Raw genomic sequence first — 57,671 nt, 5'->3', positions numbered from 1 at the left:
GCGAGGAACGCGAGGGGCAGCACGTCGCGGCCGTACAGGTGGTACCGGTCGGCGACCATCGGCATCACCGGCTCGCCCGCGTCGCTGGCCAGCAGGCGCAGCGTCGCCCACAGCTCGCGGCCGTTGGGCTGGCGGGTCAGCACCTGCGGCAGCGGCCGGCCGGCGGCGAGGAAGTGCGCGGCCGAGCGCCCCGCGGTCCGCCACAGCTCGGCCTGGTAGTGCGGGTTCGCCGAGTTGTGGTTCTCCACGATGAACGTGTCGTGCAGGTTGCGGGCGACGTTCCAGGCGCTGACCGCGCGGCCGTCGACCACGGCCGGGTTGGCCCGGTCGGCCGCGGGCAGGCCGCTGGAGTTGGCCGCCCAGAACACGAACCGCTCCTGCCAGCGGGCCGCGTCGGCGTCGCCGGTGGGCGCCCACGCCAGGCCGGGCGCGATGGCCTGGGCGTAGACGCCCATCTCCTCGAGCTTGGTGTCGCCGATGTACCCGCCGGTGCTGCCGTTCGGCGACCAGGAGCCGCTGAGCGGGTCGTTGCCGGTGCCCAGCCCGTACGCATACGCGGCCTGCCCACGGGCGATCTTGTCCACGTTCGCGCGGGTGGTCGCGTCCAGGTCCGCCCACAGCAGCCGCGCGGCGAGCACGAAGTACAGCTCGAACGTCGAGTCCCAGAACAGCCGCTGCCCCCAGTCGGCGCCGCCGGCGAGCTTGTTCGTCGCGGCGAACCGGGTGATCGTGGCGAGGGTCCGGGTGCGCAGGGTGGCCGCGTCGACGCCGGCAAGGTCGGCGTCGTAGCCGTCGCTGGTCAGCAGGACGGCGTTGCCGAGGACAGCGGCGAACCGGAAGTCGGCGGCCCGGTAGGCGCCGATCGCCGGGTCCCACTGCTGCTGCACCCAGCGGGTGTGCACGAGCAGCAGCCGGTGGTACTCGTCGGCGACCGGGTCCGTGACCGCGGCAGCCGACAGCCGTGGCAGGGCGAGGGCACCACCGGCGGCAGCGAACGCGGCGAACAGGGTGCGGCGGGTCATCATGCCGAGTACCGTCGCAGCGCCCCGATACCGAGTCAATATCTCCAAAAAGGTTTACAAAACCCTGGTCAGCGGTCGTTGTGAACTGCTCGTCCAGCTGCGCACGGACACCGCCGGCGGCCCTGGCTGAGCCGCCGACGGAGGGTGGAACCGTGCTACGTGACGGTGACCGTCACCATGGTCGCGTGCGGGGCGCCCGCGCTGTCCGTGATGGTCAGCCGGGCCGTGAACGTGCCGACCCGGTTGTAGGCGTGGGTGGTCGTCGCGGTGGTGGTACTGGTGAACACCGCCGCGTTGTCGCCGAAGTCCCACTCGTACTTCGCGATGGTGCGGCCCGCCGGTGGGGTGGCGACCGCACTGAACGACACGGTCCGCGGGCCGCCGGTGGCCGGGGTCGCGGTGCCGGTGACGCTGGCCCCGGTCTCCTGCTTGACGCCCGCGCCGTTGAACCGCAGCCAGTCGATCGACATCAGGTAGGTGCCCGCCGGCGGTGGTGTCGCCGGGTTCTTGAACACCAGGTACAGGTTGAACGTGGTGCCGGGGTTGGTGAGGTTCACCGTCGGGGAGACGAGGTTGTCGTAGCTGCCTGAGTTGGGCACGGTCATCGTGCCGAGCACGGTGCCGGTCGGCGACCCGTTGCGGAACTCGATCGTGCCGCCGTAGACGCTGCTGACGCCGGCGGTGACCGAGCCGATGCCCTTGAGGTTGACCGTGCCGTACTGGATCCAGTCGTTGTTGTCGATGTCGCCGACGCGCTTGCCGGCGCGGGCCGAGGCCCGGTCGAAGACGGTCACGCCGGAGCTGCTGGTGAGGTGCTCCGCCTCGGTGCTCTTGGCGCGCAGCCGCACCTGGGTCGAGCCGGTCAGCGCGGGCACCCCGCCGGTCGCGCCGCCGTCCGTGTACTGCGCGGTCAGCACGGTGTACAGGTTCTGGCCGGGACCGTGCCCGTCGCCGGCGCCGGCGTCCGTGACGATCAGCCCCGAGCAGCCGGTGTAGTTGTCCAGCGGGTGCGCGTGGCTGTCGTGGCCGAGCAGGCTCTGGGTGACGACCCGCGTGCAGACGATGGAGGCGTCCTCGGGGTCGGTGACCGTCACCGTGTACGGGATGCGGTCGCCGAAGTCGGCGAACCCGCCGGCGGGCACGCTGATCGTCACGGTGGGCCGGGTGTTGCCGGCGGTGATCTGGGTGGTGGCCACGGCGGTCAGGCCGTTGGCCGGGTTGCGGACCGTCAGCCGCGCGTTGAACTGGCCCTTCGTGGTGTAGGTGAAGGACGGGTTGGCCGCGGTGGAGTCGGTCGTGCCGTTGCCGTCGAAGTCCCAGGCGTAGGTCACCCCGGCGGTGGAGCCGGCGCTGGAGAAGTTGACCGCGAGGGGTGTCGGACCGGAGTCCTTGTCCGCGGCGATCTTCGCGACCGGCGCGCTGCCGTTGGCCGCGTAGTCGATGCGGTAGATGCCGGCGCCGTCGTTCGTGCCGCCGCGGCCGGAGCCCGTCCCGGCGCCGAAGTCGATGACGTAGAGCGACCCGTCGGGACCGAACTCCGCCTCGAACGGCTGGACCCAGCTGAAGTCGGGGAAGACCGGGTTGATGGACTGCAGGTCGCCGACCTTCGTCGGGCCGAACCTGGCGTCGGTGAACGTCTGCGCAGTCTTGTGGATCGACAGCGTCTTGAACCACTTGCGGGTCAGCTCGTACACGAGCCACTTGCCCTCGTAGTACTCGGGGAACTTCGTCACCCGCGGGTTGGCCGGGTCGTAGTCGTAGACCGGGCCGGACATCGGGCCGCCGCCGCCGGTACCGACCTCGGGGAACTGCGTCGAGGCGGAGTAGGCGTACCAGACCAGCGCGCCACGGGCGGCCGGCAGGTTCGTCAGGCCGGTGTTGTTCGGCGAGTTGTTCACCGGCGCCGCGCAGTTGAACTTCGCCCCGGCCGTGCTGGTGGCGAAGTTGTAGTCGTTGAACGGGGTGTTGTTGCCGATGCAGTAGGGCCAGCCGTAGTTGCCGGCCGAGGTGACCCGGTCGAACTCGACGGTGCCCTCGGGGCCGCGGTTGGCGTCGGCGGCGCGGGCGTCCGGGCCGTAGTCGGCGACCAGCACGGCGTTGGTCAACGGGTCGACGGTGATCCGGAACGGGTTGCGGAAGCCCATCGCGTAGATCTCCGGCCGGGTCTTGGCGGTTCCCGGCGCGAACAGGTTCCCGGTCGGGTTGCTGTAGGTGCCGTCCGCGTTCGGCCGGATCCGAAGGATCTTGCCCCGCAGGTCGTTGGTGTTGCCGGCGGTGCCCTGCGCGTCCCAGGCGCGGCGGCCGGAACGTTCGTCGATCGGGGTGTAGCCGCTGGACTCGAACGGGTCGGTGTTGTCGCCGATCGCCGCGTACAGCAGGCCGTCCTTGCCCATGGCGAGGCCGCCGCCCATGTGCGAGTTGGCCCGACCCTCGCCGCGCCAGGTCGGGATGGTCAGCAGCACCTTCGGGTCGGTGGCGGTGGCACCGATCGTGTAGCGGGCGATGTTGATCTGCTTGGAGACCTTGTCGGTGTACAGCAGGTACACCCACCGGTTGGTGGCGAAGCCGGGGTCGACGGTGAGCCCGAGCAGGCCGTCGGACTGGGTGAGCAGGTCCGGGGTGTAGCCGAAGTCCAGCAGGGTGGCCACCGCGAGGGTGTCCTGGTTGATCACCTTGAGCTGGCCGGTGCGCTGGATGTACAGCACCCGGCGGTCGGGCAGGACGGCGAGCTCGAACGGGTCCGACAGGTTCTGGTCGACCAGCGGGACGCGCTGGAAGTTGCCGGTCTTCGTCGCGCTGCAGTCACCGGGGACGGCGCCGGCCGCCCACTCGATGCCGCCGCGCAGGTGGTCGAGGAACGCCGGCTCGCTGAACGAGGAGCTGCTGTGCCCGCCCGCGGTGTACCAGGACCGGCCGCCCTCGTAGTTCTGGCACCACGAGTACGGGTGGTCGACGCCCTCGTTGAGCCCGGCGATGCCGTCGCGGACCTTGATCTGGGCGAGGGTGTGCACCTTCCCGGTCGGGTTGGTGATCCAGTTGTACCACTCCTCGCTGCGCTCCCACAGCTCCGGCAGGTTCTTCGTGGACGGGTGCGCGTGGTCGAGCACCTTGATCCGGCCCGGGTACACGCCGCCGGTGGCGCTGAAGTCCGGGTGGTTCTCGAAGATGGTGCCGACGAGGCCCTCGTACCAGGTCCAGTCGCGCTCGCTGGCGGTGGCGGCGTGCAGGCCGACCCAGCCCTTGCCGGCGCGCACGAAGTTCTGCAGCGCGGTGCGCTGGGCGGCGTTGAGCAGGTCGCCGGCCGCGGGCGTGGAGTTGGTGTTGTTGAACACGAGCGCGTCGAAGCGGGCGAGGTTGGCGTCGGTGAACGCGGCGGCGTCCGTGGTCGCCTCGACCTCGAAGTTGTTGGCCGTGCCCAGCTGCTGGATCGCGGTGATCCCGGCCGGGATCGAGTCGTGGTAGAAGTTCGTCGTCTTCGAGAAGACCAGCACCCGGAACCGCGCCGCCGCGTGGGCGGGGGTCGCGGTGACGGGCAGGATGAGGGAGACCGCCGCGAGCGTGGCGAGGCACGCGCGGCGGAGCTGTCGACGCATGGGCACTCCTACAATGAGCAGCACGAACACAGAGGAACGCGCTTTCCTGGGCCGCCGACTGCCCGTAGCGTAGGGCCGACATTCGCTACCGTCAATAGACATGTCGATCGGTTCCGATCTCTCCTTGCCGGGACGGGGTGCCGCCCCCTACAGTGCAGGAAAGCGCTTGCCCACGGCGGGGCGGCGCAGCTTGGAGGTCGACGGACAATCACCCCGACGGATGGAGTGCTGATGTGAGTGTGTCCAGTTCGGCCCGGATCCCCGCCACGGTGGACCGGGACGCGACACCGGCGAAGACCAGCCCCCGGACCGAGCGGCGCATCGGCGTGCGCCTGCGGCGGTTCACGGGGTCGCTGTGGCGCCCGGCCCTGGTCCTGGCCGGCCTGTTCGCCGTCTGGTGGTTCATCACCTGGCGGGAGCTGGTCGCCCGGTACCTGATCCCGCCACCGTCGGAGGTCTGGACGATCTTCCGCGACGAGTTCGGCTTCCTCATGCGCCAGACCTGGGTGACGTTCTACGAGACGGTGCTGGGCTTCGTCCTGGCCGCCGCGCTCGGGCTGGTCACCGCCGTGCTCATCGTCTACTCCCGGACGCTGGACAAGGCCGTCTACCCGCTGGTGCTGTTCGCCCAGGTCATCCCGAAGATCGCGGTCGCGCCGCTGCTCATCGTCTGGTTCGGGTTCGGGCTCACCCCGAAGATCGTCCTGGCGGTGCTCATCGCGTTCTTCCCGGTGGTCATCTCCGGCGTGGCCGGCCTGCGCTCCACCGACCCGGAGCTGCTGGACCTGTCCTCGACGATGGGCGCCGGCCCGTGGAAGACGTTCCGGAAGATCCGGTTCCCGAACGCGCTGCCGCACCTGATGTCCGGGCTCAAGGTCGCCGTGACACTCGCCGTCACCGGCGCGGTCGTCGGCGAGTTCGTCGGCGCCAGCGAGGGCCTCGGCTACGTGCTGCAGGTCGCCAACGGCAACCTCAACGCGGCCATGCTCTTCGCCGACCTGCTGCTGATGTCCGCGATCGGCATCGTGCTGTTCGTCGTCGTCGAGATCGCCGAGGCGCTGCTCATCCCGTGGCACGCCAGCCGGCGCCGGCCGGTCTCCCTCACCACCTCCTGATCCCCTCGCCGAAGAGGAAGACTTCCATGAGGTCATTCATTGCCCGTACCGCCGCCGCCGTCCTCCTCCTCGGGGTGGCCGCCTGCGGTACCGACAAGGCCGCCGAACCCGCCAAACCCGGCGCCGCCGAGAAGCTCACGCTGACCCTCAACTGGGTCCCGTACGGCGAGCACGCGCCGTTCTACTACGGCCTGAAGCAGGGCTACTACAAGGCCGAGGGCATCGACCTGCAGATCAAGCCCGGCAACGGCTCCGGCAACGTGATCAAGGCGGTCGACCAGAAGCAGACCGACATCGGCTGGGCCGACACGCCGGTGCTCATCCGCAGCGTCGCCAGCGGGATGAAGGTCAAGAGCGTCGGGGTGTTCCTGCAGAAGGGCCCCACGTCGATCCAGTTCCTCGCCGACAAGAACATCAAGTCGCCCGCGGACCTGAAGGGCAAGACCGTCGGCGGTACCCCCGGCGACGCGATCTACGCGACCTTCCCCGCCTGGCTCAAGGCCAACGGCGTCGACCCCAAGGACGTCAAGGTCGTCAACGTCGACGCCGCGGGCAAGATCGCGGCGCTGGCCGAGGGCAAGGTCGACGCGATCCAGGGCTTCTTCCACGACCAGTCCCCCACCATCGAGGCCAAGACCGGCAAGAAGATGGACCGGCTGCTGTTCGCGGACTTCGGCATGAACCTGCTCGGCACCGGCATCGTCGTGCACGACGACACGCTCAAGAGCAAGGCCGACCTGATCAAGCGGTTTGTGCGGGCCACCCAGAAGTCGTGGGCGGAGGCGGCCAAGGACGTCCCCGGCGCGGTGGACGCGATGGCGGAGCTCGCCGACAACGAGCCTGCCAAGGAAGTGCTCACCAAGCAGCTCAACCTCGGCCTGACCCTGATCGAGGCCGGCAGCGGCCAGTCCGGTGTCAACGCCGAGAGCAAGTGGACCGAGACCCTGGACATCATGGCGAAGAACGCCGACCTCAAGGATCCCGGTACACCGGCGAAGTACTGGGACAAGTCGTTCACGGCGGCGGCATGACCGGCCAGCGAAGCGGCTCGGGCCGGTCATCATGTGGCAGGTTCGGGGCAGGCCGACGCCGGAGCGCAGCGGAGGTGGCGGCATGACCGGCCAGCGAAGCGGCTCGGGCCGGTCATCATGTGGCAGGTTCGGGGCAGGCCGACACCGGAGCGCAGCGGAGGTGGCGGCATGACCGCGACGCTCGCCACCGCGCTCGACGGCGTCACCGTCCGCTTCACCACGAAGCAGGCCCGCACGACCGCGCTGGAGGACGTCTCGCTGCGGGTCCGCCCCGGCGAGTTCGTCACCATCGTCGGCCCGTCCGGGTGCGGCAAGTCGACACTGCTCAAGCTGGTCGCCGGCCTCGTCCGCCCGACCACCGGCACGGTCTCGCTGCAGGGCCGGCCGGTCACCGGGCCGCAGCGCGACATCGGCTTCGCGTTCCAGCGCGCGGCGCTGCTGGAGTGGCGCGGCGCGCGCAAGAACATCCTGTTGCAGGCGGAGATGCGCGGCATGCCCCGCGCCGAGGCCGCCCGCCGCGCCGACGAGCTGATCCGGCTCACCGGCCTGCAGGGCTTCGAGCACGCGCTGCCGCACGAGCTGTCCGGCGGCATGCAGCAACGCGTCGCGCTGTGTCGGGCGCTGCTGCACCAGCCGCCGGTACTGCTCATGGACGAGCCGTTCGGCGCCCTCGACGCGCTCACCCGCGAGCAGCTCAACGCCGAGGTCAACCGCATCTGGCGGGAGACGTCGACGACCGTGCTGCTGGTGACGCACTCGATCGCCGAGGCGGTGTTCCTCGGTACCCGGGTCGTGGTGATGAGCCCCCGGCCGGGGCGCATCGAGGAGGAGTTCGAGGTGGACCTGCCGGCGGAGCGCGAGTACGCCGCCGTCATGTCCGACCCGCGCTTCGACCGGCTCGCCACCCGGATCCGCGGCCTGCTCGGCTCCACCGCCAACCACTGACGGGTGCTTCGGGGCATCCCGGACGACGTACCGACGCGGTGCGTCGTCCGGGATGTCTCTGGTCCTGGCCGCTGCGGCCCTCGTCGCCGGCGGCGTGGTCTATATCGCCGTCCGGTCCTCGCCGGTGGCCCGCCCCAGGAACAGCTTCGCGTGCTCGTAGCGCAGTGAGATCGACAATGGCTTACCACCATCGGCGCGCGTCAAGTCCCGTGGCTCGTGGGTCGGATGCTGTCAGATGGGTTGTTCGCCGGGTTGTCGGGTGGCGGGCTCACCGGTTTCGGGTGCCCATTCGGTCGACGTCGTCGGCGCGGGCGTGATCAGAGCCATGCAGTCCGCCGGGCAGCGGGTGCTCGTCTCACCGGACCCCGCATTGGGTCAACGTTTCAGCTGAGCTCCGGATTCGGGCCGGGCGGTTCCGTCTGGTCCGGGTCGGTTGGTCCGTCGTCGCGGGGATCGCGGTCCAGGTCGGTCCAGCGCGGCGCCGTCGGCGGTCTGCGTGTAGACCTCGACGCCCGCCGGCGGTGCCTCAACGCCGCCTTCGCACCTCACAGTCAAGCACCGGGGTACGACAGGAAAGGCATCCCGAGCCGCTCCGCGGCCCGCGCGCCGCGCGCCCACGCCCGCCGGGCGGCTCGGGTCCGCCCCCGCAGCGCGAGATGCCGCCCGAGCACGCCCCCGTACCGGGGCCGCGCCATCGGATACGTGCGCGCGTACCGCCGCAATCGCCGCACCGCCGCACCCTCGACAAGACGCACCGCACCCGTGTCGAAGGAGGCGCCGATCAGTGCCTGGCAGACCTCCGCGATCCCGGCCAGGGCCTCGAGCCCGTACTGCGCCGGCGCCGGCCGCGGCCCGATCAGGTCGTCGGCCACCCGCACCGCCCGCCACGCCGGACCGTGCCGCCCGGCCGCCAGGTGCATCCGCGCCTGCGCGGTGTGCAGCCGCGCCGCGTCGATCCGCGACGCGGACGGCAGCAGCGGCAGCGCCTCCTCGACCCACCCCGCGAGCGCGGGGTCGGCCGGGTCGTCGGCGAGGGTCGCCTCCAGCAGGATCAGCAGCCCCCACAGGTGCACGACCGGGTCCTGGCGCTGCCGCCCCGCCGCGACCCCCGCCGCACCCGACGCGAGGGCCTCCGCCCGCCGCCCGGTGAGGTGCTGCGCGACCCCCGCGATGAGCCTGACCTCGTCGGACCACCGGTGCAGCGGCGCGTCGGGATGCCGGGCGAGGACCCGCGCCGTGGCGGCGTCGACGGCGGCCCAGTCGGCGGTCCCGGTCCAGTACAGGCCCCCGACTATCCCGACCCAGCAGGTGGTCAGCGGGTCGGTGGTGCGGGCGGCCGCGGCGACGGCGGCCGCGAGCTGCCGGCGGGCCAGCCGATGCAGGCCGACGGTGCCCACGACCATGCCGAGCCCGGCACGGGTCCGGGCGGTGAGGTCGGCGTCGGGGTCGCGGTCGATGTCGTTGACCGCGCGCAGCGACAGCGGCAGCATCGGCCGGTGCTCGTCGAGCACCCAGTACACCTCGTTGAGCGCGAAACCGGTCGCGGCCAGCTCCCGGAACACCGAGGGACGCGCCGGCGTACCAGAGCGTAAGGGGCGGCGGACGGACCGGACGAGCTCGACGACGGTCATCGCCGCCCAGCCGGCGGCGGAGCGGGGCAGCGGCGCGCCAAGGACCGCGAAGGCCCGCTCCAGCTCCCGGCGCGCCGCCGCGGCGTCGCCGAGCTGCTGGTGCGCCTCGCCGAACAGCCGGTGCCAGCGGGCCCGGGCCAAGTCTGGCACCTCGGTGCGGCGCAGCGCGGCGGCGAGGACGGCCTGCGCCTCCTTGAACGCGCCGGTCCGCCGGTACAGCATCCACAGCCGCCGCAGGTGCGCGTCGAGGTCCTCGGGTGCGGCGGCGGCGACGAGCCAGTCGGTGGCGGTCCGCAGGTTCGCGGTGTCGTCGAAACCGGCACCGGCGTAGTGCAGCGCGTGCCGCCGCCGGGTGTCGGCCTCCTCGCCCGGGTCCTCGGCGAGCCGTTGCCGCAGGTACTGCCGCAGCAGCTCGTGCATCGTGTAGCGCTCGTCGGGCCCGGCGGTGATCAGCGACTGGTCGACGAGCCCGCCCAGCAGCGGCAGCCCGGCGTCGGCGACGGCGGCCGCGGCGGCCAGGTCGAAGCCGTGCGGCACGGACAGCCGGCGCAGCGCGCGCCGTTCCTCGTCGGTCAGCAGGCGCACGGAGGCGTCCAGCACCGACCGGATGCTGCGGTGCCGGGCCGGCACGTCCGGCGCGGTGGTGGACAGCAGCTCCAGGCCGCGTTCGAGCCGGTCGGCGATGGCGCCGGGGGTGGCGGCGCGGACCCACCGGGCGGCGAGCTCGATGGCGAGGGGCAACCCGCCGACGAGCCGGCAGACCCGTGCGGCGCCGTCGACGTCGGTCTCGACGCCGGGGCGCAGCAGCCTGGCCCGTTCCTGGAAGAGCCGCACCGCCGGGTAGCCGTCGCCGGGGGTGCCCGGCGGCGGGAACGGCAGCCCGGACACCTCGACGAGCCACTCCGCGCCGATCCCGAGCGGCCGCCGGGACGTCGCGAGCAGCTGCAGGCCGGGCACTCGCCGCAGCAGCTCGGCGAGCGGCGCCGCGGCGCCCGGCAGGTGCTCCAGGTTGTCGAGCACGACGAAGATCCGGCGGCCGGTGAGGTGCGACACGAGCAGGTCGAGGGGGTCGCGCGGCGCGGTGAGCGGCACCCCGAACGCGGTGGCGAGGTCAGCGACGACGAGGTCGGCAGCGTCGTCGGTACGGTCGATGCCGGCGAACGACACGAACACGGCTCCGGTGTCCGCTTGCGCGAGCTCCAGGGCGAGGCGGGTCTTGCCGGCACCGCCCGGCCCGACCAGGGTGACGAGCCGGCAGGCGGGATCGCCGAGCAGCTCCCGCAGCCGGGCCAGGTCCCCTTCCCGCCCGACCAGCGACGTGAGCGGCCGCGGGTCCGGTGCGGGCGCGGGCGTCGGCGCCGGCGGGGCCGCGATCGAGTCCCGCAGCGCGGTCGTCGCCGGTGAGGGCGGGACGCCGAGGTCCTCCTCCAGGAGGTAGCGGCAGGTCTCGTACTGGGCGAGCGCCGCGCCGCGCTGCCCACCGGCGGCGAGGAACCCCATCAGCGCCCGGTGCGCCTCCTCGTGCAGCCGGTCCAGCTCCAGCACCCGCCGCGCCGCGTCGATCCCGGCCGCCGGGTCGCCCGCCTCCGCGGCCCGGCGGGCGGCGCGGTCGAGCACGAGCAGCATGTCGGCGTGCAGCGCGGCCCGCCGCACCGCGACCCAGTCGTCGAACAGCGCCGCGCCCGGCACCTCGAAGCCCTGCAGGAACTCCCCGCCGCACAGCCGCACCGCCTCCGCGGCCGGCAGCGCCGGGTCGAGCAGCGCGACGGCGTCGACCCAGACCGGGGCGCCTTCGGCGAACCCGACGGTCCGCCGGTCGACGTCGAGGTGCCCGGGCACGGCCCGGCGCAGCTTGGTCAGCACCAGGCGCAGGTTGGCCCGGGCCGTCGCCTCGGGCAGGTCGCTCCACAGCAGCCCGGCGAGGGCCGAGCGGGTGTGCCCGGTGCCGGTCACCGCGAGGTAGACCAGCAGCGCCGCCGCTTTGGCCGAGGCGGGTCCGGTCAGGGGCCGCCCGTCGAGCGCGATGTCGGCGCGGCCGAGCGTGTGGATCGTGAGCCGTTGCTCCGTCATCGCCACCGTCACCGCTGCCACCGCTGCCGCCGTCGTCGCCATGCACGGTAACGCCCGCGCACACGTTCGGGAAACGGTCCGCACACGCTCGCCCGCCTACCTTCCCGGCCATGACTGCGAATTCGGTACACCACCTGGTGCTGCGGCACGCGGACCGCCTCGCCGGCAAGGCGGCGCTGCTCGACGCCGCGACCGGCGCCACCATCACCTACCGGGAGCTCGCCGACGGGGTCGCGCGGGTCGCCGCCGCCCTCACCGCCCGCGGGTTCGGCCGCGGCGACGTCCTCGCCGGGTACAGCCCGAACCTGCCCGCGTACGCGCTCGCCGTGTACGGGGCGATGGCCGCCGGCGGGACGTTCACCGGCGCCGACCCGTCGCTGACCGCCGCGGAGCTCGCCACCCAGCTCGCGGACTCGGGAGCGCGGCTGCTGGTCACGGCGCCGACGCTGCTGGAGCGGGCGAAGGACGCGGCCGGGCGGGCCGGGGTCGGCGAGGTCCTCTGCTTCGACGAGCTCACCGGCGACGCGCCCGCCCCGCCGCCCGCCTCGCCGCCCGACCCGGTGCTTGACGGGGACGTCGCGGTGCTGCCGTACTCCAGCGGCACCACCGGACTGCCGAAAGGCGTCGAGCTCACCCACGCGGCGCTCGTCGCCAACGTCGGGCAGGCCCAGGCGGTGCTCGGGTTCGCCGAGGACGACGTGATCCTCGCCGTCGCGCCGTTCTGCCACGTGATCGGGCTCAACCTGCTGCTCGCCGGTGGCCTCGCGGCCGGCGCGACCGTCGTCACCCTGCCCCGTTTCGATCTGGAGGCATTCCTGCGCGCGATCCAGGACCGGCGGGTCACGCTCACCGTTGTCGTGCCGCCGGTCGTGCACGCCCTCGCCGGGCACCCGCTCGTCGACCGCTTCGACCTGTCGTCGCTGCGCGCGCTCGGCGTCGGCGCGGCGCCCCTGGACGCGGCGACGGAGCAGCGCTGCGCGGAACGGCTCGGCTGCACCGTCAGCCAGGGCCTCGGCATGACCGAGACCGGGGCGCTGATCGCGGTCAGCGACCCGGCCGCGCCGCGCCGCGGGTCCGTCGGGCGGCCGCTGCCGGGCACCGAGACCCGCATCGTCGACCCCGCCACCGGCGCCGACCTGGGCCTGGGGCGCACCGGCGAGCTGTGGGTCCGCGGTCCGCAGCTGATGCGGGGGTACCGCGGCCGCCCCGCGGAGACCGCCGCGACCCTGGACCCGGACGGGTGGCTGCACACCGGCGACCTGTGCCACTTCGACGAGGACGGTCACCTGTACGTCGTCGACCGGCTCAAGGAGCTGATCAAGCACGGCGGGCACCAGGTCCCGCCGGTGGAGCTGGAGCAACTGCTGCGCATGCACCCGGCGGTCGCCGACGCCGCCGTGGTGGGCCGGCCCGACCCGGTCGCCGGGGAGGTGCCGGTCGCGCACGTGGTGCTGCGGTCCCCGGCGACCGCGGAGGAGCTGCTGGGTTACGTGGCGGAGCGGGTCGCGCCGTTCAAGCGGCTCGCCGCGGTCACGTTCGCCGCCGACCTGCCCCGCTCCGCGACCGGCAAACTTATGCGCCGGGCGCTGCGGTGAAGGCCTTGCCGGCGCGTGCGACGGGCTCTGCGGTGAGGGCCTGGCTGGTCAGCATCGGGGCGACCGCGGCGGCGACCTGGGCCCTGGACTCCGTCGCGACCGCGGCCGGGGTGGCGCTCGTCGCGTCCGGCCTGCTCGACGGGATCGGCCACCGGTGGGCGCTGGCGCTGCTCGCCGCCAGCTACGTCCTGTGGGGGTGGGGGCTGGCGGTGAACCTGCGCGCCAACCAGCAGCTGCTCACCGCGACCGGGACCAGCACCAACGTGCTGTCGAAGGCCGCGCACGACCTGACCCGCCGGTGCACGCCGGACCCGCGGGCAGCCCGGGTCGCGGCGGCCGCCGGGTACACCGCCACCGAGGTCGCGAAGGAGATCCCGTACTACGCGGGCGCGTTCGGCGCGGCCCTGCTGACCGGGTCGGCGACCAGTGCCGTGGTGTTCCTCGCCGGCGCGAACCTGGGCGCCGCCGGCTACGAGTACGGCCTGGCCCGCCTCACCCGGCTCGTGCTGCGCCGCCGCGGCCACGCCTCGTTCGACACCGACTGGGACCCGGGCGCGTACCTGCGCGGCTACTACGGCACCGTCGAGCCGGACGAGGTCGCCACCATCGCGTTCTTCGTCGACGCCCTGCGCGGCGCGCAACGGGACCGGCCGGTGCTGTTCTTCGGGGTCGGGCCGACCCTGCACCACGTGTTCGCGGCGGCCGGGGTCGCCTCCGAGATCCACCTCGGCGACTACCTGCCCGGCAACCTGGCGGAGATCCGGCGGTGGCTGGAGCGGGATCCCGCCGCCCACGACTGGCGGCCGTTCGTGGCGCACACCCTGCGCTGCGAGGGCACCGCCGACCCGACCGCCGAGCAGGTGGCCGCCCGGGAGGACCTGACCCGTCGGAAGGTCACCGCGCTGCTGCACGTCGACGCCCGGCACCCGCGGCCGCTGGAGCGCGTCTACCCGACGGTGGTCAGCGCGTACTGCGCGGACTCCGCCACCGCGGACCGGGCGACGTGGGCGCGGTACATGCGGCACATCACCGGTCTCGTCGAGCCCGGCGGCTTGTTCGTGACCGCGGCGCTGCGCCGCTGCCGCGCCTACACCGTCGGCGGCCGGTCCTTCCCGAGCGCGGACATCGACGAGCACGACCTGCGGGCGGCGCTGCGCACCGGGTTCGCCGCCCCGGTCGTCGAGGTCCACCGCGTGCCGCAGGAGTCCAGCCACGGCTACGCGGGCATCGTTCTCGCCCGCGCAAGGTCGGCACGGGCGAGGACTGAGGCGGGTCAGCCAGCGGGCTAGGCGGCGGGCCAACCGGCACGTCAGCCAGCGGGTCAGCCGTCGGGTCGGCCACCGGCCGCCGTCAGGACCTGCTGAGTTGCCCGGCGGTCTCCTATCGCAAGGTTTGGGCCACGCTGGTCGGCGCCGGGAGGGCGATCAGGGTGAACCGGCCCGCCAGATCGGGCAGGATCGTTCGCAGCGCGGTGACCGTCTGCGGCCCCGCGCCGTCGTGCAGGAGCACGATCCCGCCGGGACGAGTTTTCGTCAGGACGGTGTTGACGATCGACTGGACCCCTGGGCCGCTCCAGTCCCGCGGGTCGACGGTCCACGAGATCGACGTCATGCCCAGGCCGGCCGCGATGCTCACGATGCCGGGCGACCAGTTGCCGCCGGGGGCGCGGAAGTAGCCGATCACCGCGCCGGGTGCGACCGCCCGGATCGCGTCGTTGGTGCGTTGCATGTCGGATCTGATCTGATCGGGCGTACGGGTGCGCAACATCTCGTCGTGGCTCCACGAGTGGTTGCACAGGGTGTGCCCCTCGGCGACCATCCGCCGGACCATCTCGGCGCGCGCAGCGACCTGCCGGCCGACCATGCAGAAGGTAGCCTTGACGTGGTGCTGGGCCAGCAGGTCCAGCACGGCGGGGGTGTCGTCCCACGGGCCGTCGTCGAAGGTCAGCGCGACCGCGTCCGACCCGGTCTTGCGCACCGTTCCGGCCGGGCCGTCGCCGGTCGCGATGACCGGCGACGACGCGGACGGCGAGGCCATGGGGCTCGGCACGCTCGGTTGGGCCGTCGGCTCCTGATGCTCTGCGACCACCGGTACCGCCGCGACCGGCGCGGCCACAGCAGGCGCGGGCGGACCGCTGTTGCCGCGGCTGCCGCCGAGCGTCAGGGTCAGTATCAGGATGGTCAACCCGAGTACGGCGATGCGGCGCAACGGCACGGAGGTACTCCAACTCGGTCCGGCCCGTCAGGACTCGACGATGCTACAGAACAGACGGATGCTGGAGCTCTTCGGTTGCCGAGGTTCCGGTCGGCGCGGCCGGAAACCTCGGCCGTCGTCACGCGCGGCCGGACCGGTCATGACCGGTCACGATCCTGCGGAACGGTTGCGTCGGGCTCATGGGAACGTCCTGCCCCTCTCGGCTGTTGTCGACGACGCGAGGTCAGCCTGGCGCCCTGCACTTGACGTGGAGCGGACCGTCCGGGGACCGTGATCCACTGTCCGTACAGTCCGTCCCGGGGGAGGGTTGGATGGCTGAGTCCCGCTCGCGTCCCAGCGCCGGGGCCGATCCGGACGGGGGCGCCGCCGCACCGGCTTTCCAGGTCCTCGGTCCCGTGCGGGTGTGGCGCGACGGCGTCGAGGTCGACACCGGGCCGCCGCAGCAGGCGTACCTGCTGGCGCTGCTGCTGACGCGCGCGGGTCGGCCGGTCAGCGCGGCGGAACTCATCGACCTCGTGTGGGACGACGACATGCCCACCTCGGCCCTGAACATCGTGCAGAAGTACGTCGGGGCGCTGCGACGGCTGCTCGAGCCGGGCCTCTCCGCCCGCAACCCCGGCGCGTACCTGCACCGGCGCGGCGGCCGCTACCAGTTCGACGTCAGCCGGGTGGCGCTCGACCTGGCTGAGTTCCGCCGGCTCCGCGACGAGGCCCGCGCCGCCGTGGACGCCGGCCGGCCCGAAGACGCGGTGGATGCCTACGAGCAGGCGTTGTCGCGGTGGCGCGGGCCCGCCGGCGACGGCCTGCCCCTCAGCGCGGCCGCCGGCCCAGTGTTCGCCTCGGTCAACCAGGAGCTCCTCGACGCCTGCGTCGAGGCCGCGCACGTCGCGGTGCGGGGCGGTCAGGCCAAGCGCATCCTGCAGCCGGTGCGGCTGGCCGCCTGGATCGCCCCGTTCGACGAGACGATCCAGGCGACGCTCATGACCACGCTGGCGTCGTCGGGGCAGCGCTCGGAGGCGTTGTCCGTGTTCGAGACGGTCCGCACGCGCCTCGCCGACGAGCTGGGCATCGATCCCGGTCCAGCGCTCCGCGAGGCGCACCGGCAGGTCCTCGGACAGGTCGAGCCGGTGCCCGAGCCGCCCGCCGCCGGCCCGCGGGAGCAGCGCGTCGGCCGACCGGATCGCCTCGTGGGCCGGCGCGAGGAACTGGCGGTCCTCCGGCAGGCCGTTGGCTCGGCCGTCCTCACCAGGGCGCAGGTCGCCCTCGTCGAGGGTCCGCCGGGCGTGGGCAAAACCCGGCTGCTGGCCGAGATCACCGGCGAGGCCGCCGCGAACGGCGCGCTCACCTGCTGGGGCCGCTGCCAGGACGGTGAAGGGGCGCCGTCGATGTGGCCGTGGGTCCGGATCGTCGAGGGTTTGCTCCCGATCCTGCCGGAGGGCGAGCAGCCCCGCTGGACGGCCGGGCTCCGCGGCCTGCTGGAGGGCCCCGAACGCGGAGTCGACGTCCCGGCCCGGCCGGATTCCCGGGCGCAGTTCCGGTTGTACCGCCAGATCGTCGCCCTGTGCACCGCGGCCGCCGCCCGCCGGCCCGTGATCCTGGTCGTGGACGACCTTCACTGGGCGGATCAGGCGTCGCTCCAGCTGTTCGCGCACCTGGCCGAGTCCCTTCCGGCCCGGAGCATGCTGATCGGCACGCTGCGCGGCCATGCCCCGGTGCCCGGCGAGCACCTGCGACGCATGCTGGCGGTGGTCGCGCGGCTCGAGCACCATCGACGCATCGTGCTCGGCCCCCTGGAACCGGCCGAGGTCGCCGAGCTCGTCCGCCAGGAGACCGGCCGGGCGCCCAGCCCCGCTGTCGCCCGCAGCATCCAGGCCCGCACGGAGGGCAACCCGCTGTTCGTGCGCGAGCTCGCGCGGTTCCTGGCCGAGGAGGACCACCTGTCCGACCCGGTCGCCGCGCAGGCCGCCGTGCCGTCGACGGTGCGGGACATCGTCCGGGACCGGATGAGCGGGCTGGACGACCGGGACCGCCGCCTCATCGAGATCGCCGCGTTGATCGGCCGCGACCTCGACGTCCGGCTGCTGGCGAGCGCTTCCGGGCTCGATGTACCGCAAACCCTGGCCCGCCTGGAGGCGCTCGAGGCGATCGGCCTGGTCGAGTCGGCCGCCGGCTCGCTGAGCGACTGGCGGTTCGCCCACGACCTCGTCCGTGAGTCGGTGGCCCGCTCGACGCCGCGATCGGCTGCCGGCCACTTCCATCTGCAGATCGCGGCCGCGCTCGCGCAGGCCCAGGAGCTGACCAAACGCCACGGTGAGGCGCTCGCGCACCACCTGTGCGCCGCGGGGCCGCTCGCCGAGCCGAAGCAGACCGCGCAGGCGCTCATTTTGGCGGGGCGCATCGCGGCGGCCCGGTCCGCCTATGCGGCGGCGGAGCAGGACCTCGGCACGGCGAGCCGGATCGCGCGCGATGCCGGGCTCCTCGACCTCGAGCTGGCCGCGCTGACCGAGCTGACCGCCATCGCGGGCATCCACGCCGGCTTCGTCGGCGCCACCATGGACCACCTGCACCGGGCCGAGGAGGTGGCCCGTTCGCTCGGCCATGACCGGGACGCGACCGGGTTCGTCCTCACCCAGTTCCTGGCCTACGCCCAGGGCATCCAGCTCGAGGCGGCCGGACGCCTCGCGCGCCGACTGCTGGAGCACGGGCGGCACTCCTCAGACCCCGTGGTCCAGGCCTCCGGCCATCACGCGTGGGGCGTCCACCAGTGGAGCGCGGGCAACATCGAGGCGGCCTACCGCAGCCTGAGCCGTTCCGACGTGCTCATCCGGGCCCAGCGCGACGCCGAGCCGCTGCGCCACCGGCTGCAGATGATGACGCCGGTCATGCTGGCGCTGAACACCGCCCTGCACGGCGACCTGGCCGCCGCGCGGGAGCGCTTCGACGCGGTGGAGCGCGACGCCGGCGGGGACCCGTACGCGCTGAGCATCTGGGGCTCGTTCGCCGTCACCGCGGCCGCCGTGGCCGGGGACGCCGCCTGGGCGCGACGGGCTGCCGAGACCGCCGTCGACGCCGATCCGGACTTCTCCTTCACCTTCTCGGGCAGCTACCCGCGGCTGGCCCGGCACTGGGCGGCGGCCATGGCCGGCGGTGATCCGGCGACGGCGGCCGCCGAGATGGCGCGGATCATCGAGACCACGCTGGTCGACCCACCCCGATCGAACCTGGCCACCTGGCAGGCGCTGCTGGCCGAGGTCCGGCTCCGCGACGACGACCCGATCGGCGCGATGACCGCACTGGACAAGGCCGAGGCGTTCATCGAGCGATACGGCGAACGGTATGCCGAGGGGCTGGTACTCCTCATCCGCGCGCGGGCGCTGCGGGCCGGGGGCGACGTCCGGTCCGCCGTCGAGACGGCCCGGCGGGCGCTCACCATGTCGCGGGAGCGCGGGGCCCTGCTGTTCGCCGCGCGCGCCGGCGACCTGCTGGCCGAGCTCCCCGGCTAGCCGGCCGGCGCCGCGTTCAGTCGGCGTCCAGTCTCCATTCAGTGCCCCTGCCTAGCCTTGGTCGCGTCGTACCGCGAACCGAGGAGAGCCCGCGATGCCCACGCGCGTCAACCGGCAGACCGTCGACCTCGCTCCGTACCCCGACATCCCGAAGCAGCAGGGCTTCGCCTCCTTCGCCCCTGTGCGGCCCGCGCGCGGGCACATGTTCGGCTCGGCCGCGCGGGTCGGACGCCCCGAGGACACCGTCGCGCCGGTCGTCACCGAGGAGGAGCTCTACGCGCCGGACGCCCAGCCGGAAACCCGCTGACGGCCCCCGCGGAAGCCAGACGCGCCATGGCCACCCCTTCGCCGTACCTGCAGATCCTTGGTCCGCTGCGGATCTGGCGCGACGGCGCCGAGCTGGACGCCGGGCCGCGGCAGCAGGCGTACCTCCTGGCGCTGTTGCTGGCCCGGGCCGGCCGGCCGACCAGCACGAGCGAGCTGATCGACCTGATCTGGGGCGACGACGTCCCCTCCAGCGCGCTGAACGTGCTGCACAAGTACATCGGCGCCCTGCGGCGGCTGCTCGAGCCGCTGCTGCCCGTCCGCGAGACCGGCTCGTTCCTCCATCGCCGCGGCAACGCCTACCTGCTCGCCGCCGGCCCGGCCACGCTGGACCTCGTCGCCTTCCGCGAGCTCGTCGACGCCGCCCGCAGCGCGGTGACCCGGCACGAGGACGAGGCGGCCCTCGACCACTACGTCAGCGCGCTCGGGCTCTGGCACGGCCCCGCGGGCGGCGGCATCGCCGACGAGACCATCGCCACCACGGTGTTCGCCGCGCTGGACAACGAGTTCTACGAGGTCTGCACGGCGGCGGCGGAGCTCGCCGTGTCGGTGGGCAAGCCCGAGCGGGTGCTGGCGCCCCTGCAGCTGGCCGCGTCGATGGCGCCGTTCAACGAACCCGTGCTGGCCGCCCTCGTCGTCGTGCTCGGCACCGCCGGCCGCCAGGCGGAGGCGCTGTCGGTGTTTCGCCAGGTCCGCGACCGGCTCGCCGACGAGCTCGGCATCGACCCGGGTCCGGCGCTGGAAGACGCCCAGCGGCGGATCTTCACCCAGCCTTCGGCGCCGCCGGGGCGGGCGGCGGACCAGGAGGCCGCGTGGACCGTCGCGGCCACCTTCATCGGCCGGGCCGAGGAGCTCGCCACGCTGCGGCGCATCGTGGAGCGCGCGGTCGCCGGCCACACCGCGATCGGCGTCGTCGAAGGCGAGCCGGGCGCCGGCAAGACCCGCCTGCTGGAGGAGGTCGCCGCCGTGGCCGGCCGGCTGGGCGCGCTCGCCGTCTGGGGCTCCTGCCTGGAGGGCGACGGAACGCCGGCGATGTGGCCGTGGGAGCAGGCCCTGGGCACGGTCGTCCAGAGCCTGCCCCCGGCGGTGAGCAAGCAGTGGCTCACCGGCGAGCTGGGCGTGCTGCTGGCCGGGCGGGACGACGCCACCCGGCAGCTGCCCGACGGCAACGCTCAGTTCCGGCTGTTCGAGCAGGTCGTCGCCCTGGTCGGGCAGGCCTCGGCGCGGCGGCCGACGCTGCTGATCCTCGACGACCTCCAGTGGGCCGACGCCGCCTCCCTGCAGCTGCTGCACCATCTGGCGGGGCGGCTGCCCCACGGCACCGCGATCATCGGCGCGTTGCGTGATCGCGCCCCCACCGTCAGCCCGGACCTCTCCCGGGTCCTGGCCGCCGCCAGCCGGCGGCCCGGTCACCGGCGGTTCCGGCTCGGCCCGCTGGGCCTGGCCGACGTGGCCGAGCTCGTCCGCCAGGAGGCCGGCCGGGAGGCCGGCGACGCCGTCGCCCGCGCGATCCACACCCGGACCTCCGGCAACCCGTTCTTCGTCCGCGAGCTGTCGCGGCTGCTCAGCGAGGTCGGCGCGATCGACGGCGACACCTCCGCCGCGGCCGGGGTGCCGTCGACCGTCCATGACGTCGTCCGCGACCGCATGGCCGGGCTCGACGGCCCCGCCCGGGACCTGCTGCAGGTGGCCGCGCTCATCGGCCGCGACGTCGACCTCCGGCTGCTGTCCCGCGCCACCGGCGTCGCCGTCGCCGACTGCCTCCGCCGCCTCGAGCCGCTGCACACGCTCGGGCTGCTCGAGCCCGAGCCGCAGGACCCGTCAACGCTCCGCTTCGCGCACGACCTGGTGCGCGAGTCGGTCTCCGAGACCGCGACACAGCAGCAGGTCACCCAGCTGCATCTGCGCGTCGCGGACGCGCTCGAGCACATCCATGCCTGCGACGAGGACGTCGCCGAGCGCCTCGCCTTCCACCTGTGGGCCGCCGGCCCCCTGGCCGAGCCGGTGCGCGTCGCGGAGGCGCTGATCCGTGCCGGGCGCCGCGCGGCCGCCAAGCTCGCGTTCGAGTCCGCCAACCGGCAGCTGCGCTCCGCCGTCCAGACCACCCGGGCGTCGGGGCTGATGGAGCCGGAGCTCGCCGCCCTCACGCTGCTCGCCATCGTCGTGCGGCGGCAGTCCGGGTACGACGCCTCGACCTTCGATCTGCTGGAGCGGGCCGAGTACCTGGCCCGGGCGCTCGGCCGCGAGACGGAGGCCGCCGACTTCCTGTTCATCCGCCTCATGGGCGCCTACACCTCCCTCGAACAGGACCGCGCGCAGCTGGCCCGGCGCATGCACGAGCTCGGTCAGGCGTCCGGCGATCCGGCCGTCCGGCGCTACGGCCGCCAGGCCTGGGGCCTGCACCAGTGGGACATCGGCAACATCGGCGAGGCGTACCGGTCCTTCACCGAGGCGGACGCCGCCGCGGCCGACGGCACCGTCGCCCCGGACGAGGAGACCCCGCTGCGGCGCGACGGCAGCATTCCCGGGGAGGGGCCGGGCTGGCGGGCGGTCATGACCGCGCTGCACGGCGATGTCGGCGCGGCGCAGGCGTTCGTCGACACCTGGGACAAACCGGGAGATCCGTACGCGGCCTCGGTCTGGGTCTACTACACCACCATGATCGCGTCCATGGCCGGCGACGCCGAGGCGGCGCTGCGGGCCGGTGAGCGATGGGCCGACGCCGGTCTCGCCCGCCTCCGCGCCCAGATCGACCACTACATCCGGCAGAGCTGGTGCTGGGCCCGGGCCCTCACCGGCGAGGACCCGGCCGGCGCGGCCGCCGAGGCCGAGGATCTCCTGGTCGCCAACCTGCTCCAGCCGCCGCAGTGGGGCGTCGCCTACCACTACGCCCTGATCGCCGAGATGTGGCTGGCGGCCGGGTCGCCCGACCGGGCCGACGCCGCCCTCGAGCGGGCCGACCAGGCGATGTGGGACTACGGCCAGCGGTACGCCGAGGGTCTGCTCCTGCTGCTGAAGGCGCGCCTGCTGCAGGCCCGCGGCGCCCCCGTCGCCGCGGTCCGGGCCGCCGCGGAACGGGCCTCCGCGCGCTCAGCCGCCTGCGAGGCGCACCTGTTCGCGCGCCGCACCGAACAGTTCCTCGCCGAGCTTGGGGGCACGACATGACCGCGGTGACCGAGGAAGCGAGCGGGCTGACGGCCCTGGCCCGTGGGCTCTCGGCGCCGAAGGGCTTCGTCGAGGCCAGCCTGGCCACGGCGGCCCCCGGCGCGATCCGCCTGCTCGGCGGCATCCCCGCGCCCGAGGCCCTGCCCGTCGAGGCGATCGGCGCGGCATCGGCGCGGCTGTGGCAGGACGTCGGCGGCGCGCTCGCGGGGCTGCAGTACTCGGCGGCGCCCGGCTCGGCCGCGCTGCGCGACTGGATCGCGAGTCGGGAGGGCGTCGACCCTCGCCGGATCGTGGTGACCAACGGCGGCATGCACGGCCTCGCGCTGGCGGTGCTGACCGTCGTCGAGCGCGATGCCACCGTCGCCGTCGACGATCCGGTGTTCCCGGGCTTCCTGTGGGCCCTGGAGGTGGCGACGACGCGGCTCCTGCCGGTGCCCGTCGCGGCCGACGGCTTCGACGTAGAACACCTCGCTCGGCGGCTCGCCGCCGGCGCTCGGATCGCCGCCGCCTACACCGTGCCGGACTTCCACAACCCCGCCCAGGTCAGCCTCTCCGCGGCGAAGCGGCAGGCGCTGATCGCGCTCGCCGAGCGGCACGGCTTCTACGTGATCGTCGACAACCCGTACCGGGCCCTGCGCTTCGCCGGCCAGGACCAGGGCGACGCGGTCTTCAACGACTCCGACCGGGCGATCCACGTCAACACCTTCACCAAGACCCTCGGCCCCGGCTGGCGCGTGGGGTGGCTGGTGCTGCCCGAGCACCTCGTGGACCCGGTCGTCCGGCTGCGCAACCGTCTCGACGTCCACACGTCCTCGGTGACCCAGGCGATCCTCGAGCGGCTGCTCACCGACGACGCCGGATCGTTCGACCGGATCGTGCGCGGCGCCGTCGCGCTGTACCGGGAGCGCGCCGGCGTGCTGGTCGACGCCCTCCGGGAACACCTGCCGGGCGCCCTGGAGGTCGTGCCGCCCGAGGGCGGGCTGTTCCTGTGGCCGCGGCTCACCGACGACGCCGTGGACCCGGCGGCGCTGTTCCGGCGGGCGGCCGCCCACGGCGTGGTCTACCAGCCGGGCGAGTTCTTCGCGGCTGGACCCGAGCGGCGCCGCTCGGCCCGGCACCTCCGTTTCGCCTACAGCGACCGCACCCCGCACGAGCTGCGGGAGGCCGTCCGCCGTCTGGCCCTGGCCTTCGAGGACGTATGAGCAACGATCGGCTCCCCTTCCGCGCGCTCCTGCCGTTTGCCGCCGGCTCGGTCGGCATGGGCATCTGGGTCACCGTGCCGGGCATCTTCCTGCTGTACTTCCTGACCGACGTCCTCGGCGTGCCGCCGCACGTGGCCGGCATCGCACTGCTGGTGCCGAATGTGGCCGACATCGTGCTGCACCCGTCGGTGGGCCGGCTCTCGGACGCGAGCATGGCCGCCCGCGGCCACCGCCGGCGGCTGATGTCGGCCGGCTGCGCCGTGGTGCTCGCCTTCGTGGCCATGTTCGCCGTGCCGTCAGGCCTGACCGGGCCGGCGGCCGCGATCTGGGTCGCGGCGGCGCTGGTCGCCGGCAACCTGCTCTACTCGTGCTACCAGGTCTCGTACCTCGCGACGCCGGCCGACCTGGGCATCGGCTACCACGAGCGGACCCGCCTCATGGGGTACCGCAACGTCGTGATCACCGTGAGTGTCCTGCTCGCCGGCGTGGCCGCCCCGCTGGTCGCCGGCGACGACCCGGGCGTCGGCGACTACACCCGGATGGCCGGGCTGCTCGGCGCGGCCATGCTCGCGGCGCTGCTGGCCGGCATCACCGGCGTCGGCCGCCTCAACCGGGTCGCGCCGGGCCGCCCGGCCGCGCCCGGGCACCGCACCCGGCTGCTGGTGGCGCTGCGCGACCGGCAGTTCCGCATGCTGACCGCGTCCTACCTGACCGTCGCGATCACGATGAACCTGGTGCTGGCCGCCATGCCGTACTTCGCCGAGTACGAGCTGGGCCGCGCCTCGTTCACGGCCGTGCTCATCGCGGCGTTCATGGCGCCGGCGGTACTGGCCACACCCGCGTGGGTCCTGGTCGCCCGGCGGTTCGGCAAGCAGCGCAGCCTGCTCGCCGCCCAGGCCGCGTTCGTGGCCGGCTCGCTGGTGATGGCCCTGGGTGCCGCGGCCGACCTGGCGGTGCTGATCGCGGCCGTGGCGGTGCTCGGCGTCGCGTTCGCTGCGATGCAGCTCATGCCGCTGTCGATGGTGCCGGACGTCATCGCCGCGGGCGGCCCCGACCGTGCCGCCGGCGCGGGCGTCTACACCGGCGTGTGGACCGCTGCCGAAGCGACCGGCGGCGCGCTGGGGCCGTACGTGTTCTCGGCCTGCCTGGCTGCGGGCGGCTTCGTGGCCAGCACCGCCGGCGAGCACGCCACGCAACCGTCCGGCGCGGTGGCGGCCGTCCGCTACGGCTTCACGCTGGTGCCGGCCCTGCTCATGACGGTCGCGATCGTGCTGCAGCGCCGGTACACCTTGGACGAACACGCCCACGCCGCCGCGCCGCACGCGGTCGTCCGGGAAGACGCACGGCAGTAGCGCCGGATTCGTTGCGAAATCGCGGCGCGACGGGCGCATCCGACTCCATGAACCGGTCGTAGAGGCGCCCGAACTCCGCCCGCGCGGCGAAGTCGTTCGCCGGTCGCTCCCCCTCCCAGACGGCAAGGTCATATGACACGGCGATCCCTTACCCTGCGACCTCTCCGCCGTACCCGAAATGCGCCGCGAACGCGTCCACGAACGCCTGCGTCCGGTCGCGCAGCACCCCGGGCGGCACCTGGGCAACGAACGCCACGTAGTCACGCAGGGTCAGGATCGCCTCATCGCGCTCGCCCGCCACCGCCAAGGCGACGGCCAGCTTGCCGACGAGGATCTGGTACCCCTTGTCGGCCCGCATCCACGAAATCAGGTCACCCAGGTCCCGGAACCCGTCCAGATACGCCATGCCGTCCGTGTCGATACACTCCAGCATGTCGTCGACGGCCGGCTCGACCGCGGACTCGGCGTCGACCGCCCAGCCCCGGACGGACTGGTCCGGGCGCCCGCCCGCTCTGACCAGCGTCGCCAGGGTCGTGCCGAACAAGGACGAGTCCCCAGGGCCGCGCCAGGCGTGCCCGGCGAACACGGCGCTGAGCCGGCTCACCTCCACGTGGGTGACCCCCGCCGTCGGACTGAACTCGACACCGCCGTAGGAGCGGGCCAGCGAGGCCAGTCCGATGCTGCAGACAATGTCGCCGGGACGGCTCAACGTCAACCTCGGCGTCTCGTCGCTGGCATCACCCCACCGCTGCCAGCCACGCTCGACGAGCGCCGCACCCATCCGGTCCACCACCACGTCCCTCAAGGCGTGCATACCGGGCACCACCATCGTTCCGCGACGACATCCATCTGGACGAAGTCCCCCTTGGCCAGACCATCGACCTGGCAGTGCGAATCTCCGCACCGAAGTAGTCGAGCTGAGAATATCCAATCGTCTGGGCTGGCCGGAGCTTTCCAGCGTTGCCCTTGGCTTCGAATGCCACCCACCGTCCGCCCGGCTTCCTGGCTACGAAGTCCGCCGTGAACTCCGTGCCGTCGATGGTGATGAAATCCACCTCCATCACGAAGTCGGTGTAACCCTCGGCCATCTTGTCCTCAACCATCGCGAAGGTGACGGAGCGGGTCGGGCCGGCCTGGTCGTAGACCAGGTTCGTGCTGCGGGTGCCGGTGGTGGCCCGGACCCGGTTGCCGTTGCCGTCGATGGATGCGGTGCCGTTCCAGGACGCGAAGTGGTTGCGGGATGCCGGCGCCGGCGCGGCGCGCGGGCGGCGGCTGCTGTGCGCGGCCGGTGCCCGGCTCAACCATTACGACTGGAACGACAACACTGCCGGTCACCGACGACTTCGTCGTGTACGCGGTAGACCTCGAACTGGTTGACTTGGATCAGAACCTGACCGCCTGCCTGCCGCCGGACCGGCCTGCCTTGCTACGTGAGCGCGACCTGCTCTGAGATCTGCGGACCACTGTGCAGGTAAGGCACGGATGAGCGGCTGAAAGATCCGGCGACCGCGTGCAAATGCGGCCGGGTCCGGGCAGTTGTACCGATGATCGGCATCCTGCGGCCCGCGTGGCGCCACTCCATTGATCATGACCGCCGGCGGATCAGTGTTCCCTCGCCAGCCGCGCGACCCGGCACGTGCCAGGACGCCTCGCATCGTTCGCGTTTGTCGCCTCTTGCGCGAATTCATTGCTTGGCATGACAGGTTGTTGACAACAAGGTTTCCAGTCAAGCACCATGCTGAGAGCGCTCTCACGTCCGCCACGTGGGGGCTCGAACAGGCGATTCCGCCAATCGCACCATCTCCAGCTCCTGCTCGAGAAGGGCACATTCGCTGTGGAGATTCAACACGAACGCACACCCCGCATGGCCCGTGGCCGCACTGCGGCCCGAGCGCTGTCACGCAGCCGGCGCCTCATGGTCCTCCTCACCGCGGCCGTCACCGCACTCGTCGGCAGCGCGGTCGTCCTGCAGCAGCCCGCACACGCCGCGTGGAACCTCGTGTGGGCCGACGAGTTCAACGGGTCCGGCGCGCCCAGCAGCGCCAACTGGAACTACAACGTCGGCAACGGCCTCAACCCCGGCCTCAACACGTTCGACGGCTGGGGCAACGGCGAGTGGGAATGGTACCGCCCCGAGAACTGCTCGCAGTCCGGCGGCAACCTCGTGATGCGCGCCAACTGGCTCACGACGCCCATCGTGGTCAACGGCCGCAACTGGTACCAGACGTCGTGCCGCATGACGACGGACACGAAGCGGTCCTTCCAGTACGGCCGCATCGAGGCGCGCATGGCGCTCCCGACCGCCACCGGCTCGTGGCCGGCATTCTGGATGCTCGGTGACGCGTGCGACGAGTCGTCCACGAGCGCCTACAACCCGGCGCAGACCTACTACGACCGCCTGCCCACCAACTGGGCCAGCTGCGGCGAGGTCGACATCATGGAACACGCGAACGCGAACGCGACCGTGACGAACAACATCTTCTGGGATCTGCGGACCGGCGTGTTCCCGTGGACAGCGGGCCAGAACGCCAACTACGTCGCGAACCCCGCCGTCAACAACGCCGCGGCCTTCCACGTCTATGCGATCGAGTGGACGGCCGCGCAGATCCGCTGGTACGTCGACGGTACGCAAACGCACGTGATCGACACGACACCGGCGACCTTGGAAGAGTTCCGCAAGCCGTTCCACATCATCTTCAACCTGGCGCTGGGTGGCACGTACCCCGGACAGAACCCCGTGCAGGGCCAGTTCCCGCTCACCGCATCGATCGACTACGTGCGCTACTACCAGGACGGCGGCACGACGCCGGGCGGACCCGCGACGCAGATCAACGGGCCGGGCGGCAAGTGCGTTGACGTGGCCGGAAACGACACGGGCGGCAATGGCGCGGCCGTGCAGCTGTGGACGTGCCAGGGGCCTGCTGTTTCGAAGGACCAGCAGTGGAGCCGGGACGGCCAGACCCTGCGGACGTTGGGCCGGTGCCTCGACGTCAACGGCGCGGGCACGGCCAACGGCACGCAGGTGCAGCTCTGGGACTGCAACGGCAGCGGCGCACAGAACTGGGTCCAGGAAGGTAACCGGTTGCGCAACCCGAACTCCAACAAGTGCCTGGACTCCCCGTCAGGCTCGACAGCGGACGGCGCGCGACTGCAGATCTGGGACTGCAACGGATCGGCCGCACAGTACTTCGTGAAGGCCGCGTGACGGCCGGCCGAGGGGCACGCTGACGGTCAGGGCGCGGGGGCGGACAGGCTCCCGCGCCCCTTCCGCGCACGGCCACCAGCGCCGCTGTGCACAGCGTCACCGTGGACGCGGCATCACGATCCCGCTGTCGCCGTCGAGCGTGCCGTGCGCCTCATGGTCGACGGCGCCGTCCGCGCCCTGCTGGATGGATGAGTAAGCAACGCCGCATCCATGTGTCGGAGACCTGATCTACGGAATCGACAACGCCGTGCATCATGTCGAGGACAGCGCCAACCACGGATGGAAACCGCCATGACCCGCACCCGCAAAGCCATCATCGCCGCCTTCGCGGCCCTGCTGCTCACGCCGGCACTCACCGCCTGCAACCTCGTCTCGGGCGGCACCTGCGACACGATCACCATGAGCATCGCCGGCAAACCAGGCGGGAAGAGCGGTGGCAGCAGCAAGAGCAAGTCGAAGAGCGGATCGAAGTCGAAAAGCGGACACGACTGCGACTGAGGGCGGTGGCGGCCAGTAGGTGGGCCATGCTCCATCTGCTTCCTATCCGCCAGATCGATACCGACGATCGCGTTCACGACCGGGACCAGCACCCGCAACCGAGCGAGCCGCGCGTTACGGTTGCGATCACCGCGGGACACCCCGCTACCGCTACCCACGAACGTCCTCCTCCTGCGATGGGACACCAAGCCCGACAAGCACATCAGGGGACGTTCCCACGTCCTGCATCGACACGCAGGACGTCTTTCTATGCCGCCGATGGCGTGCGACGACCGTCCCGCCATGACCGACCGTGATTCAGCGTCTGCGTGGCCGGGGCTTCCTCTCCTGCCGAATTGAGCGCGTCACCCCGCTGTCGGCGGGCAGGCGATTCGCTACCGTGCGAGCAGGGAGCGGAGCACTTTGATGATCTCGTCAGGTGCTTCCTCGGCCATGAAGTGCCCGGCCGTGGTGGTGCGGTGCTCCAGATCGGCGGCCCAGGTGCGCCACAGCGCGGCGGCGTCGTAGCCGAGTGCGGCTCCCCAGTCCTGCTGGACGACGGTGACCGGCATGGTCAGCCGGCTCCCGGCTGCTCGGTCGGCTTGGTCGTGTTCGACGTCGATGCCGGCCGAGGCGCGGTAGTCGGCGACGATGGAGGGAACCGCCTCCCGGGATGCCTTCAGGTACTCCGCCCGCAGGTCCGCAGGAATGGCCTGCGGGCTCTGCGCCCATACGTCGAGAAAGTAACCGAAGAAGGCGTCCGCACTGGCGCTGATCATCTGCTCGGGCAGGCCGGGTGGCTGGGCCATCAGGTACAGGTGGAACGCAACCGCGGCGGTAGTCCCGTGCAGGATGTCCCACATGTCCAGGGTCGGCAGGACGTCGAGGATGGCGAGGTGGGTGATCGTAGCGGGGTGATCGAGGCCGGCGCGGATGGCGACGAGGGCACCGCGGTCGTGTCCGGCCAGAGCGAAGCGCTCGTGGCCGAGCTTGCCGGCGAGGGTGACGACGTCGGCGGCCATGGTCCGCTTGGAGTACGTGTCGCCGTCGCGCGCATCGGGCTTGTCGCTGGCGCCGTAGCCGCGCAGGTCGGGACAGATCACGGTGTGGTCGGCGGCCAGGTCGGCGGCGACGTGCCGCCACATGACGTGGGTCTGCGGAAAGCCGTGCAACAGCACGATCGGGCTGCCCGTACCTCCCACCGCTACGTTGAGTGTCACGTCATCGTCGACCGCGACGCGCTGGTAGCCGAACCCGGGAATGGCAAAAGTCATGATCGTCCTCTTCTCGTCGGGTGGACGATGTCAGCGTGCCGGTCGCGGATGAGCAAACGATGAGCGCGACAGGTTGTGCCCAGGCGCGGAAGGATGGTTCGATCAGTGCAGGTCAGGTTCGGTGTTCTCGGGCCGGTTGTCGCCTGGGACGGCGTCGGCGCGCCGATAGACCTGAAAGGGCCGAAACACCGCGCGGTGCTGGCGCGGCTCGTCGTCGCGCGCGGCCGGGTCGTTCCGGTCGGCCACCTCGTCGACGACCTGTGGCAGGAGCCTCCACCGGGCGCGGTCGGCGCGATCCGCACGTTCGTAGCGGCGCTGCGGCGCGCACTGGAGCCGCAGCGTCCACCGCGCGAGCCGGCTCGGTTGCTGGTCACCGAGGGCCCGGGCTACGCGCTTCGGTCGGCGCCCGACGCGGTCGACGCCTGGCGGTTCGAGGACGCGGTCGCCGCCGCGTCCACGGCGCCCCCGCACGAGACACTCGAGCGGCTCGATCGTGCCCTGAGCTGGTGGCGGGGGCCGGCGTTCGCCGGCTTCGACGACGAGCCGTGGGCCCGCGTCGAGCGCTCCCGCCTCGAACAGCTACGGCTGAATGCGATCGAGCAGCGGGCCGAGGCGCGACTGGCTGTCGGGCGTGCCTCCGACGTCGTACCGGATCTCGACGCGCACGTGGCCGAGCATCCGTGGCGGGAGGAGGCGTGGCGGCTGCTGGCACTTGCGCTGTCCCGCGCGGGGCGCCAGGGTGATGCACTTGCGGTACTGCGCCGAGCCCGCGGCCTGCTCCTGGAACAGCTCGGCATCGATCCGGGCCCGCGACTGCGTCGCCTGGAGACCGACATCCTCCGCCAGATCGACCGGGTCAGCGAAGGTCCCGGTTCCCTGGGACCGGAACGGGTCTGGGCGGAGACCGCGGCGGCATACGACCGTACCGTGGCGGCCGGTTCCGGGGCTCGACTGGAGTCCACCGTCGGTCTGCTGCGAAGTCTCGCCGTGACGGGAGCGAGCGGACTCGAGGCGGCACGGGAGCAGCGGATCGCCGCCATCGCCGCGGCCGAGCAACTGGGCGATCCCGAGCTCACCGCCCGGGTGATCGGCGGCTACGACGTACCCGCGATCTGGACACGCTCGGATGATCCGGCGCAGGCGGCGCAGATCGTCGCCGCGGCCGAGCGGGCCCTGACCGCCGTTCACCCCGGCTCGTCCGAGACCACCCGAGCTCGACTGCTGGCCACAATCGCGGTGGAGTCACGCGGTACGCGCGCGGCGCGCGGGCCCGAGGCGGCCCAGGAGGCGGAGCGGATCGCGCGCCGCCTGGGCGACCCGGCCCTGCTGGCCTTCGCCCTGAACGGCGTGTTCATGCAGACCTTTCACCGCGCGGGCCTGGCTCCCGAGCGGGACGAGATCGGTGCAGAGTTGGTCGCGCTCTCCGCCCGGCACGGCCTGGCGACGTTCGAGATCCTCGGTCATCTCGTCCGGCTACAGGCCCGCAGCGCGCTCGCGGACTTCGCCACCGGCGACCAGCACGCCGCCGCAGCGGACCGGCTCGCCGAGCGGCACGACCGCCCGCTGGTCGGCGTGTTCACCCAGTGGTACCGCGCATTGCGACTCGCCGCGACCGGACCGTCGCCACAGGCCGCGGAAGCCGCCTACCGCGACGCCGCGGCACAGCTCGCCAACGCCGGCATGCCCGGTGTCGAGCGGGGCCTCCTACCGCTGGCCCTGCTGTGCCTGCACGTGTGGCACGGCGAGCCGATCCGCTTCGAAGATGACACCGACTGGGGCCCTTACACACCCTGGGTGCGCCCGCTCGTCCTGCTGGCCCAGGACCGCCGGGCCCATGCCGCCGCGGCGCTGCGTCAGGCCCCGGATCCGCCGCGCGATCTGCTGTTCGAGGCCCTATGGTGCCTCACCGCCAAGGCCGCAATCGCCCTGAACGACCGGACGGTGATGAAACGCGCCCGGACCGAACTCACGCCAGCCGCCAACGAGCTGGCCGGGGCCGGCAGCGGCATACTCACCGCCGGCCCCGTCGCACGCCATCTCGACCACCTCAACGCGGCCCTCAGCCGCACCCGATGAGCCGGACAGCTGGGCCATGACATCCAGGTCGCCCTCCGATCGCCAGGCCACCACGAGTACAGCCCTCCCGCATCGCGTTCGGCCTGCCGCCAACGACCGACAACGCGAGCAGGGCCGGCCGATAGCCCGACAGGGCATGGACACGGCTGGTCGCGCATGCATGGACCGACTCGGGTCCGGCGGCTCACGCCGCACTGCCTTGACCATCCCGTCGGTCGGCCAGCCTGCGGGCGCGTTTCGGCAATGCCTTTCGCCGCGGCTGATCGGCATTGACGTCAGCTGGGCCTGCTGCCGGCCATCGGGCGGTGCGCGGCGTACAACAGTTGTCGGCATTCCGGAGCGTCACAGGACTGTCATACCGTCGCGATGCGATCGCCATACCGGGTTGGCACCCTCTGCTCTGCAGTACGGGAAGGTAAGCGCTGCTGTCGGCGGCGGGTGAAGGAGTTACAGGTCGGTGGAGGTTGAACGTACCGGGCTGCCCGGGATCGGGTTGCGGCACGAGTTCGTGACGGCGAAGGGCCAGCACGCGGCGGTGGTCTCGCACGTGTCGGGTCGCCGGGACATCGTGCTGTACGACAGTTCCGACCCGGACACCGCGACCGCGACGCTGTCGTTGACCGGCGATGAAGCCAACGGTGTCGCTGAACTTCTGGGCACAGCCCGGATCGTGGAACGCCTGGCCGACCTGCAGCGGCAGGTGACCGGCCTGAAGACCGTGCAGGTGCCGATCATCGCCGGGTCGCCCTACGACGGCCGGACGCTGGGCGACACCCAGGCCCGCACCCGGGCCGGCGCCTCGATCGTCGCGGTTATCCGGGCCGGGCAGATCCTGGCCAGCCCACGCCCGGACTTCGCCTTCGAGCCCGGGGACCTCGCCGTCGTCGTCGGCACCGCCGAGGGCACCGCGGCCGTGACCGACATCTTCGCCAACGGCTGACGGTATGCATGTCGCTGCCGCGTTGATCGAGATCGGGGCGGTCATTCTCGGTCTCGGTCTGCTCAGCGCCGTCTCGGCGCGGTTCGCGATCTCGCCGATCCCGCTGTACCTGCTGGCCGGTCTGGCGTTCGGGCAGGGCGGCATCCTGCCGCTGGCAACCAGCGAGGAATTCACCGCGACCGGCGCCGAAATCGGCGTCATCCTGCTGCTGTTCACCCTCGGGCTGGAGTACACCGCCCCCGAACTCGTCGGCACGCTGCGGTACAACGCGGTCGCAGGCGTGGTGGACCTGGTCCTCAACGCCGCCCCGGGGGTGGCGGTGGCGCTGCTGCTGGGTTGGGGTCCGGTCGCCGCGGTCGCATTGGGTGGAGTCACCTACGTCACCTCGTCCGGTATCACGGCGAAGGTGCTGGCCGATCTGGGGTGGCTCGGCAACCGTGAGGTGCCGGTCGTACTGTCGCTGCTGGTCTTCGAGGACCTCACGATGGCCGTGTACCTGCCGATCCTCTCGGCGTTACTCGCGGGCGTCGGCTTCGTGGCCGGTCTGGGCGCCCTCGCCATCGCCGCGGCGACGATCACGATCATCCTGATCGTCGCGCTACGGTTCGGTCGCTACGTCGAGATGTTCGTCGCTTCACCGAACGAAGAGGCCCTGCTACTCAAAGCGCTCGGCCTGACGGTGCTCGTCGCCGGCGCAGCGCAGGCACTGCAGGTGTCCGCCGCCGTTGGCGCGTTCCTCGTCGGCATCGCCCTGTCCGGGCCGCTGGCGCACACCGCCCGGCAGGTCCTCACCCCACTGCGCGACCTGTTCGCCGCCGTCTTCTTCGTGTTCTTCGGTCTGCACACCGACCCGGCTGCGCTGCCGCCAATGCTCGGCATCGCGCTGGTCCTGGCGGTGGTGTCGATCCTGACGAAAATCGCGACCGGCTGGTGGGCGGCACGGCGGGCGGGCATCAGTCCCCTGGGCCGCGCACGCGCCGGCGTAGCCCTCACACCACGCGGCGAGTTCAACATCGTCATCGCCGGTCTCGCCGTCAGCGCCGGACTCAACACCAAAATCGGCCCGCTCGCCGCTGCTTACGTCCTCGTGCTGGCCGTTGTCGGCCCGATCCTGGCCCGTTCCCTCGAGCCGCTCGCACGGTGGCGCTCCCGCCGCCGCGACAGCGGCATGACCACAGCGGTCGAGCCCGCCGTGACCACTTCGGATCCCGACTCTGCGCCGAGCGCGTCATGAACGCGCCGGCCGCACCCCTGGACGCCACGATCGTCCTGCCGTGCTTCAACGAGGCCTCGCACGTGCGGGCAGAACTCGACCGCATCAGCGCGGCGATGGACAAAACCGGGCTGAGGTACGAAGTCCTCGCCGTCGATGACGGCTCCACCGACGCGACCCTGCAGGTGCTGCGCGCGGCGGCGGCCGTGCTACCGACGGTCCAGGTGGTCGCGATGCAGCGCAACAGCGGCGCCGGCACGGTCCGGCGGACCGGCACACGGACAGCCCGAGGCGACATCGTGGTGTGGACCGACGCGGACATGACCTATCCCAACGAACGCATCCCCGAGTTGATCCGGCGACTGCTCGACGACCCTACGATCGACCAGGTTGTAGGGGCCCGGACCACGGAGCAGGGCAGCCACCGGCTTCTGCGCATCCCAGCAAAGTGGGCGATCCGCAAGATCGCCGAGTGGCTGGCCGGTCAGCCGATCCCGGACCTCAACTCAGGGATGCGGGCGTTCCGGCGCACCGTCGCTGCGCCGTATCTGCGGCTACTGCCGCCCGGGTTCTCCTGCGTCACCACCATCACGCTGGCGTTCCTGTCCAACCAGCACCCGATCGCCTACATGCCGATCGACTACGCCCGCCGCGCCGGACGCTCGAAGTTCCGGTTCGTCCGCGACGCGTACCGCTACCTGCTGCAAGTAATGCGGATGGTGATGTACTTCAATCCGCTCAAAGCCCTGATGCCACTCGCTCTGCTCCTGCTCGGCACCGGCACCGTCAAGAGCGCGGTCGACCTGACCGTCCACCCCCTCCGGCTGGCCAACAACACCGTCATGGTCTTCCTCACCGGGCTGATCATCGGTTCGCTGGCGCTGTTGGCCGACCTGATCGTCCGGTCCCGGCCGGACGCCTGACGCCCGCCGCCGCCAACCCCTCCCGGCCGGCGGCGGGCGTCAGTGCAGGAGCCCGCACGACTCGAACCCGCCCAGGCGATCACGGAACCAGCTCGGCGGTTCGGCTGGATGCACCAGGTCTGGTTTGGTATGCCATCCGCGAATCCGGAGCCGCAACGGCCAGTACGTCGGCATCAGCACCGTGCGGGCACGGGGCGGATGACGCGGGCAGGTTCCCACCCGGACCCGCGCCAGGGGTCGTCTGGCCGGCACGGACGTCGGGCGCGGCGGCTCGCTGCTGCGACCCTCCAACGCATCGCCGGACAGCGCTCGACCTCGGTAACGACATTCGGCGGGAGCGGCCCGCCGGGACCGCCGTCGAGCTCGGCTCTGTCACGCGGGCGATGCCCACAGGTGTCAGCCGACGCCCAGGCGGGACAGTCCGTGCACCAGCCGAGTGCTGCACATCGTCGTGCACGACCCCGGGCCGGTAGAACCGTGGCGGCCACCTGCTGCCGACGCTGTCAGCGAGCGAGGCCGCGGCACGGTCCTGTTCGGTCGTCTGGCCGTCGATTGGGGCGTGTCGACCGGCCCCGATGACGGTAAGGATGTGTGGCTCGACCTTCCGCTGTGATGCTGCCACAGCCAACAATCGCGGGCGGTTTTCCGTGGGGCGAACGCGTCAGGCTGTGCAGGGATCCTCTCGTCGCGCACACGATCCGGATACGTCCACTCGCCGCCGTCGACGCTGGTGCGCAAGGTCGCCCATGAACGCTCCGCCGCCGCGGCGCTCCAAGCCTCAACGACGTCAGGTTCACCGTCCGGCAGCCGGCCGTACGCACCGGGTCGGCGAATCCGTACAAGGGTCGCCGACGCCGACACCGGGCTGGAGCCGGAGACCACCGGTGCCCCGACGAAGACCCTCATCGCCAACAGCGCCCCACGACTCGATGTCGTCACCACGACGCGCCCGAACCCCAGTGGCAACCCCGCCGAGTCTGGCGTGAGAGCTACGATGTGCCATCCGCCGGTGCCCGTTGGGAGCCCGTCATGCAGCTGTCCGTGACCTCCACACCGGGCTCACCGACCGTGGTCGCAGTCACCGGGGAACTCGACGTCGCCACCAGCGCCGAGCTGCGGCAGTACCTGCACGCCCGCCTCGACGACGGCGTGACGGCGCTGACCGTCGATCTGACCGGAGTGGCGTTCCTGGACTCCACCGCCCTCAGCGTCTTCGTCGGCGTCTACAAGCGCCTTCATGAGGCCGGTAGCGGGTTGACGCTGGTCGCCCCGCACGAGCGGCTGCTGCGGGTCTTCCGGCTGACCGCCCTGGACCGCGTCTTCACCATCGTCGACGCATTGCCCGGCACCACCCAGATGTGAGGTGCCACCGTGCCGTTCGGGCGTGAGCGGGACGACGGAGACGCCAGAACCGCGCAGGCTCAGGTCGGCCAGTAGCCCGTGGTGCGGCGCACCGCGACCGCGCCGCCCCGGTCGACCGCCGCCTTGATCGGACGCCGCGGTCGTCGTGGTCATACCGCCCACATTCCCTTGCCCTAGGGTAAATAGACGTCGATCTGCTACCGCGCCGACTGGCGGGCGCAACCCGTCGAGACATACGATGCGGGGCAGGTCAGGTCGTCCAGCAGCGGCGGCCAGCACGGACCGTCTCGGGCACCGCGCAGCAGCACTCAAACCACGGGTGACGCCAGCACGCCTTCCGCGAACGCGTACACCGCGTCGCGCCGCCCGCATTCACGACGCGAAACCGCGCTCACCGCTGCCCGCCACTCCCTACCGCCGACAGCGGCGGTCCCTGGACTGGCAACGCATGCCGTCTTCCTCCGAAGGGGTTGCTGACGATGACCACGACCACCCACGCCAACACCGCCCACGCAGGCACCGCACGCGTTGCCGCACCCGTCGACACCGAACCGACGGCGGCAGCCCACAGCCGGGCCGCGGACCGGGCCGAGACCAACGCGGTCGCCCTGTCGCTGCTGTCCCTGCTCGCCGACCTGCCCTCCGGCAACCCGGACCGGCCCCGCATCCGCGCCCGGATCATCGAGCTGTACCTGCCCCTCGCCCGCTACCTGGCCCAACGGTTCCGCAATCACGGCGAGCCCTTCGACGACCTGGTCCAGGTCGCCAACATGGGACTGATCAAGTCGGTGGACGGGTTCGACCCCTCCCGAGGGATCGGATTCACCGCCTACGCCATCCCCACCATCAGCGGCGAACTCAAACGACACTTCCGGGACCGCTGCTGGGACCTGCGGATCCCCCGCCGCACCCAGGAGATCCGGCTGCGGATCAGCCGCGTCACCGAAGAACTCACCCAGATCCTGGGCCGCTCCCCCACCGTGGCAGACCTCGCCGACCGGCTCGGCTGCACCGAGGAAGACGTCATCGAAGGCCTCGACGCCGCCCACGCGTACCGCACCCTGTCCCTCGACGCCCCCGCCGGCAGCAACGGCGACGGCGAACACACCGACCTCGGCGCCCTCGTCGGCGGCGCCGACCGCGGCCTCGAACAGGTCGACGCCCGCGAAGCGCTCAAACCCCTGCTCGCCGCGCTCCCGGACCGCGAACGGATCATCATCACGATGCGGTTCTTCGACGACTGCAGCCAATCGCGGATCGCCGCCGAGCTCGGCATCTCCCAGATGCACGTCTCCCGGCTGCTGCGCGCCACCCTCGAAACCCTGCGCCGCCACCTGCTGGCCGGCTGAGACCGCCCGCCCGTCGGTGAGTGACACCGGCGGGCGCACCGTTGCGCCGACCCGCACCGGTCGTGCCGTGTCGGCGGCCCATCGCGGCACGCTCACGCTCCATCGTCCAACGCGCCACCGGCGCACCCACGCGGCACGCTCGATGAAGGGGCCTCTCGTGACCACTGGCCACGCACTCACCGCGCAGATCCTGCTCGTCGAAGACGACCCAGGCGACGAGCTCATGGCCCGCGAAGCGTTCGGCGACGACGCCCAGGACAGCCACCTGCACGTCGCCCGCGACGGCGAACAAGCCCTCGACTTCCTCTACCAGCGCGGCGACTACACCGACGCACCCCGCCCGGACTTCATCCTGCTCGACCTCAACCTGCCCCGCGTCGACGGCCGTGAAGTCCTACGCACCATCAAGGCCGACGCGACCGTCGCCAGCATCCCCGTCGTGGTCCTCACCACCTCCAGCTCGATCGAGGACGTCATCGCCTGCTACGACACCCACGGCAACGCCTACGTCACCAAACCAGCCGACTACCAGGACTTCGTCGCCATCGTCCGCCAGATCAACCAGTTCTGGCTCGACACCGCCCGCCTCCCAGGCATCCCTGTGGGCTAACCCGCTCCGCCGCCCGGGGTAGTGCTGATGTCGAGGACGGTGTCCAGCGCGGTCAACGCGAGCATCCGCTGCGGCGAACGCTTCTGCGGCGAAGAAGTCGAGGCTGCCGACAACCGCAAACACGACGGTGCCTGCCGGATCCGATAACGCGGGATTGACGGCGAGTCTGGACCCGCGGTCCGGACCGGGCGCGGGCCGTTGATCGTTGCCCATGGACGCTCCGTTGCTCCGCACTGAGCGGCCAGCCTAACCCGGCATGATCCGCCTCGCAGGTCGAGCACAACAACAAACCCTCCACAGCCAACGCCACAGCACCGCAGTCCACGATCTACTCCCTCACCGGCCAAGCCGCACACAGCCACCGACCCACGGACGGGTCGCTCAGCATCGGTGATGGGGCTCCCCGGGTCCCACCGGCGCCTGCCCGCCCGTCAGGGGGCGATCAGGACGGCAGGACGAGGTCGGCGTAGTCGGCGGCCGTGAGGCGCCCGTCGGTCAGGGACGCGTCGGCGCGGGGTACGCGCAGCGGCTGCCCGTCGTGCAGGAACGACACGGTGTCGACGTCGGCGCGGCTGGTCAGGGTGCACACGATCTGTCCGTAGGCGAGGACTTCGTCGCTGCGCCCGCCCCCGTCGGACCGGCTGCCGATTTCGACCGTCGCGTCGCCGCCACGGACCTCCACGACGCCGGTCACCGTGATGCCGGTCAACGCGCTGGTGTAGCCGGCGTCCCGTTCGGCCGCGGTCGGGCCGGACAGCAGATTCCGCAGGTGTTCGTCGATCGCCGGCATCTGCTCGGCCGGGCGCCGGACCGCGACCAGGCCGGTGTCACGGACCAGGAACAGCAGTTCGGCCGGCCGGCCGGGCGCCGGGCTGGCGGTCCGTGCCTCAGAGGGGGTGCTCGCCCGGCTGCTCACCGTGACCGGTCGGGGGCTGTCCTCGGTCGGCACGCCACATCCGGCCAGCACCAGCGCCGACGTCAGCACGGCGACGAGGGCCCGGATACGGCCGGTCACGACGGCTCCCTACGCAGCTCGACCCGGAACCGGGCGCCGCCACCCGGCCGGTCCAAGGCCACCGCCCGGCCACCGTGGGCCGCGGCGTGCTGCGCCACCAGCGCCAGCCCCAGCCCAGTACCGTCGTCGTCGGTGCGGGCGCCGGCCGCGCGCCCCCGCACGAACCGGTCGAAGATCATCGTCTTGTCCTCCGGGCTGACGCCGGGACCTTCGTCGTCGACCTCGATGAACCACCGGTCCTCGCTCACCCCGACCCGGACGGCGGTCGCCCCGCCGCCGTACCGTGCGGCGTTGTCCAGCAGGTTGCCGATGATCTGTTCGATGCGGCGGCCGTCCACCAGCCACACGTGCGGTGGGTCACCGACGGCACCGACGAGTTCCGGCGGCAGGTTGCGCACCTGACAGGCACGCCGCGCGACCGCGACGACGTCGACCTCGGCGCGGCGGACCGGCTGATCGCTCTTCGCCAGTTCGAGCAGGTCGTCGACGAGGGACAGGAACCGGTCGACCTCTTCGACGATCAACCCGACCGCCAGCCCGCTGCGCTGGTCCAGGTGCTCACGCCGGCGGGCCAGGACGCTGGCGGACGCGGCCAGGGTCTGCAACGGCGAGCGCAGCTCATGACTGACGTCCGCGGCGAACCGGCGGTCCTGCTCCAGCCGCTTCGCCAGCCGGTCGACCATGTCGTTGAACGAGGTGGTGAGCTGGACCAGATCGGGCTCGACGGCCGGGTCCAGCCGGGTCGACAGGTCGCCTGCGGCGACCTCCTGCGCCGCCCCGGCCACCTGCCGCAGCGGCCGGGCCACATACCGGGCGGCGTACCAGCCGAGGCCGGCCCCCGCGACGGCGGTGAGCGCGGCCACGACCGTCAGCACCCAGCTCAGGGTCCGTAACGTCTGGTCCAGCTCCCGGAACAGGTCCACCTCGTACAGCGCCGCCGTGTCCGACAGCGGCACACCGACGACGAGCGCGGGGACGCCGTTGACCCGCACCAGCTGCTTGCCCGCCTGCCCCTGCTGGACGAGGCGTCGCAGGCTCATCGGCACCGCCTCGGTGGTGCCGTCGTCGGCGGCCCGGCCGAACCAGCCGCCGTCGCGGTACAACATGGCCCGCCGGTTCCCGCCGGTGTCCAGCGAGCGCAGCAGGTCGGCGGCATCGACCCGGTCGGTGAGCACGCCCTCCCGCAGGATCCGGGCGTCGAACGACACCGCACGCACCGACGCCCGCTCGCGCCCCTCCAGCAGGTAGCGCCGGGTCGCCTGGTACGACGCGAACGCCATCGACGCCGACAGCAGCAACGCGCCGACGGCGAACCCGCCGATGATCCGTGTCCGAAGCCCCGCGCGTCTCATCGCTGCAGCTTGTAGCCCATGCCGCGGACCGTGACGAGCCGCTGCGGCGTCCGCGTGTCGCGCTCGATCTTCTGCCGCAGCCGCCCGATGTGAACGTCGACGAGCCGCTCGTCACCGATCTCGTACTCCCACACCCGCTGCAGCAACTGCTGGCGTGACAGCACCAGGCCCGGGTGCTCGGCCAGCTCGCACAACAACCGGAACTCGGTGCGGGTCAACGCCACCGGCTCACCCTGCACCCGCACCTCGCCGGCCTCCGGCCTGATCTCCAGGTCGCCGAACGCCAGCGTCGACGCCGCGGCGGACACGGCACGCCCCCGGCGCCGCAGCGCCCGCAACCGCGCGGACAGCTCCTTCACCGCCACCGGCTTGACCAGATAGTCGTCGGCGCCTGCCTCGAGCGCAGCGACGATGTCGTGGGTGTCGTCACGGGCGCTCACCACGACGATCGGTACGTCGTCGTGCCGGCGCATCTCCCGCACGCAGTCGAACCCGTCCATACCCGGCAGCATGAGATCGACCAGGACGGTGTCCGCCGGCGCCGTCCGTTGCGCCTCCAGGCCCTCCTCCGCGCTCGCGGCGGTCCGGACCGTGTAGCCCTCGTCCTCCAGGGCGAGCGCCAGCGACAACCGGATCCGGTCGTCGTCCTCGATCACCAGCACACCTGTCACCACTGGATCATGCCTCCCGACGACGTGCGTCCGCGCGTGAGACCAGCGAGTGCGGTGCGTTGCCACCGGACGGTCATGTCGTCCCCCGGTGCGGTCGTCGATGATCCGGTCCGGCCGCACGCGGGACAGGTACCCGACACCGCAGCCACTCCAGGGCCGCGATGTGGTCGACGAAGTTCGGGAACACGGCATCGAGGCAGAGCAGGCGCAGCGCGCTGAGCACCGACCTGGACGCGCCGACGAAGCATGTCCGCCGGTCGTTGGCGGCCGCCCGGTTCCGGGCCTGCATCAGCACGTCGAGGGTCGCGGTGTCCACGACCTTCAGCAGGCTCACATCGAGCAGCAGATGCCGGCCCGCTTCGGCCCCCTCGCGCAGCAGACCGTGCACGGCGGCGTTGCCGGCAAGCCCGAGCGCGCCTCGCAGATACACGACAGTCACATCGGACAGCACCCGCAGTGACACCCGCGGCGGGGATACGTCCTCGGTCGCCCGGTCGTGCGGGTGCAGCGTCTGGCTGATCGCACCGGCCGGCCGAGGCGACACCACGCACCGGCCGCAGGCGTGCGGCCCAACGGCCTGCGACTGGCCGTGCCACCCGTCCAGGGTGAACAGGCTCCACACCACGCTCCAGTCACGCATCGTCCCGGCAAGGTTGGGGATCAGGTGACCACACTCGTCACAGGCGAGGCTGAAGTCGGTGCCGTCGAGGCTCAGCAGCGCGGTCACAGCGACCGGTCGGCCGCGGGCGCCTGCCACCAGCGCAGCTCCTGGACCTGCCGTTCGCGGGCGGCCCGTCTGGAACGTCGCCGCGGCACGCGGTGCCGTGGCAGATAGCCGGGCGGCCGGTCCGTGGCCAGCAGGACCTCCTCCAGCTGCGCTGACTGCAGCTGCAGGCACAACGGCATCGACAGTCCCCGCAGCGTCAGGCGCCCACCGCTGTCGCCGACGGTGCGGTGCAGGTCAGCGAGGAACGCCGCGCCGACTTCGTCGACGGTTCCGCACCGCGTGAGATCGAGGATGAGATGCGTCGGCTCCATCGCGACCGTGGACTCGATCACCGAGAGGTTGCGGCGCACCGAAGGCCCGTCCAATGCGTCGGTCACGATGATTTCCACGGCGGGATCCGCCTCGGTCGACACGACGGTCTGCATGCGGCTCCTCCAACGGCAATGGCGCCCGTACGGGTCTCGTTCCGGCGGTGCCGGTCGGCGGTCCACGGGTCCGGGGTGACGTCCGATACCTGCATCACCCTGTGTCACGCATGTGGAGAAGTCCCCGCGGCAGTGTGACGGTTCCATGACGTATCGCGCCTCGGCCGCCGGCTTCAGTTGCGACCCGCCCCCGTCGGGTGTCAGTTGTCACGCAACTGTCACAGGGTCGAGGGATGCCCGCCGAACCGGGCGGCGACGCTGACAGGCACAGCCCAAGGAGGGAGACGACATGCAGCCGATAGCACAGACACCGGCAATGCGGCTGGTCGAAGTGCTGGTCACGGACCCGCTCGACACCAGTGCCGCACCGCACGTCCGGGCGCTGCTCGACGACGCCGCCGCGCTACGCCCCGCCAACCTTGTCATCGACATGACCGCTTGTGCGTATGTCGACGCCGCGGGGATCGCGATGCTCCTCGACGTGCACCGCAAGGTGTGGCTCGACGGCGGCCGGCTCACGCTGCGCGGTCTGTCGCCGAAGGTCGCCCGCACCCTGCAACTCGCCCGAGTCGACCGCGTCCTGCACGTCACCGGCGCACCGGCCGAGCCGCCGGAGGCTTCGTCATAGAACTGTCATCAGTTCGCGGGACGGCCGCCATGCACCGCCCGCAAGGTGGAGCATTGTCCACGTTTGTTCGCACGGTCCGATAGGGGTCACGATTGACGGCGTTGCTCAGTCCCGACGGCACGAACTTCACCCTCGCCTGCGACGGCTGCGGCCAGCTGGTCACCAACCTCGCCCCGACCATGGGCGACTGGGCCGTCGCGTGGAGCCTGTTCAGCCAGGACGGCTGGACCGGTGACGACCTCGCGACCGGACCACACACGTGCGGGCGTTGCACCCGCACGCCCCCGCCACCACGGATGGTCGAGCAGGCGCTGACCCGTGAACGCTGCGTACCGGCAGCCCGCGAGTCGCGGCGCCTGAGGGTCACCCGGGTCGCGGGCACCACTGTCGTGACCCTGACGGGCTCACCCGACCTGCTCGTCAACGCCCGCCTGCGCGACCTCGTACTTGACCTGCCCGGCGGGGCGCAACTCCTCGTCATCGACGTCACCCAAGTGGCACGGCTGGACTCCGGCGCTCTCGACGTGCTGGTCCAGGCGCACCGCCAGTCCATCACCGTGCGCCTCGTCGGCGCGACACAGCAGATCCGGGACTCGTTGCGGCTACTCAACCTGCACGGGCTGTTCCCGGTGTTCCGGACCCTCGCCGAGGCGACATCCTGCGGCCCGGCCACCGGTGCCGAACCCGCGCCAGCGGGCGTGGAGCGGCCCGATCGAGTCGATGCGCGGTGAGCTTCTCCGTCAGCAGCAGCATCGAGCACAGCGGAGCAGTCGTCGTCACCGTCCGCGGCACCGTGGAACACACCACCATCGGCTCACTGTGCGACACGATCAGCCACATCGTCGAACAGCAGCGACCCGCAGTCGTGAACATCGACCTGCAAGCCGTCACCTACATCGACACCGCGGTTGTCGGCGCGCTCGACGCATGCCGACGCAGCGCCCGCAACGGCGGGACCAACGTGGTGCTGCGCAACGCCAGCGACGCCGTCGACCGGACACTGCGAATGTCAGCCTGAACAGCACTCACGCCCTGTCGTGTCGCATCGACAGATGTCGCCACATGCCGCACCGGTAACTCCAGCGTCCAAGGCGCGTTCCTGCGCCGTGGCTGGCGCGGCGGGTCAACGGTCCAGGACCCGCAGGCGACGCCGGCGAATGCAACAGAGACCACCGGGCTGGTCGAAAGCGTTCGTCGCAGAGTGGTACCGAAATTTCGCAACGACTCGACTCTCCGGACATCTCCAACAGATTCCCGGAAACAATTCCGGCATCCTGCTCGGATGCGGGAGAGGGTGAGGTCACTGCGAGTTCGAAGCAGCGCATCCTGCGTCGGACCAGATGCTCACGCAGTTTTCGTTATCCGCGGGACGGTGAAAGAGTCGCCATTGCCAATGGACAAGATTGCGATACGGAAGACCAGCGATCCCTTGACTCGGTCTCACCGTTCACGCACATTGGAAACACGTGGCACGCCACTCCAGAAAGGACCGCCCGCCCGTTGCCGCCGCATCATCGCGACAACCACGCGGCCCAGTTGACAGCACTTGCCGGAAGAGCGTTGACGATGATCAGGAACCGAGTCGGCTCGGGCCTCACCGCACCGCCGACGGGCGGGCTCGCCACGTTCGCCCGCGACCTGGTGCGCGGGGGCGGGCTGGAGAATTCCGGTGCGGCAACAGTCGTCGTCGAGGTTTCGCTACCGGTGCAGCCGGCCAGGATCAACGCCTTCCCCGCGCCGGACCAGCCACGCGTCGGTGATGTGCGCGAACATCGCCTCCGCCGCACCCCCCGCATCCTGCGCGGCGATGCGCTCGTAGATGCGGCGGTGGCCGCGGTTGGCCTCCTCCCGCAGCGCGCGGTCCGTCCTGCCCACGTACCGGTCGATGTTGGCCACCTGGTGTTGCAGCGACCGCACCACGGCCCGGCCGATCCGGTTGCCGGACGCCTGCATGATGACGTCGTGGAAGGCGGCGTCGTGCTGGTGGAAGGTGTCAGCGTCCTCGACGGTGCTGTCCATGAGCTCCACGCACGCGAGCATCCGCTGCAGGGCCTGCGCGTCTGCCAGCCGGGCGGCGACGTTCGCCATGTCGGACTCCAGGAGCCGGCGGGTCACCACCACGTCGTCGAGGACCGCCAGGTCCTCGTCCACGGCGATCGCAGCGGCGAGCACCAGCTCGTCCAGCAGGTCCCACATCGCCGACGGGTTGACGACCGTGCCGCTGCCCTGCCGGACCTGGACCAGCCGCTTCTCCTGCAGGATCTTCATGCTCTCGCGCACCACGGTCCGGCTGACGGAGTAGGTCTCGCACAGCACCGGCTCCGGCGGCAGCGCGCTGCCCGGCTCGTAGGTCCCGCCGACGATGCGCTCCACCAGCTCGGCGGTGAGCGCCTTCGCGAGGCTGGCGGGTCCTCGAACCCATCCGGGAGGCGGTGAACCGCCCACGGTCGAATGCTGTGATGCCGTCATGTGCCCTCCGCCGACCCGCCGCTGCCAGGTGCTGCGGGTCGGCCAGAGTCTACCGAGCGACGCGGGCGCATGTGACGTCCCGCTCGCCGCTTCGCCATGCCCCGAATACCCGCCCCGCTCACGCCAGGTGCCAGATCTCCTCCAGCGGCTGCCACAGCGCACCGGCATCCCGTTCCTCCACGACACGGATCTGGCACGGGTCGGTGTGCGTCCACCACTCGCGGGTCACCGGATCCCCGGCGACGCGGGCCAGGTCAGCGGCGTGATCGTCGCCGACGTACTCGTAGTAGGCGAAGAGCAGGTCACCGACGATGAAGATCGAGTAGTTGGTGATGTGCGCGTCGCGCAGCGTCTGCTCGACCTGCGGCCACACGTCGCGGTGCAGCCGCAGGTACTCCTCCCGTCGTTCCGGGCGGACGCCGACGATGAACGCGTGCCGCTCGACCCGCCGCGGCGCGCTCACCGGCTCACCCGATCGGCCGCCGGCACGCCCCTACGATCCTCGCGGCGGGTCTCCGGAATGATCCTCAGCCCGGCCCGGGACGGCCGGACGTGCGGTCCGGCGACCGCAACCGGCGAGCCCGTGACCCGCAGGGCGGCGATGCGCGCCTCGTCGACGCGGATGCCCAGGCCGGGCTCGTCGCCGAGCACGATGCCGCCGTCCTCGTACTGCTGGTCGACCGTGAGGCCGATCGGTGCGTTGACGTCCTGCACCTCGAAGACCAGATGGTTGGGCACCGCCGCGGCGGCGTGCGCCGACGGGTTGGCGTGGTAGGCGACCGCGCTGACCGGCAGGTCGTGCCCGTGCGCGAGCGCGGCCACCCGCAGGAAGTGGGTGATGCCCCAGACGTTGCCGACCTGGACGATGTCGACGGCGTCGGCGTCCAGCAGCGGCCGATACTGCTCCAGACCCGTCAGGTTCTCCCCCGTGGCCACGGCGGCCCGGATGCCGCGGCGGACCGCAGCCAGCCCGGCGGCGTCCCAGCGGCGCACGGGCTCCTCGACCCAGGTGAGGTCGACGCCGCGTTCCAGGGCCGTCACGAAACGTACCGCCTGCGCGCGGTTCCATGACTCGTTCGCGTCGAACATGAGGGCCGGCTGCGCCGAGTTGCGCCGCAGCACCTCGTGCAGCGCTTCCAGCCTGCGCAGGTCCCGCTGGACGTCGTGGCCGCCCTTGAGCTTGGCGGCGCTGAACCCCCGGTCCGCGAACCCTTCGTACAGGCGCACCAGGGCGTCGTCGTCCAGAGCGATGTCCAGCCCGGAAGCGTAGCCGGGCACGAACCGGTCCAGCGCGCCGAGCGTGCGCCACAGTGGCTCGCCGGCCGCCTTCGCCTTGAGATCCCACAGCGCCATGTCGATCGCGCCGATGGCCCCGAAGGTGGCGCCCGCGTGCCCGGTCTTGAACACCCAGTTCAGCATCCGGTCGTACAGGGCCGAAACCGCCCGCGGGTCCTCGCCTTCCACGGCGCCGAAGACCCGGCCGATGTCACCGTGCTGGCCGAGCCCTACGCCCTCCAACCCGGAGTCGGTCTCCACGATCAGCACGTGCACGTCGGTGCGCGGCTCCGACATCACCCCGTTGGCGTCGCCGATCAGCCGCCCCCAGTCGTGCTTCGTCGTCAGGCTGCGGTATCCGGTGACTTTCACGGGTGCTCCTTCTCGGCGTGGTTCGGTTTCACTCTTTGGTGCCTCCCGCCGTCATGCCCGCGACCAGGAACCGCTGGGCGAACACGAAGACGATCAGCACCGGCAGCACGGACACGACGGTCGCCAGGGCGAGCGTCGGCAGCTGCACCGACTGGGCACCGGCGGAGCTGGGGTTGAACGCCGGCGTGGAGGCGAGCAGCGACGTCAGGCCGACCTGGACCGGGTAGCCGTCGCTGGACGGCAGCATCACGAAGGGCAGGAAGAAGTTGTTCCAGCTCTGCACGAAGCTGAAGAAGGCGACCAGGGCGACTATCGGCGTCGCCAGCGGCAGCGCGACCTTGGTGAACACCTCGAGCTCCGAGCATCCGTCGATGCGGGCCGCGGCGAGCAGGTCCCGCGGGACGCTGGTGGAGAAGTAGATGTAGGTGAGGTACACCCCGAACGGGAAGAAGGACATGGGCAGGATCACCGACAGCGGACTGCCGATCAGCCCCACCACGTTGAGCTCGAGGAAGATCGGCAACACCAGCGCGGTGTTCGGGATGAGCATGACGATCAGCGTCAGCACCAGCAGCGACCGGCGGAACCGGAAGTCCGTCATCGCCATGGCGTAGCCGGCCGGGATGCTCGCGACGAGCGTGATCGCCAGGGCGCCCACCGCGTACAGCGCGGAGTTGCCGACCCACGCGGTCACCGCACCGTCCTGGAAGTCGGACAGCTGCCGCCAGTTGGCGGCCAGGTCGGCCGGAGTCCCCGGCAGGAACGGGCTGCCGACCAGCAGCTCGTGCGCCGACTTCGTCGTGGCCAGCAGCAGCCAGACGATCGGGATGACGAAGAACAGCACGAAGACGGTGAGCACGACCGCGACGAGCGCGCGGCCTGCGCCGCCGCCGGCACCCGCGCGGCGCCCCTTGGACGGTCTGACCGGCACCTGATGCGGGCGCCGGGTGACCACTGTCGACATCGGCTCAGTCCCTTTCGAACAGCCCGCCGCGCGTCACGAAGACGGCCGACAGCGCGAGGGCGATGACGAGCAGCAGCAGCGAGATGGCGGCCGCGGCGTTGAAGTCGTTCTGCTGGAAGGCGTACAGGTACGCGAGCTGGTTGAGCGAGTAGTCGTTGGGCACGATCGCGTTGCTGGCCTGCGACAGCAGCTGCGGCTCGACGAACAGCTGCGTGCCGGCGGCGAGCGACATGATGCCCATGTACGAGATCCACTTGCGCAGCAGCGGCAGCTGGATGCGCCAGGCGATCTGCACCGGCCCGGCACCGTCGATGCGCGCCGCCTCGATCACCTCGGCGCTGATGTTGTTGAGCGCGCCGTACATGATGACGATCCAGCCGCCCGCGCCGGTCCAGAACGCGATGACGGCGAAGATGAGTGGCAGGTGCGCGGGCGCGATGACCTGGTTGAAGCTGTCGAATCCGAACAGCCGCAGCAGCCCCCCGACCGGGCTGGCGGTCGGGTCGAGCACGAACAGCCACAGCAGCACGCTCGAGGCGCCGGCGACCGCGCCCGGCAGGTAGAACACCAGCCGCAGGGTGCGGCTCAGCCAGCGGGCGCCGACGGCGTGCACCACGATCGCCAGGAACGTCACCAGGACCACCAGCGAGATCAGCCAGATCGTCAGGTACCAGGCGACGTGCCCGACGGCGGGCAGGAACCGGAAGTCGCCGACGACCTTCGTGAAGTTGCCGATGCCGGCGAACGCGCCGCCGCCGTCGGTGAACGCGAGGTACAGCGCGTAGCCGGCAGGCAGGATGCCGAAGGCAACCGCGAGCACGGCGTAGAGCGCGACGAAGGCGTAGCTGACCGCGCTGCGGTGCTCCGTGAGGCGGGGCCGCCCGCCCGGTCGGCGGGCGGCCTGTGCTGCCGTTGTCATGCGACGGTGTAGCCGTCGACCTGGGCCTGGTTCTTGATGGCGGTCTGCCACTCGGGGAGCAGGCCGACCAGGCTCTTGCCGCTGACGATCGCCGGGGTGACGGTCTTGGCCCAGATGGCCTCCTGGCTGAAGATGCCGGAGCCCCATCCGCCCCAGATCTGCGACCCTGCCTTGACCATCGCCTGCAGATCGGTGGCGTAGTAGCCGCTCGACTCCTGCTTCTTGATCCACTTGTCGGCGGCGGGCGCGTACGCGGGGTACCCGGGGGCGACGTTCACCTGGTAGTCGTCCGCCGTGGTGACGAACTCGACGAACTTCCGGGCGGCCTTGAGGTTCTTGGAGTGGCTGCTGATGAACCAGGTGGCGCCGCCGACGTTGCCGGTCGCCGCCTCCTCACCCTTCCAGGCCAGCGGTGCGGCCACACCGAGCTGGCCCTTCGGGACGTTGAGCGACTGCGGGTTGTTGAAGATGGCGCCGGCGTACCACGCGGGGCCGGGCATCAGCAGCACCTTGTTCGCGTAGTTCTTGACGAACTCGGGCGAGAACACGCTGACGGTGGGCACCGTGCCGTTCTTGATGAGGGTGTCGAGCATCGAGGCGGCGCGCTTGCACTCCGTGGTGCCGGTGTTGACGGTCACCGCCTTCGGCCCGGTGATGCCGTTGGCCTGGCACTTGCTGCTCCAGAGGTAGATCTCGGGAGTGAACGCGTCACCGGCGGCGCCCACGATGTAGCCGGGGTGTTCGCGGGCCACCTTCTCGCCGAGGGCCTGGTAGTCCTCCCAGGTGGTCGGCAGGGTGTAGCCGAACTGGTCCAGCAGCGCCTTGTTGTGCCAGAGCACCACTTGGGCGAGGTCGTTGCGCAGGCAGTACAGCTTGCCTTCGACGGTGCACGGGTTGAGCGCGCCGGCGGTGAACCGGTCCAGGGTCTCCTTGGCGACGAGGCCCTGGTCGAGCACGGCGGCGAAGGCCTGCTTGCCGTTGCTCTGCTGGCTGGCCCAGGCCGCGTCGTTGTTCTGGGTGGAGAAGACCACGTCGGGCCAGCCGCTGCCGGCGCGGTCGAACAGCTGCATCTTGGTGCGGAACGAGTTGGACCCGTTCGCCGACCCGTCGTAGGTGACGGCTTCCAGCTGCACGTCGGGGTTGGCCTTCTTGAAGGCGTCGACGGCCGAGGACCGGTCGGCGTCGACCCACACCGTGAGCTTCGCCTTGTCGTCCTGGGCGGCCTGGGGGAATCCGTAGGAGCCGGAGGTGGTGCCGCTGTCGCTGCCGCAGCCGGAAACGGTGAGGGTGAGGGCCAACGCCGCCGCACCGACCCACCGCCGGGTCTGTCCGTGCCGTGCCTTTCCGACCATGTTCGTGTCCCTTGTGTCGAAGACTGTGAGGATCACCGATGCATTGCGCCCACAACATAGGGCATACGTATGACGTCTGCAAGCGCCTGTAACATATTCGTATTACGTCTGACGTCATCAGTTCCGTATGCTGGTGCGGCGTCGCGTCCAGCGCGCCACGGAGATCGGGAGGGCGCCATGACGGGACCGCAGACGGCCGTGCCATCGCCGGCCTGGACGCGGCGGCCGGCGAACCTCGCCCGGGCCATCACTGCGGACCTGGTGGGCCGGATCGTGCGCGGACTGCACCCGCCGGGCACGCCACTGCCGCCCGAGCCCGTGCTGTGCGAGATGTTCTCGGTAAGCCGCACCGTGGTCCGGGAGGCGGTGAAGCTGCTGCAGGAGAAGGGGCTCGTGCAGGTCCGCCAGGGCAGCGGCACCATCGTCACACCGCCGGGCGCGTGGGACATGCTCGACGAGCTCGTGCTCGCCGCGAGCATCGCCGAGGACGACACGCTCGGCGTCCTCGACGACGTCGTCGTCACCCGGCGGCTGCTGGAGTCCGACATGGCCGGCGTCGCCGCCCGGCGCGCCGATCAGGACTCCGTCGACCGGCTCCGCGCGCTCGTGGACCGCATGGACGAGCTCGTCGACGACCACGTCACGTACGAGGAGCACGACCGCGCCTTCCACGACATCGTCATGCACGCCTCCGGCAACCGCATCGCCCGCGGGGTGGTCAAGGCGCTGCAGAGCCAGGTCATCTACACCGCCCGGTACGTGGGGCGCACCGAGCGGGCCCTGTGCGTGGCGTCGAACCTGGGCCATCGGCGCGTGTACGAGTACATCGCCGCGCACGACCCGGGCGGCGCGGCGTCGGCGATGTTCGCGCACATCACCGACGCCTGGCTGGCCCGCCGTGACGGGCCGGGCGGCGCGCTGCGGTTGCAGCGGTGAGTCGCCCGGCCCGCGACCGCGGAGCTACGACGTGACCCGGCTCCACTGTTGGTTGGCGGCGCCGAGACAGTCCCAGATCTGGACCTTCGTGCCGTTCGCGGTGCCGGCGGCGCTGACGTCCAGGCACTTGTTCGCCCCGACCGCCGTCACGCTGCCGTCGCCGTTGAGCCGGAACTGCTGGTTGGTCTGGCCGTTGCAGTCCCAGATCTCCACGGCGGTGCCGTTCGCGGTGCCGCGGCCCAGCACGTCGAGGCACTTGCTGCCGTTGTACAGCCGCAGCTCGCCCGCCGCGGTCAGGGTGAGCCGCTGGTTCGTGCCGCCGTGGCAGTCCCAGATCTGCGCGAGGGCGCCGTTGGCCTGCGACGCCCCGGCGATGTCCAGGCACCGGCCGGACGCCGGGCCGCGCAGCGCGAAGGTGTCCGCCGGCTGCTGGCTGCCCTGAACACCGGCGGCGGCCATGACCGCCCGTGCCCCGCTCGGCCAGTTGCCGCCGCTCACCACGACCGTGCCGCTGTTGGTGTTGCCCCGGGTCCCGGTCTTGACGTTGCTGCCGTTGTTCGTGGTCCAGTTGCCGGTCAACGTCAGGTTGCCGGTGTTGTTGTTCGCCCATTCCTGGGTGTACGCCCAGGTGCCGGTGTTGTCGAAGACGTTGCTCGCCGCGGAGACGTAGCGCGAGCCCTCGTCGAAGTACAGGCCGAGCCAGCCGTTGCTGTTGCGGAAGTAGTTCTCGTTGACCGTCGTGCCGGGGCTCGCCGACAGGTGGTAGAACGCGCCGGCGTCCGTCATCTGCTGGACCACGTCGTGCACGAAGTTGGCCGTGACCCGGTTGTTCGCCGCGACGGTGGGCGTGGTGTACCTGGGCTGGTAGTTGTACAGCCCCCGGTCGGTGTAGTCCTGGCTGCCGCCCGCGTCGTTGGCACCCCACCCGTAGCCCAGGGCGATCCCGGAGTAGGGCAGGTTGTACAGCTCGTTGTGCGCCATCGTCGAGCCGGCGGTGTACGTCATGAGCAGCCCGACGTGGCTGCGGTACTCCGACGCGACGTCGTGCACGACGTTGTTGCTCACGGTGATGGTGCTGTTGGTCATCCGGCTGTCGCTGGGATGGTGCGCGTCGGCCTGGACGCCGCCGGCGATGACGGCGCCGGCCGAGAGGTACTCGAACACGTTGCCGGTCACCGCGATGTCGCGGGCGCCGAGCCCGACGCCGGTGGCGTGCGCGTTGGCGTCGTTGCCGATGCCGAGACCGACCTGGCCGAGGTTGGTGAACCTGTTGCCGGTGAAGGACACCGTGTTGGCCGCGGACACCTGCACCGCGGCGGGCATCTGCCGCCAGGCGGGGCGGGTCGCCTCGAAGAGCTGGCAGCCCGACTGGCAGGAGGTGAGCGCGTCGCCCGGACGGTTCCAGGTGCCGTACATGTACGCGCCGGTCTGCTGGTCGGCGTAGCCCTGGCCGCTGCTGGGCTGCAGCCAGCTGGTGCCGGAGAACTGCAGGCCGGAGAAGGTCAGATGGTGGGCCGGCGACGCGTAGGTGCCGCCGACGCGCAGCAGCGACTCCAGCCGCGGCAGCTGGACGTCGGCGGTGGCCATGCTCTGCCCGGACAGTGGCTTGTAGTACAGGGCACCGGCGGCCGTGTCCAGGTACCACTCTCCCTCGGCGTCCAGGAACTCCCGGGCGTTCACCAGGTACATCGGCCCGCCGCGGAACGGCCTGGTGATCGTGTCGTAGCCCCAGGTGTTGTTGTTCCACGCGGGCTGCTGCATGGTGAGCGTGTTGTTCGCGATCGTCTGCACCGGCACGTACCGGTCGGTGAACGAGTCGACCGACTCCAGCTCGACCCGGCTCTTGGCGGCAAGGTTGTTGAGGTAGGACAGCGCCGCGCTGGTGAAGCTGAGCCCGGTCGTCGAGGCGGTGAAGTCCACGCGGTTGACCTGGGTGCGGGCCCTGGTGGCGATGCGGCCGTCGACGTAGAGCTGGCGGGTGTCGAAGCCGGTGCCGACGTCGGCCCGCCAGATGTTGCGGGCGGTGTCCGACACGGTCCATCCGGTGATCTTCCGCGCGCCGGAGATGATCGGGCGGGTCCCGGCGGCGGCCTGCCAGACGACGGTGTGGCCGTTGGTGCCGGAGTCGGCGGCGGTGAAGGTGAGCGGCGCGCTGAGGGAGTACGTGCCGCCGGCGAGCTGGACGACGATGTCGCCCGTCATGGCCGGCGCGCTCGCCCTGACGGACGTCTGCGCCTGCGACAGCGAGCAGGGCTGGGCGGCGGTGCAGGCGGTGCCGGAGCCGGCCGGCGCGGCGTACAGCGTCTGCATGACGGCGGCGGTGGAGGGCGGCGGGAGGACCACGACGCCGCCGGCGACGAGGACCGCCGCGAAGGCTCTGGTGAGCGCGGCGGCCCTGCCGGGTGATCGGGGTGGGTGGTGGAAGGGGTTCAAGGACACGGAGCGCTCCTTCAGGCATGCGTGGGGGCGGCCGGGGTCCGGCCGCCCCTTCGTACGTCGGGCCGGTCGGCTCAGGGCAGGGTCCACTTCTGGTTCGCCGCACCGGAGATGCAGGTCCACAGGTGCACCACCGTGCCGTCGGCGGAGTTGTTGCCCGACACGTCCAGGCACTTGCCGGACTGCGGGTTGCGCAGCGTGCCGTCCGACTGCGCCGACCAGGTCTGGTTGCCGCCGCCGTTGCACGTCCACAGCTGCACCTTCGTGCCGTTCGCGGTGCCGCCGCCGTTGACGTCCAGGCACTTGCCGAGCGCCTGCAGCGTCTGACCGGAGCGGGTCCAGGTTTGCGCCGCGTTGCCCTGGCAGGTGTACAGCTGGATCTGGGTGCCGTTGGCCGAGCTGCCGCCGCGCACGTCCAGGCACTTGCCGGCCAGGCCCTTGACGGGGCCGACGCCGGTCGGCTGGGTGCCGGACTCCTTGATCCGGATGTTGCGGAACGCGACCGTGTCCCCGCTGCCGTGGTTCTGGATGCCGATGTAGCCGTCGAGGTTGCGGTTCGGGTCGGTGTTGGTGAAGTCGTTGATCAGCGTGCCGTTGAGGTAGACCCGGATCCGCTGGTTCTCGACGAGCACCTCGAAGGTGTTCCACTCCCCCGGCGGGTTGAGCGCCGCGTCCCGGGCGGCGATGTCGGCGGACTTGATCCCGTAGATCGCGCCGGTGGTGCGGTCCGCGGTGTCGGTCGCGTCGATCTGGATCTCGTAGCCCTGGTTCTGGGCGACGTTCGGGTCCGTCCCGGGGTTCGGGAACCCGACCTGGATTCCGGAGTTGCTGTCCCCGGTCATGCGCCAGTCCGCTTTCAGCGAGTACGACGTGTACTGCTTGGCGCTGTACCAGAGCAGCCCCAGCCCACCGGTCGAGGTGAGGGTGGCGTCGGTGTTGGTGAAGCCGCCGGGGCCCGACTGGGTCCAGCCGGTGGTGGAGCCGTTGTAGAGGGTGGTGTAGCCGGTCTCGGGCCGGCAGTCGGCGTTCGCCCGCTTCGCCGCGTACCGGATGCCGCCGAGCAGCTCGGCGCGCAGCGCCGTCTCGCCGTAGGACGCCTGGCTGTGCCCGAGCCCGGTGTAGAACGACCGGCCGCTGTCGATGGTCTTGCACCAGGTGATCGGGTGGTCGGCGCCCATCGTGCCACCGGAGTACGACGACTCGTCCAGCGTCGAGAGCACCCGTGCGGTGGAGCGTGGGTTGCTCTGGTAGTTGTACAGCTCGTCGGTGCGGGTCCAGGTCTGCGGCAGGTGGGCCGTGGCCGGGTGGGCCCGGTTCTCGGTCTTCACGTTCACCTGCTGGATCGCCGGGTGCGAGGCGAAGTACGCCCCGACGAGCTGACCGTAGAAGGTCCAGCTGTACTCGGTGTCGGCGGCGGAGTGGATGCCGACGTACCCGCCGCCGCCGCGGATGTAGGACTCGAACGCGGCCTGCTGGGTGTCGTTGAGCACGTCGCCGGTGGTGCTGAGGAACACCACGGCCTCGTACTGGGCGAGGTTGGCGGTGGTGAATCGCGTGGCGTCCTCGGTGGCGGTGACCGTGAAGTTGTTCGCCGCGCCCAGATCACGGATGGCCTGGATACCGGTGCCGATCGAGTCGTGCCGGAAGCCGGCGGTCTTGGAGAACACGAGGACGTCGTACGGGGCGTCCGCGGCCGCGGCGGGCGAGGCCGCGGTGAGGGTGCCGGCGGCGAGGGCGATGGCGGCGCCCGCACCGGCGAGAAGTCTGCGCATGGTTCCTCCGGTCTGCGAAGGGTGACAGTGGCGCCCGCGCGGGTGCGCGGGCGCCGGGTTCGTCAGGTCAGGGCAGGGTCCACTTCTGGTTGGCGGCGCCGCTGATGCAGGTCCACAGGTGCACCACCGTGCCGTCGGCGGAGTTGTTGCCCGACACGTCCAGGCACTTGCCGGACTGCGCGTTGCGCAGCGTGCCGTCCGACTGCGCCACCCAGTTCTGGTTGGCCCCGCCGTTGCAGGTCCACAGCTGGATCTTCGTGCCGTCCACCGTGGCACCGCCGTTGACGTCCAGGCACTTGCCGAGCGCCTGCAGCGTCTGGCCGGAGCGCGTCCACGTCTGCCCGGCGGCGCCGGAGCACGTGTACAGCTGGATCTGGGTGCCGTTGGCCGAGCTGCCGCCGCGCACGTCGAGGCACTTGCCCGCCAGGCCCTTGACCGCCCCCGTCCCGGACGGCTGGGTGCCGGTGGCGAAGGTGAAGCTGTCGACGTCGAACAGCAGGCCGGTGCCGCTGCCGGCGAACGTCAGGTACAGCGACGTCGTCCCGGCGGGTGGGCTGGTGATCGCCGCCGTCACGGTCGTGAACGTCTCCCACGAGCCCGTCACCGGGATCGTCGCGGAGCCGATGACGGTGCCGGTCGGCGAGCCGGTGCGGAACTGCACCGTGCCGCCCGAGCCCGCGGACGAGGCGCGCACCTGGACGGAGGTGGCGTTGTTCAGCTTGTACGGGTCGAACTCGATCCAGTCACCGTTGTGGATGTCGCCGACGGTCCTGCCACCCTCGGCGGTGGTCTTGCTGTAGGTGTTGATGCCGGACGAGGTCTTGAAGTGCTCGGCCTGCCGCTTGCGTGGTTGCAGGATGTTCTGGGTGTGGGTGGTCAGGCCGCCCTTGTCGGTGTACTGCGCGTCGAAGATCGGGAAGATGTTCGCCGCGTCGTCGTGCTCACCGTCGACCGGGATGTTGATCGTGCCGGTGCAGCCGTTCTGCGAGGTGATCTGGTGGGCGTGCTGGTCGTGCCCGAGCGCGTAGGTCATGGTGACCTTCGTGCAGTCGATCGTCCCGTCCTCGGGGTCGGTGACGGTGACGCTCCACGGCACGCTGTCGCCGAAGGACACCAGCTGCCCCGACGCCGGCGTGTTGACCGTGACCGTAGGCGCGGTGTTGCCGACGCTGATCTGGACGCCGGCCGTCCCGGTGGCGCCCTGCGGGTCACGGACCGTCAGGGTGGCGGTGTAGCTGCCGTTGGCCGTGTAGGTCTTCGACGGGTTTGCCGCGGTCGAGGTGGTGCCGTCGCCGAACGCCCACGCGTAGGTCAGCGTCCCGCCGTCCGGGTCGCTGCTGCCGGCGGAGGAGAAGTTCACCGTCAGCGGCGCCGCACCCGAGGTGACGCTGGCGCCGGCGACGGCCGTCGGGGCACGGTTGCCGCCGGTGCCGACGTAGTCGAAGCGGTAGAGCGCGGAGTTCGCGTCGCCGTTGCCGAAGCCGGCGCCGTAGTCCAGGACGTACAGCGCGCCGTCCGGGCCGAACTGCATGTCCATGACCTGCTTGCCGACCCAGGGGAAGTTGTCGATCGCGCCCCGTGAGCCGTCGGCGTTGACGGCGATCGGCTTGATCCAGCCGCGGCCGAACTCGCCCGCGAAGAACAGGCCGTCCAGCGAGGGCGGGAACTTCGTCGTCGACGGGTTCGACGCGTCGTAGCGGTACACCGGACCCGCCATCGGCGACTCGGAGCCGCTGCCGAACTCCGACGGGCTGCCCGAGTCGCCGGCGTACTTGATCCACGCCGCCCGGGCCGCGGGCAGGGTGCCCAGGCCGGTGTTGCGGAACGAGTTGTTCGTCGGCCCGCCGGCGCAGTTGAACTTGTTGCCGGTGCTGTTCGTGGCGAAGTTCCACTCGTTGTAGGTCTCGCTGGTGGTGTTGCTGCCCGTGCAGTACGGCCAGCCGTAGTTGCCCGGCGACGTGACCCGGTTGAACTCCACCTGCCCGGACGGGCCCCGCGTGGAGCTGGTCGATCCGGCGTCGGGGCCGTAGTCGCCCACGTAGACGACGCCGGTGGCCTTGTCGACGCTCATCCGGAACGGGTTGCGGAAGCCCATCGCGTAGATCTCGGCCCGGGTGTTCGCCGTCCCCGGCGCGAACAGGTTCCCGGACGGGATGCTGTACGTGCC

At 71.6% G+C, this 57,671-nt stretch carries 45 protein-coding genes (1 of these 45 running past the window's edge); 24 read left to right on the top strand and 21 right to left on the bottom strand.

Annotation, left to right across the window (positions count from 1 at the left end):
- A protein-coding gene (locus tag AB0J72_RS48250; protein WP_363412637.1) for a discoidin domain-containing protein crosses the window boundary here: on the bottom strand, positions 1–1,025 show its 5' end (the start). It extends 1,951 nt beyond the left edge of the window; the window shows 1,025 of its 2,976 coding nt (coding positions 1–1,025); it begins with the start codon at positions 1,023–1,025; its stop codon lies beyond the left edge, outside the window.
- Positions 1,026–1,177: 152 nt separating this feature from the next.
- Positions 1,178–4,615, bottom strand: coding sequence for a ThuA domain-containing protein (locus tag AB0J72_RS48245; protein ID WP_363412635.1), 3,438 nt, complete (start codon positions 4,613–4,615; stop codon positions 1,178–1,180).
- Positions 4,616–4,848: 233 nt separating this feature from the next.
- On the opposite strand from AB0J72_RS48245, the gene AB0J72_RS48240 reads away from it, so the two are divergent.
- The 3 genes from AB0J72_RS48240 (at position 4,849) to AB0J72_RS48230 (ending at position 7,706) form a co-directional block, all read left to right on the top strand.
- On the top strand, positions 4,849–5,730 hold the full coding sequence (locus AB0J72_RS48240; protein ID WP_363412633.1) for an ABC transporter permease: 882 nt from the start codon (positions 4,849–4,851) through the stop codon (positions 5,728–5,730).
- Between the two features lie 26 nt (positions 5,731–5,756).
- The gene (locus tag AB0J72_RS48235; RefSeq protein WP_363412631.1) at positions 5,757–6,761 is read left to right on the top strand and encodes an ABC transporter substrate-binding protein; all 1,005 of its coding nucleotides are present in this window, start codon (positions 5,757–5,759) and stop codon (positions 6,759–6,761) included.
- A gap of 168 nt (positions 6,762–6,929) precedes the next feature.
- Complete coding sequence (locus tag AB0J72_RS48230) at positions 6,930–7,706, top strand: ABC transporter ATP-binding protein (protein WP_363412629.1); 777 nt, start codon at positions 6,930–6,932, stop codon at positions 7,704–7,706.
- Between the two features lie 551 nt (positions 7,707–8,257).
- Here AB0J72_RS48230 and AB0J72_RS48225 read toward each other — a convergent pair.
- Positions 8,258–11,407 carry a BTAD domain-containing putative transcriptional regulator gene (locus AB0J72_RS48225; RefSeq protein ID WP_363412627.1) on the bottom strand — a complete coding sequence of 1,050 codons (3,150 nt, stop codon included), beginning with the start codon at positions 11,405–11,407 and terminating at the stop codon, positions 8,258–8,260.
- A 110-nt stretch (positions 11,408–11,517) separates the two neighbouring features.
- Here AB0J72_RS48225 and AB0J72_RS48220 point away from each other — a divergent pair, with 110 nt between their 5' ends.
- Both AB0J72_RS48220 and gntF read left to right on the top strand, forming a co-directional pair.
- Positions 11,518–13,002: an AMP-binding protein gene (locus AB0J72_RS48220; RefSeq protein WP_363412625.1), complete on the top strand. Its 1,485-nt coding sequence runs from the start codon at positions 11,518–11,520 to the stop codon at positions 13,000–13,002.
- Between the two features lie 32 nt (positions 13,003–13,034).
- Positions 13,035–14,291: a guanitoxin biosynthesis pre-guanitoxin forming N-methyltransferase GntF gene (gene gntF / locus AB0J72_RS48215; RefSeq protein WP_363412623.1), complete on the top strand. Its 1,257-nt coding sequence runs from the start codon at positions 13,035–13,037 to the stop codon at positions 14,289–14,291.
- Positions 14,292–14,382: 91 nt separating this feature from the next.
- On the opposite strand, the gene AB0J72_RS48210 is transcribed toward gntF, so the two are convergent.
- Positions 14,383–15,186, bottom strand: a complete 804-nt coding sequence (locus AB0J72_RS48210; protein ID WP_363412621.1) for a polysaccharide deacetylase family protein — start codon at positions 15,184–15,186, stop codon at positions 14,383–14,385.
- Between the two features lie 341 nt (positions 15,187–15,527).
- Between AB0J72_RS48210 and AB0J72_RS48205 the strand changes: the two genes are divergently transcribed.
- The 5 genes from AB0J72_RS48205 to AB0J72_RS48185 all read left to right on the top strand — a co-directional run bounded on the left by AB0J72_RS48205 (position 15,528) and on the right by AB0J72_RS48185 (position 24,762).
- Entirely contained in the window at positions 15,528–18,719 is a 3,192-nt protein-coding gene (locus AB0J72_RS48205) for a BTAD domain-containing putative transcriptional regulator (RefSeq protein WP_363412619.1), read from the top strand.
- 94 nt (positions 18,720–18,813) lie between these two features.
- Entirely contained in the window at positions 18,814–19,026 is a 213-nt protein-coding gene (locus AB0J72_RS48200; RefSeq protein ID WP_363412617.1) for a hypothetical protein, read from the top strand.
- Between the two features lie 26 nt (positions 19,027–19,052).
- The gene (locus AB0J72_RS48195) at positions 19,053–22,208 is read left to right on the top strand and encodes a BTAD domain-containing putative transcriptional regulator (RefSeq protein ID WP_363412615.1); all 3,156 of its coding nucleotides are present in this window, start codon (positions 19,053–19,055) and stop codon (positions 22,206–22,208) included.
- The gene (locus AB0J72_RS48190) at positions 22,205–23,410 is read left to right on the top strand and encodes a PLP-dependent aminotransferase family protein (protein ID WP_363412613.1); all 1,206 of its coding nucleotides are present in this window, start codon (positions 22,205–22,207) and stop codon (positions 23,408–23,410) included. Before AB0J72_RS48195 ends, AB0J72_RS48190 begins: the two co-directional genes overlap by 4 nt.
- Positions 23,407–24,762: an MFS transporter gene (locus AB0J72_RS48185; RefSeq protein ID WP_363412611.1), complete on the top strand. Its 1,356-nt coding sequence runs from the start codon at positions 23,407–23,409 to the stop codon at positions 24,760–24,762. Before AB0J72_RS48190 ends, AB0J72_RS48185 begins: the two co-directional genes overlap by 4 nt.
- 148 nt (positions 24,763–24,910) lie before the next feature.
- Here the strand turns inward: AB0J72_RS48185 and AB0J72_RS48180 are convergent, their stop codons facing one another.
- Together AB0J72_RS48180 and AB0J72_RS48175 are read right to left on the bottom strand one after the other, a co-directional pair.
- Positions 24,911–25,576 (bottom strand): hypothetical protein, encoded by a 666-nt coding sequence (locus AB0J72_RS48180; protein ID WP_363412609.1) that lies wholly within the window; start codon positions 25,574–25,576, stop codon positions 24,911–24,913.
- Positions 25,500–26,063 (bottom strand): hypothetical protein, encoded by a 564-nt coding sequence (locus tag AB0J72_RS48175; RefSeq protein WP_363412607.1) that lies wholly within the window; start codon positions 26,061–26,063, stop codon positions 25,500–25,502. Before AB0J72_RS48175 ends, AB0J72_RS48180 begins: the two co-directional genes overlap by 77 nt.
- Before the next feature lie 614 nt (positions 26,064–26,677).
- Between AB0J72_RS48175 and AB0J72_RS48170 the strand changes: the two genes are divergently transcribed.
- Together AB0J72_RS48170 and AB0J72_RS48165 are read left to right on the top strand one after the other, a co-directional pair.
- Positions 26,678–27,967 carry a ricin-type beta-trefoil lectin domain protein gene (locus AB0J72_RS48170; RefSeq protein ID WP_363412605.1) on the top strand — a complete coding sequence of 430 codons (1,290 nt, stop codon included), beginning with the start codon at positions 26,678–26,680 and terminating at the stop codon, positions 27,965–27,967.
- A gap of 291 nt (positions 27,968–28,258) precedes the next feature.
- A complete protein-coding gene (locus tag AB0J72_RS48165; protein ID WP_344510133.1) occupies positions 28,259–28,465 on the top strand; it encodes a hypothetical protein in 207 nt (68 codons plus the stop codon).
- A gap of 374 nt (positions 28,466–28,839) precedes the next feature.
- Here AB0J72_RS48165 and AB0J72_RS48160 read toward each other — a convergent pair whose 3' ends face one another.
- Positions 28,840–29,718 carry an alpha/beta hydrolase gene (locus AB0J72_RS48160; RefSeq protein WP_363412603.1) on the bottom strand — a complete coding sequence of 293 codons (879 nt, stop codon included), beginning with the start codon at positions 29,716–29,718 and terminating at the stop codon, positions 28,840–28,842.
- Positions 29,719–29,823: 105 nt separating this feature from the next.
- Between AB0J72_RS48160 and AB0J72_RS48155 the strand changes: the two genes are divergently transcribed.
- The 8 genes from AB0J72_RS48155 (at position 29,824) to AB0J72_RS48120 (ending at position 38,191) form a co-directional block, all read left to right on the top strand.
- The gene (locus tag AB0J72_RS48155; protein ID WP_363412601.1) at positions 29,824–31,794 is read left to right on the top strand and encodes a BTAD domain-containing putative transcriptional regulator; all 1,971 of its coding nucleotides are present in this window, start codon (positions 29,824–29,826) and stop codon (positions 31,792–31,794) included.
- A gap of 457 nt (positions 31,795–32,251) precedes the next feature.
- A complete protein-coding gene (locus tag AB0J72_RS48150) occupies positions 32,252–32,734 on the top strand; it encodes a cation:proton antiporter regulatory subunit (RefSeq protein WP_363412599.1) in 483 nt (160 codons plus the stop codon).
- Between the two features lie 4 nt (positions 32,735–32,738).
- The gene (locus AB0J72_RS48145; RefSeq protein WP_363412597.1) at positions 32,739–33,968 is read left to right on the top strand and encodes a cation:proton antiporter; all 1,230 of its coding nucleotides are present in this window, start codon (positions 32,739–32,741) and stop codon (positions 33,966–33,968) included.
- Positions 33,965–34,870 (top strand): glycosyltransferase family 2 protein, encoded by a 906-nt coding sequence (locus tag AB0J72_RS48140; RefSeq protein ID WP_363412595.1) that lies wholly within the window; start codon positions 33,965–33,967, stop codon positions 34,868–34,870. Before AB0J72_RS48145 ends, AB0J72_RS48140 begins: the two co-directional genes overlap by 4 nt.
- Positions 34,871–35,306: 436 nt before the next feature.
- Positions 35,307–35,483, top strand: a complete 177-nt coding sequence (locus AB0J72_RS48135; RefSeq protein ID WP_363412593.1) for a hypothetical protein — start codon at positions 35,307–35,309, stop codon at positions 35,481–35,483.
- Positions 35,484–35,899: 416 nt separating this feature from the next.
- Positions 35,900–36,232 carry an STAS domain-containing protein gene (locus AB0J72_RS48130; protein ID WP_363412591.1) on the top strand — a complete coding sequence of 111 codons (333 nt, stop codon included), beginning with the start codon at positions 35,900–35,902 and terminating at the stop codon, positions 36,230–36,232.
- A gap of 479 nt (positions 36,233–36,711) precedes the next feature.
- Entirely contained in the window at positions 36,712–37,581 is an 870-nt protein-coding gene (locus AB0J72_RS48125; RefSeq protein WP_363412589.1) for an RNA polymerase sigma factor SigF, read from the top strand.
- 157 nt (positions 37,582–37,738) lie between these two features.
- Positions 37,739–38,191 (top strand): response regulator, encoded by a 453-nt coding sequence (locus AB0J72_RS48120; protein WP_363412587.1) that lies wholly within the window; start codon positions 37,739–37,741, stop codon positions 38,189–38,191.
- Between the two features lie 442 nt (positions 38,192–38,633).
- On the opposite strand, the gene AB0J72_RS48115 is transcribed toward AB0J72_RS48120, so the two are convergent.
- The 5 genes from AB0J72_RS48115 to AB0J72_RS48095 all read right to left on the bottom strand — a co-directional run bounded on the left by AB0J72_RS48115 (position 38,634) and on the right by AB0J72_RS48095 (position 42,381).
- On the bottom strand, positions 38,634–39,206 hold the full coding sequence (locus AB0J72_RS48115) for a GerMN domain-containing protein (RefSeq protein WP_363412585.1): 573 nt from the start codon (positions 39,204–39,206) through the stop codon (positions 38,634–38,636).
- Positions 39,203–40,558 (bottom strand): HAMP domain-containing sensor histidine kinase, encoded by a 1,356-nt coding sequence (locus AB0J72_RS48110; protein ID WP_363412583.1) that lies wholly within the window; start codon positions 40,556–40,558, stop codon positions 39,203–39,205. Before AB0J72_RS48110 ends, AB0J72_RS48115 begins: the two co-directional genes overlap by 4 nt.
- Complete coding sequence (locus tag AB0J72_RS48105; protein ID WP_363412581.1) at positions 40,555–41,229, bottom strand: response regulator transcription factor; 675 nt, start codon at positions 41,227–41,229, stop codon at positions 40,555–40,557. Before AB0J72_RS48105 ends, AB0J72_RS48110 begins: the two co-directional genes overlap by 4 nt.
- 73 nt (positions 41,230–41,302) lie before the next feature.
- On the bottom strand, positions 41,303–41,956 hold the full coding sequence (locus AB0J72_RS48100) for an STAS domain-containing protein (RefSeq protein WP_363412579.1): 654 nt from the start codon (positions 41,954–41,956) through the stop codon (positions 41,303–41,305).
- Positions 41,953–42,381, bottom strand: coding sequence for an STAS domain-containing protein (locus tag AB0J72_RS48095; RefSeq protein ID WP_363412577.1), 429 nt, complete (start codon positions 42,379–42,381; stop codon positions 41,953–41,955). Before AB0J72_RS48095 ends, AB0J72_RS48100 begins: the two co-directional genes overlap by 4 nt.
- 316 nt (positions 42,382–42,697) lie before the next feature.
- Here AB0J72_RS48095 and AB0J72_RS48090 point away from each other — a divergent pair, with 316 nt between their 5' ends.
- The 3 genes from AB0J72_RS48090 to AB0J72_RS48080 all read left to right on the top strand — a co-directional run bounded on the left by AB0J72_RS48090 (position 42,698) and on the right by AB0J72_RS48080 (position 44,027).
- Positions 42,698–43,009, top strand: a complete 312-nt coding sequence (locus tag AB0J72_RS48090; protein ID WP_363412575.1) for an STAS domain-containing protein — start codon at positions 42,698–42,700, stop codon at positions 43,007–43,009.
- A gap of 101 nt (positions 43,010–43,110) precedes the next feature.
- Positions 43,111–43,740 carry an STAS domain-containing protein gene (locus AB0J72_RS48085; protein WP_363412573.1) on the top strand — a complete coding sequence of 210 codons (630 nt, stop codon included), beginning with the start codon at positions 43,111–43,113 and terminating at the stop codon, positions 43,738–43,740.
- On the top strand, positions 43,737–44,027 hold the full coding sequence (locus AB0J72_RS48080; protein ID WP_363412571.1) for an STAS domain-containing protein: 291 nt from the start codon (positions 43,737–43,739) through the stop codon (positions 44,025–44,027). Before AB0J72_RS48085 ends, AB0J72_RS48080 begins: the two co-directional genes overlap by 4 nt.
- A gap of 680 nt (positions 44,028–44,707) precedes the next feature.
- Here AB0J72_RS48080 and AB0J72_RS48075 read toward each other — a convergent pair.
- From AB0J72_RS48075 to AB0J72_RS48050, 6 genes are all read right to left on the bottom strand, one after another.
- Positions 44,708–45,454 carry a FadR/GntR family transcriptional regulator gene (locus AB0J72_RS48075; protein ID WP_363412569.1) on the bottom strand — a complete coding sequence of 249 codons (747 nt, stop codon included), beginning with the start codon at positions 45,452–45,454 and terminating at the stop codon, positions 44,708–44,710.
- 142 nt (positions 45,455–45,596) lie between these two features.
- Positions 45,597–45,941 carry an L-rhamnose mutarotase gene (locus AB0J72_RS48070; RefSeq protein WP_363412567.1) on the bottom strand — a complete coding sequence of 115 codons (345 nt, stop codon included), beginning with the start codon at positions 45,939–45,941 and terminating at the stop codon, positions 45,597–45,599.
- Positions 45,938–47,125 (bottom strand): mandelate racemase/muconate lactonizing enzyme family protein, encoded by a 1,188-nt coding sequence (locus AB0J72_RS48065; protein WP_363412565.1) that lies wholly within the window; start codon positions 47,123–47,125, stop codon positions 45,938–45,940. The genes AB0J72_RS48070 and AB0J72_RS48065 overlap by 4 nt, the downstream gene beginning before the upstream one ends.
- A gap of 28 nt (positions 47,126–47,153) precedes the next feature.
- A complete protein-coding gene (locus AB0J72_RS48060) occupies positions 47,154–48,089 on the bottom strand; it encodes a carbohydrate ABC transporter permease (RefSeq protein ID WP_363412563.1) in 936 nt (311 codons plus the stop codon).
- A 4-nt stretch (positions 48,090–48,093) separates the two neighbouring features.
- A complete protein-coding gene (locus AB0J72_RS48055; RefSeq protein WP_363412561.1) occupies positions 48,094–49,008 on the bottom strand; it encodes a sugar ABC transporter permease in 915 nt (304 codons plus the stop codon).
- A complete protein-coding gene (locus AB0J72_RS48050) occupies positions 49,005–50,360 on the bottom strand; it encodes an extracellular solute-binding protein (RefSeq protein WP_363412559.1) in 1,356 nt (451 codons plus the stop codon). The genes AB0J72_RS48055 and AB0J72_RS48050 overlap by 4 nt, the downstream gene beginning before the upstream one ends.
- Positions 50,361–50,537: 177 nt before the next feature.
- Here AB0J72_RS48050 and AB0J72_RS48045 point away from each other — a divergent pair, with 177 nt between their 5' ends.
- Positions 50,538–51,296 (top strand): FCD domain-containing protein, encoded by a 759-nt coding sequence (locus tag AB0J72_RS48045; RefSeq protein WP_363412557.1) that lies wholly within the window; start codon positions 50,538–50,540, stop codon positions 51,294–51,296.
- Positions 51,297–51,320: 24 nt separating this feature from the next.
- Here the strand turns inward: AB0J72_RS48045 and AB0J72_RS48040 are convergent, their stop codons facing one another.
- The 3 genes from AB0J72_RS48040 to AB0J72_RS48030 all read right to left on the bottom strand — a co-directional run.
- Positions 51,321–53,735, bottom strand: coding sequence for a ricin-type beta-trefoil lectin domain protein (locus AB0J72_RS48040; protein ID WP_363412555.1), 2,415 nt, complete (start codon positions 53,733–53,735; stop codon positions 51,321–51,323).
- Between the two features lie 71 nt (positions 53,736–53,806).
- The gene (locus tag AB0J72_RS48035) at positions 53,807–55,504 is read right to left on the bottom strand and encodes a ThuA domain-containing protein (RefSeq protein WP_363412553.1); all 1,698 of its coding nucleotides are present in this window, start codon (positions 55,502–55,504) and stop codon (positions 53,807–53,809) included.
- Positions 55,505–55,571: 67 nt separating this feature from the next.
- Positions 55,572–57,671 (bottom strand): carbohydrate-binding protein (locus AB0J72_RS48030; protein ID WP_363412551.1); only part of this gene is annotated, 2,100 nt, incomplete at its 5' end.

Source organism: Dactylosporangium sp. NPDC049742 (assembly GCF_040674675.1).
GTDB classification, from domain to species: domain Bacteria; phylum Actinomycetota; class Actinomycetes; order Mycobacteriales; family Micromonosporaceae; genus Dactylosporangium; species Dactylosporangium maewongense.
The sequence above is the reverse complement of the archived record's forward strand: the minus strand, read 5'-3'. Positions and strand labels throughout refer to the sequence as shown.

Excerpts from the sequence above, each read along its gene's own strand:
- AB0J72_RS48245 (WP_363412635.1), bottom strand. The coding sequence starts at position 4,615 with ATGCGTCGACAGCTCCGCCGCGCGTGCCTCGCCACGCTCGCGGCGGTC.
- AB0J72_RS48235 (WP_363412631.1), top strand. The coding sequence starts at position 5,757 with ATGAGGTCATTCATTGCCCGTACCGCCGCCGCCGTCCTCCTCCTCGGG.
- AB0J72_RS48230 (WP_363412629.1), top strand. The coding sequence starts at position 6,930 with ATGACCGCGACGCTCGCCACCGCGCTCGACGGCGTCACCGTCCGCTTC.
- AB0J72_RS48225 (WP_363412627.1), bottom strand. The coding sequence starts at position 11,407 with ATGACGGAGCAACGGCTCACGATCCACACGCTCGGCCGCGCCGACATC.
- AB0J72_RS48220 (WP_363412625.1), top strand. The coding sequence starts at position 11,518 with ATGACTGCGAATTCGGTACACCACCTGGTGCTGCGGCACGCGGACCGC.
- AB0J72_RS48205 (WP_363412619.1), top strand. The coding sequence starts at position 15,528 with ATGGCTGAGTCCCGCTCGCGTCCCAGCGCCGGGGCCGATCCGGACGGG.
- AB0J72_RS48200 (WP_363412617.1), top strand. The coding sequence starts at position 18,814 with ATGCCCACGCGCGTCAACCGGCAGACCGTCGACCTCGCTCCGTACCCC.
- AB0J72_RS48195 (WP_363412615.1), top strand. The coding sequence starts at position 19,053 with ATGGCCACCCCTTCGCCGTACCTGCAGATCCTTGGTCCGCTGCGGATC.
- AB0J72_RS48190 (WP_363412613.1), top strand. The coding sequence starts at position 22,205 with ATGACCGCGGTGACCGAGGAAGCGAGCGGGCTGACGGCCCTGGCCCGT.
- AB0J72_RS48185 (WP_363412611.1), top strand. The coding sequence starts at position 23,407 with ATGAGCAACGATCGGCTCCCCTTCCGCGCGCTCCTGCCGTTTGCCGCC.
- AB0J72_RS48180 (WP_363412609.1), bottom strand. The coding sequence starts at position 25,576 with ATGCACGCCTTGAGGGACGTGGTGGTGGACCGGATGGGTGCGGCGCTC.
- AB0J72_RS48170 (WP_363412605.1), top strand. The coding sequence starts at position 26,678 with ATGGTCCTCCTCACCGCGGCCGTCACCGCACTCGTCGGCAGCGCGGTC.
- AB0J72_RS48165 (WP_344510133.1), top strand. The coding sequence starts at position 28,259 with ATGACCCGCACCCGCAAAGCCATCATCGCCGCCTTCGCGGCCCTGCTG.
- AB0J72_RS48160 (WP_363412603.1), bottom strand. The coding sequence starts at position 29,718 with ATGACTTTTGCCATTCCCGGGTTCGGCTACCAGCGCGTCGCGGTCGAC.
- AB0J72_RS48145 (WP_363412597.1), top strand. The coding sequence starts at position 32,739 with ATGCATGTCGCTGCCGCGTTGATCGAGATCGGGGCGGTCATTCTCGGT.
- AB0J72_RS48140 (WP_363412595.1), top strand. The coding sequence starts at position 33,965 with ATGAACGCGCCGGCCGCACCCCTGGACGCCACGATCGTCCTGCCGTGC.
- AB0J72_RS48130 (WP_363412591.1), top strand. The coding sequence starts at position 35,900 with ATGCAGCTGTCCGTGACCTCCACACCGGGCTCACCGACCGTGGTCGCA.
- AB0J72_RS48125 (WP_363412589.1), top strand. The coding sequence starts at position 36,712 with ATGACCACGACCACCCACGCCAACACCGCCCACGCAGGCACCGCACGC.
- AB0J72_RS48110 (WP_363412583.1), bottom strand. The coding sequence starts at position 40,558 with ATGAGACGCGCGGGGCTTCGGACACGGATCATCGGCGGGTTCGCCGTC.
- AB0J72_RS48095 (WP_363412577.1), bottom strand. The coding sequence starts at position 42,381 with ATGCAGACCGTCGTGTCGACCGAGGCGGATCCCGCCGTGGAAATCATC.
- AB0J72_RS48090 (WP_363412575.1), top strand. The coding sequence starts at position 42,698 with ATGCGGCTGGTCGAAGTGCTGGTCACGGACCCGCTCGACACCAGTGCC.
- AB0J72_RS48060 (WP_363412563.1), bottom strand. The coding sequence starts at position 48,089 with ATGTCGACAGTGGTCACCCGGCGCCCGCATCAGGTGCCGGTCAGACCG.
- AB0J72_RS48055 (WP_363412561.1), bottom strand. The coding sequence starts at position 49,008 with ATGACAACGGCAGCACAGGCCGCCCGCCGACCGGGCGGGCGGCCCCGC.
- AB0J72_RS48050 (WP_363412559.1), bottom strand. The coding sequence starts at position 50,360 with ATGGTCGGAAAGGCACGGCACGGACAGACCCGGCGGTGGGTCGGTGCG.
- AB0J72_RS48045 (WP_363412557.1), top strand. The coding sequence starts at position 50,538 with ATGACGGGACCGCAGACGGCCGTGCCATCGCCGGCCTGGACGCGGCGG.
- AB0J72_RS48035 (WP_363412553.1), bottom strand. The coding sequence starts at position 55,504 with ATGCGCAGACTTCTCGCCGGTGCGGGCGCCGCCATCGCCCTCGCCGCC.